Genomic DNA, 56,375 nt, shown 5'->3' with positions numbered 1-56,375 from the left:
CTCAGCTACAGCGGGGAGGTGTACAACCACCGCGAGCTGCGCGCCGAACTGGAGGCCGCCGGGCACCGCTTCCGCACCCGCAGCGACACCGAGGTGGTGCTGCGCGCCTACCTGGAGTGGGGCGAACACCTGGCCGAACGACTCAACGGCATGTTCGCCTTCGCGGTCTGGGACGCCCGCACCGAGGAGCTGCTGCTGGTCCGCGACCGGATGGGCGTCAAACCACTGCACTACCACCCGGTGCCGGACGGCGTGGTCTTCGGCTCCGAGCCGAAGGCGCTGCTCGCCCACCCCGCGGTGCGCCCGGTGGTCGACCTGGACGGGCTGCGCGAACTGCTCACCCTGGCCCGCACCCCGGGGGTCACCCCGTACCGGGGCATCGTCGAGGTGCGTCCCGGCCATGTGGTCCGGGTGCGGCGCCAGGGCATCACGGTCCGGCGCTACTGGTCGCTGGAGGCCCGCGAGCACACCCAGGACCTGCCCACCACGATCGGCACCGTGCGGGCGCTGCTGGAGGACATCGTCCACCGCCAGCTGGAGTCGGACGTGCCGCTCTGCTCGCTGCTCTCCGGCGGCCTGGACTCCAGCGCGGTCACCGCCCTGGCCGCCCTCACCCTGCGCGCCGCCGGCGCCGGTCCGGTGCGCTCCTTCGCGGTCGACTTCACCGGCCAGTCCGAGCACTTCGCCCCGGACGCCGTGCGCACCACCCTGGACGGCCCGTACGCGGAGCTGCTCGCCCGGCACGTGGGCGCCGACCACCGGGTGATCGAGCTGGACACCGCCGCCCTCGGCGCCCCGGCCCAGCGGCTCGCCACCCTGCGCGCCCGCGACCTGCCGGGCGGCGTCGGCGACATGGACGCCTCGCTGCTGCTGCTCTTCCGCGGGGTGCGCGAGCGCTCCACGGTGGCGCTGTCCGGCGAGTCGGCGGACGAGCTGTTCGGCGGCTACCGCTGGTTCCACGACCCGCGGCTGGTGCACGCCGACGACTTCCCGTGGGCGGCCGTGCTCAGCAGCCTCGGCGGCACCGGCAGCGGACCGCGCGAGCAGTTGCTGGACCGCGAGCTGCTCCGCAAGCTCGACCTGGACGGCTACCGGCGGGCCCGGTACCGCGAGGCGCTCGCCGAGGTCCCGCACCTGCCGGACGCCGACCCGTTCGAACGGCGGATGCGGGAGGTGTCGTACCTCAACCTGACCCGCTTCGCCTGCATCCTGCTGGACCGCAAGGACCGGATGAGCATGGCGACGGGACTGGAGGTGCGGGTGCCGTTCTGCGACCACCGGCTGGTGCAGTACGTCTTCAACACGCCATGGGCGATGAAGCACTTCGACGGCCGGGAGAAGAGCCTGCTGCGGGCCGCGGTGCGGGACGTGCTGCCGGCCGAGATCGCCGACCGGATGAAGAGCCCCTACCCGATCGTGCAGGACCCGCGCTATCCGCAGCTGCTGCGCGCGGAGCTCGCCGCGCTGGCCGCCGATCCGGCCTCCCCCGCCCTCGCGCTGCTGGACCGCCGGGCGCTGTCCGACGCGCTCGCGCCGGACACCGACCCGCAGACGGTCCGGCTGGCGACCGATCTGGCCCTGGACCTCGACGCCTGGCTGACGGAATATCAGGTGTCGCTGGAGCTCTGAGCGAACTCCGGACGACCCGGGACGACCCCGGGCGAACCCGGACGGCCCGCCCCCGGGCGGCGCGCACACCGCGCCGCCCGGGACCCGACGGCCCGCCAGGGCCCGTCCCGTGAACAGCCGCCAACCCGCGTCGTTGACCCGGCAGGAGGTGCGGTAGCGTCGCCGACACCTCCCGAATGGCGGTCGATAACGCGGAATCCGAAGCCCGTGCCGTCAGGATGGGGAGAGTCCCGTCCGTCTCGATCCGCCGGGGGATCTCCGTCATGCAACCGCGAGCCTTCGCGATCCTCACCGCCCTGCTGCTCGGGGTGCTCGGCCTGGGGTCGGTGGCCGTCACCGACTGGACGCCCGAGCCGGTCACCGCCGCGGTGGCCGAGCAGCCGGCCGCCCCCGGGGCCGGCACCGCGCAGCCGGCCGGCGGAGCCACCGCCGTCGGCGCCACGGCGACCGGGGACCCGGCGGTGTGGACCCGCTCGACGCTGCGCAACAAGCTGATGGCCGAGATGGACGCCAGCGACCCCGGCGTCGCGCTGGCCGACCTCGACCGGATCACCAAGCAGCTGCCCTACACCGTCCGGTTCTGCCACCCGATCGCCCACGAGCTCGGGCACGCGGCCGTCAAGCGGTTCAACGCCGACTTCCAGAAGGTCATCTCCTACCCGCACGAGACCTGCGCGGCCGGCTACCTGCACGGCGCCGTCGAGGAGATGCTCAACGCCTCCCCCCAGCCCGAGACCGACCTGGTCAAACTGTGCGCGCCCAAGAACAGCGGCCCCTGCATCCACGGCGTCGGCCACGGCACGATGTTCGTCGCCAAGCAGGACGTCGCCAAGGCCCGCGAGCTGTGCAACAAGTTCACCACCGACCAGAACCGGATCCGCTGCTCCGAGGGCCTGTTCATGCAGCTCTTCGGCCCCGACGAGGAGGACGAGAAGGCGAAGGCCAACCTCCCCGCCGACAAGCTCGCCCAGGACCCGCTCTACCCGTGCAAGGACCAGCCGTCGCTGTTCCAGTCCGCCTGCTACTTCTACGCGCCCACCTTCTACCTCTCCTCGCACGACTACCCGAACCACCCCGAGGTGTACGCCGAGGCCCTGAAGTGGTGCCTCAACGGCAAGGCCTCCGGCGGGGCGGTGGACTGCAGCCGGGGCGTGGGCTCGCGCACCATGAAGTACAACCTGGACCGTGAGGACTGGGCCGCCCAGCAGTGCGCGACCGCCGCGGACGGCTGGCAGCGCAAGGCCTGCGCGGAGGGCCTGGTCAGCTACTACACGGTCAACTACACCGACGCGGGGGCGGCCGGCCGGCTCTGCGCCAAGTTCACCGACAAGGAGATGCAGGGCTACTGCCGCTCGGCGAGCGGGCTCTCCGCCTCGCTCGACTGACCGCCGCCCGTCCTGCCTTTCGGGCCCGCGCCGCACGGCGCGGGCCCGTTTCCGTAGGATCACGGGGATTCGGGTGCGCCGAGGACGCCGCGCCACCAGGCCCGCACCACCCCCGGAGCCGCACATGACCTCCGACGCCCCCCGCACCGACGCCGCCGACACCGCCGACGACTTCCGCGCCGCCGCGCACACCGCCGCCGACCTGGCCGCCGACCACCTCGCCGGGCTGGCCGCCCGCCCGGTCTGGCAGCCGATGGACGACGCCGCCCGCCGCGCCCTGCTGGACGCCCCGCTGCCCGCGGCCGGCCGCCCGCTCGCCGAGCTGCTGGAGACCGTCGGCCGCGACGTGCTGCCGTACCCGATGGGCAACGGCCACCCCCGGTTCTTCGGCTGGGTGAACTCCGCCCCCGCCCCGGCGGGCGTGCTCGCCACCCTGGCCGCCGCCGCGATGAACCCCAGCTCGGCCGGCGGCGACCACGCCGACGTCCACCTGGAGCGGGCCGTGGTCCGCTGGATCGCCGAGCTGGTCGGCTTCCCGCACCCGCCCGGCGGCGGACTCCTCACCTCCGGCACCTCGATGGCGACCATCGTCTGCCTCGCCGCCGCCCGCGACCGGGCCGCGCGCGCCGGCGGGTGGGACGTCCGCGAGGACGGCCTGGCCGGGATGCCGCCGCTGGTCGGCTACGTCACCGGCGAGACCCACTCCTGCGTGCGCAAGGCCGCCGAGCTGCTGGGCCTCGGCAGCCGCCACCTGCGCACCGTGGCCACCGGCCCGGACGGCCGCCTCGACCCGGCCGACCTGCGCGCCGCCGTCGCCCGCGACCGGGCCGACGGACTGCTGCCCTTCCTGGTGGTCGCCTCGGCCGGCACCGTCGGCACCGGCGCGGTGGACGCCTTCCACCCGCTCGCCGACCTCTGCGCCGAGGAGCGCCTGTGGCTGCACGTGGACGGCGCCTACGGCGCGTTCGGCGTGCTCGACCCGGTGATCGCGCACCGCTACGCCGGGCTGGAGCGGGCCGACTCGCTCGCCCTCGACCCGCACAAGTGGCTCGGCGTCCCGGTCGACTGCGGCTGCGCGCTGGTCCGCGACCCCGAGGGGCTGCGCGCCGCCTTCAGCCTCGTCCCCTCCTACCTGCGCGACGAGACGGCCGGCGAGCTCGGCTGGTTCTCCGAGTACGGCACCGAGCAGACCCGCCCGTTCCGCGCCCTCAAGGTGTGGGCCACCATCGCCCACCGCGGCCGCGACGGCCTCGCCCGGGACGTCGCCCGTACCACCGCCCTCGCCCGCCGGCTCGGCGAACTCGTCTCCGCCGACCCCGATCTGGAGCTGCTCGCCGAGGTGCAGACCTCCATCGTCGCGTTCCGCCTCCGCCCGCCCGGCCTGACCGAGGCCGACCTGGACGCGCTCAACCGCGAGCTGCCCGCCGCCGTCCAGCGCCGCGGCCGCGCCTTCGTCACCGGCGCCCGGCTGGCCGGCCGCGAGATCCTGCGCGCCTGCCTGCTCAACCCGGCCACCACCGAAACGGACCTGCTGATCCTGCTCGACGAAGTGAAGGCTTCCGGTCGTGGGCCGGGCGATGCACGGCACCATTAACCGTCAGGTCACGGGGGATTCGTGATCGTGAAACACCGAAGCGGCAGATTGATGGCATGGAGCACCTGGAGAAGCCGAAGCCCGAGAACGTCCAGTCCCCGAACCCCTCCCGTGCCCAGCGCCGCGGCGGCCGTACCCACCGGTGGCGGCGCGACGCGGTGGAGCTCGCCGCCGTCTTCGTCTCGGTGACCACCGCCGACCTGGTGGCCAAGCTCGTGGTGCACGGGCCCGACGGACCGGTGGTGCTGGCCGCGTCCGCCACCGCCCTGCTCGCCACGGCGCTGTTCCACACCTGGTGGTCGCACCACCACCGGCTGCACGGACCGCCCGCACCGGACGCGCCCGCGCCACCGGCCGGGCCGGCCGTGCAGGTCGCGCCGGCCGCACAGGCCTCGCAGGCCTCGCAGGCCGAGCCGTTGAAGGGGCCGCTGCACGACTTCGAGGAGACCGCGCTGTGGCGGCTGCGCACCACGGTGCGGGACTCCCCCGGCAGCCTGGCCCGGATCTGCGCGGCCTTCGCGGCGCGGCAGGTGAACATCGTCTCGATGCAGTCCCACCCGCTGCCGTCCGGCGCGGTGGACGAGTTCTTCGTGCGCGCCCCGCGCTCGCTGGCCCGGGCCGACCTGGCCGCGCTGGTCGCCGGGGCCGGCGGCGACGACATCTGGACCGGCCCGGCCGACGCCCACGACCTGGTGGACCTGCCGACCCACGTCCTGGGGCTGGCCACCCGGACCGCGCTGGACGCCGCCGAGCTGCCGATCGCGCTGCGCCGGCTGTTCGGGCAGTGCGGCATCCGGCAGTACCCGGGCGCCGCCGCGCGGGCCGCCGCCGGGGTGGACGGGCACGTGATGCGGCTGCCGGTGCCCTCCGGGGACCTCGTCGAGCTCACCCGCCCGCAGCTGCCGTTCACCCCGACCGAGTTCGCCCGGGCGCAGGCGCTGGTCGAGCTGGACGCCCTGCTCGGGCCCCGGGTGCCGGACGTCCGGGCCCGGCTGAGCCTGCCGGCCGGCGCCGACCTGACCGTGCGGCGCGCCGACGCGGCGGACAAGGAGGCGGCGCTGGCGATGCACCACCGCTGCTCCCCCGACACGCTGCGCAAGCGCTACCACGGACCGGTCCGGGACGCCGACCGCTACCTGGACCACCTGCTGGACGCCCGGCACGGCCAGACCCTGGCGGTGGAGACGGCCGACGGTCGGATCGTCGCCCTCGGACACCTGATGTGGGACGACGAGGGCGCCGAGGTGGCGGTGCTGGTCGAGGACGCCTGGCAGCGGCGCGGGCTGGGCCTGGACCTGATGCGGCGGATGTCCGCGCTGGCCCTGGAGGCCGGGGTGGACACGGTGTACGCGGTCACCCAGTCCTCCAACTCCGGGCTGATCGCCACCATGCGGCGGCTGGCGGCGCCGCTGGACCACCAGGTGGAGGACGGGACCCTGGTCATCACCGCGCACCTGGCGGAGGCGGCCGAGGAGCTCCCGGTGCCCTGGCAGACCCGCCCGGGCCGGTAATCATCTGGTCATTTCTTCACCACACCCTCACCAAGGGCTCCTCCCGCCCCGGCGGCCGGAACCGCCGCACCCCGGCGGTGCGTCCCCGACGGCGAACGGCCCCTCCGTACACCGCCGGCCCCGACCCCGTGTCAGGACCGCCCGGACGGGCTCTCCGGGCGCTCCGCAGCAGGCGGCACGGGGTCCGGGGCGCCGAGCCGGGCAGCGGAGTCGGTAGGCTGATCCCGTCCCCGCCGCCCGACGGCCCGTAGTCCGGCCCCGGGCGGTGCCGCAGCAAGGAGGAACCACTGAGCATGGCAGGCACCGAATCGGAGCCCACAGGCGCACGCGACGCCTCGCTGCCGGCGCGCGCGAAGATCGCGGTGACCGCCGGCAAGGTGGCCGCCGCCGTCTCCCGCAAGGCCGGGCGCGGCAGCGGATCGGTGATCGGCGGCAAGGTCGCCCTGAGGCTCGACCCCGATCTGCTCGCCACCCTCGCCGAGAACCTCGACGTGGTGCTGGTCAGCGCCACCAACGGCAAGACCACGACCACCCGTCTGATCGCCGAGGCGCTGCGCGCCGCCGGCCCGGTCGTCTCCAACGCGCTCGGCGCCAACATGCCGGCCGGCATCACCTCCGCCCTGGCCGGCGGCTCCGAGGCCCGCTTCGGCGTCATCGAGGTCGACGAGAAGTACCTGGCGATGGTGGCCCGGGACACCCGCCCCAAGGCGATCGCCCTGCTCAACCTCTCCCGCGACCAGCTCGACCGCGCCGCCGAGACCCGCATGATGGCGGAGAAGTGGCGCGAGGGCCTGCAGGACACCGAGGCCGTGGTGATCGCCAACGCCGACGACCCGCTGGTGACCTGGGCCGCGTCCTCCTGCAAGAAGGTGGTCTGGGTGGCCGCCGGACAGGCGTGGAAGGAGGACGCCTGGTCCTGCCCGGCCTGCGGCGGCGTGATGCAGCGCCCCGGCGACGACTGGTTCTGCCAGGAGTGCGGCTTCCGGCGCCCCAACCCGCACTGGGCCCTGCAGGGCACCCACGTCATCGACCCGCAGCGCGGCGCCTGGCCGATCCAGCTCCAGCTGCCCGGCCGGGCCAACCTGGCCAACGCCACCAGCTCGGCCGCCGTCGCCGCCGTGTTCGGCGTCTCCCCGCAGGTCGCGCTGGAGCGGATGCGCTCCGTCACCGCGGTGGCCGGCCGCTACGACGTCGTCCAGTACCAGGGCCGCGACATCCGGCTGCTGCTGGCCAAGAACCCGGCCGGCTGGCTGGAGACCTTCTCGCTGATCGACGGCCCGCCGACCCCGGTGGTGCTCTCGGTCAACGCCCTGGACGCCGACGGCACCGACACCTCGTGGCTGTGGGACGTGGACTACGAGCGGCTCGCCGGGCACCCGGTGTTCGTGCTGGGCCAGCGCAAGCTGGACCTGGCGGTGCGCCTGGAGGTCGCCGGCCTGCAGTTCCACGTCGTGGACTCGCTGGAGCAGGCCGTCCGGATGGCGCCGCCCGGCCGGATCGAGGCGATCGCCAACTACACCGCCTTCCAGCAGCTGCGGAAGGTCGTGGCCGGCTGATGCCGGCCACCCGCCCAGCAGCCCCAGCAGCCCACCGCACGTACGTCATGGAAGGCCTTCGAGGATGAGTGAGAGCAGCCTGCGCGTGGTCTGGGTCTACCCCGACCTGCTCAGCACCTACGGCGACCGCGGCAACGCCCTGGTCGTGGAGCGCCGGGCCCGGCAGCGCCACCTCAACGTGACCCGGATCGACGTCCGCTCCGACCAGGCGGTGCCCACCAGCGGCGACATCTACCTGATCGGCGGCGGCGAGGACCGTCCGCAGCGGCTCGCCGCCGAGCGGCTGCGCAACGACTCCGGGCTGGTGCGGGCCTCCGAGAACGGCGCGATCATCTTCGCGGTCTGCGCCGGCTACCAGATCCTCGGCCACGAGTTCATCAACGACCTCGGCCAGCGCGAGCCGGGCCTCGGCCTGCTGGACGTGTGGACCAGCCGCGGCGAGGGCGAGCGCTGCGTCGGCGACGTGCTGGCCGACGTCGACCCGGCCCTCGGCCTGCCGCAGCTGACCGGGTTCGAGAACCACCAGGGCGTGACCCACCTCGGCCAGGGCGTCAAGCCGCTGGCCCGGGTCACCGCCGGCCGGGGCAACGGCACCGGCGACGGCACCGAGGGCGCCTGGCGGGACACCGTCTTCGGCACCTACCTGCACGGCCCGGTGATGGCGCGCAACCCCGCCGTCGCCGACATGCTGATCAAGCTGGCGCTGGACGTGAACGCCCTGCCGCCGGCCGACACCACCTGGTACGACGCGCTGCGCTCCGAGCGCATCGCGGCCACGACGCGCCCCGCGTAGCACGTCCCGGGCCCGTCCGACCGGGTGCCCGCGATGCGGTCACCCGGCCCACGGGCGGGCCGGAACGTACGACAATGGGGCTGCCCCTTCCCGGGGCTGCCGGCTGCACACCCTCCTCGGCAGCAGGCTGCACTTCCACGCGGGGGCGCCGACGGCGCCGCTCCCGCGTCGGCTCCTGCCCGGCCGGACGCAGGGGCCGTATGCTCGACACCCACGGCCGGTTTCGGATGTTCTGTCCGAATCGGCCGGTCCTTCACCCGGCGGCCATCTCCGCGTCAACCCGGCGCGGGAACGGCTCGCTACGGTGGCGGTCCGTCGTCCCAGCCTGTAGTCCGGCCGTTCCTCGGTTCTGCTCGGGAGTTGCAAAGCAATGCGTATTGGAGTGCTGACCAGCGGCGGTGACTGCCCCGGCCTGAACGCGGTGATCCGCTCCGTGGTCCACCGGGGGGTGGTCGACCACGGCGACGAGATCATCGGGTTCGAGGACGGCTGGCGCGGGTTCCTGGAGGGGCACCACCGGCCCCTGACCCTCGACTCGGTGAGCGGGATCCTCGCCCAGGGCGGCACCATCCTCGGTTCCTCCCGGGTCCAGCCCAGCCACCTGCGCGACGGCGTCGAGCGCGCCAAGCAGTACTGCGCGGACCTCGGCCTGGACGCGGTGATCCCGATCGGCGGCGAGGGCACCCTGAAGGCCGCCAAGCTGATGAGCGACGCGGGCCTGCCGATCGTCGGCGTGCCGAAGACCATCGACAACGACATCGCCTGCACCGACGTCACCTTCGGCTTCGACACCGCCGTGTCGGTCGCCACCGAGGCGCTGGACCGGCTGAAGACCACCGCCGAGTCGCACCAGCGCGTCATGGTCGTCGAGGTCATGGGCCGTCACACCGGCTGGATCGCGCTGAACGCGGGCATGGCCGCCGGTGCGCACGCGATCGTCGTCCCGGAGCGCCCGTTCCACATCGAGAAGCTCACCGCCGTCGTCCGGGAGCGCTTCGACCGGCAGAAGAAGTTCGCGATCGTGGTCTGCGCCGAGGGCGCCAAGCCCGAGCCCGGCACCATGCACTGGGAGGAGGGCACCAAGGACATCTACGGCCACGAGCGCTTCACCGGCATCGCGACCCAGCTCTCCCGCGAGCTGGAGCACCGCCTCGGCAAGGAGGCCCGTCCGGTGATCCTCGGCCACACCCAGCGCGGCGGCACCCCGACCGCCTACGACCGGGTGCTCGCCACCCGGTTCGGCTGGCACGCCGTGGAGGCCGTCCACCAGGGCGCCTTCGGGCACATCACCGCCCTGCAGGGCACCGACATCAACCTGGTGCCGTTGGGCGAGGCGGTGGCCGAGCTGAAGACCGTCCCGGCCGACCGCTACCTGGAGGCCGAGACGGTCATCTGACCGCCTCGCTCCCCCGCTTCGCCGTTCACCACTTCACCGCGGAGCCCCGCCCCCCGAGCGCGCGAGCCTCGGGGGGCCGGAGCCGTTCTCGGCAGCCGCCCTGCCGGGAGCGGGACCGCCGGATCAGAAGCCGGTGTTCGGAGTCGGTCATCTTTGCTTGGTCTTGATCAGTGGGCCAGGGTGGACGACACCGTGGACCGGCCCCCCAACGGAAGGACACCAAGGCGATGGAGATCCTCGCGTACGGCGTGCAGGCGGATGAGCGGCCGCTGATGGAGGAAGCGTTCGCGGGCCGGTACGGGCTGCGCTGCCTGTCCGTCTTCCTCAACCGCGACACCGCCCCGCTGGCCGCCGGCTACCCCGCCGTCAGCAGCAGCGTCAACGACGTCCTGGACGCCGGGACCCTCGCCGTCCTCGCCGCCGGCGGCACGAAGCTGATCGCCCAGCGCTCCACCGGCTTCAACAACATCGACCTGGACGCCGCCGCCGAACTCGGTCTCACCGTCGCTCGGGTCTCCCACTACAGCCCGTACTCAGTTGCCGAACACGCCTGGACCCTGGCCCTCGCCGTCAACCGGCGCCTCACCCGCGCCGCCAACCGCTCCCGCGAGTTCGACTTCCGCCTCGACGGCCTGCTCGGCCGCGACATCCACGGCATGACCGTCGGCGTCATCGGCACCGGCAAGATCGGCGAGTGCTTCGCCCGCATCGCCGCCGGCTTCGGCACCCACCTCCTCGGCTGGGACATCACCCGCAACCCCGCCTGCCTCGACCTCGGCATGGCCTACACCGAACTCCCCGAACTGCTCACCCGCGCCGACCTCATCAGCCTCCACGTTCCCCTCCTCCCCGCCACCCACCACCTGATCGACAGCGCCGCCCTCGCCCGCATGAAGGACGACGCGATCCTCGTCAACTCCAGCCGCGGCGGCCTCATCGACAGCGCCGCCCTGGTCGAGACCCTGCGCGCCGGACGCCTCTCCGGCGTCGGCCTCGACGTCTACGAGGAGGAGACCGGCGTCTTCTTCACCGACCGCTCCATCCACGGCATCACCGACGACACCCTCGCCCGCCTCGTCACCTTCCCCCAGGTCCTGGTCACCAGCCACCAGGCCTACTTCACCCACACCGCCGTCGGCCAGATCATCGACGCCACCGTCCGCAACATCGACGACCACGCCAAGGGCCGCACCAACGAGAACACCCTCGTCCCCAGGAGCTGACGACCGTGCTCCCGCTTCTCACGGGCCTACGGGCGGTGTGACGGTCGGGGTGACGGGCAGTCGGCGTCTTGGGCGGGGAGGACGCCGTCGAGGAGGTAGCGGTCGACTGCGGCGTCCACGCAGGTGTCACGCGGGGCGAACAGGCCCGCGTAGACGGTGTGGCGGAAGGCGCCGCGCAGGGTCACCAGGCGGGAGCCGGTCAGCGCGCGGTGGGCGGAGAGCTGGCCGGGGTAGGTGGCGGCCGGGTCGCCGTCGGCGCCTACCAGCAGGACCGGGACGGCGTTGCGCACCCGGGTGGGCGGCTCAGCGGGGTCCGTGGGCCAGTAGGTGCAGGGCGTGAGATTGCGGGTGAGCGGACCGAACAGCGGCTCGTCGGCGCGGTGGGCCCGGATGTCCCGGTAGTAGGCGAGCGGGTCGCGCGAGGCGGCGCGGTCCGCGCACATGATCGCGGTCTGCACGGCGGCGTAGCCGCCGGTGTCGGGGGCCTCCAGTCCGGCCAGTACCGCCTCCAGCAGTGCGGTCGGCGGGGTCGGCCGGCCGTCGGCGACGTCGGCCAGGACGTGCACCAGGGCGGAGAACTCCTCGTAGGCGGCGTCGTCGTCGCCGGCCGACACCGTCCACAGCACCTGCGGCAGGGCTCGGGCGTCGACCCGGTGGGCACCGACCGCCAGCGGGGCGCGCTCGGCGGCCAGGCGCACCCGCTCGACCGAGGCCAGCACCTCGGCGGTGGTCACGCCCAGGTGGTGGCGGTCGTCGTGGCCGGCCGCCCAGGCGGCCCAGGCGGTGAGCGCGGCCCCCATCGCGGGGCCCTGGGTGGCGGTCAGGTCGGGGCCGAAGCGGTCCGGGTCCATGGCCGCGTCGAACACCGCCCGCCCGACCCGGTCGGGGAACATCTGGAGGTAGACCTCGCCGAGGTAGCTCCCGTAGGACGAACCGAGATAGGCGACCGTCGGCTCGCCGAGGACGGCGCGCACCAGGTCCATGTCCCGGGCGGTGTTGCGGGTGGAGGCGTGCGGCAGCAGGGCGCGGTACGGGGCGCAGCGGGCCGCGAGGTCCTTGGCGACCTCGGCGGCCCGGTCGAAGCCCAGCCGGTCGGGGCCGGCCGAGCCGGGGCCGGCCGTCGGCCAGCCGCAGTCGAGGGGGGTGCTGGCACCGACGAAGCGCGGGTCCATGCCGACGATGTCGTACCGGGCGCCGACGGCGGGGGCGGCCTGGCGCAGGGCGAGGGCGAGCCCGCGGGCGGGGACGCCGGGGCCACCGGGGTTGTAGAACAGGGTGCCCAGCCGGTGGGCGGGGTCGGTGGCGGGCAGCCGGGAGAGGGCGACGCCGATCGTCCTTCCCTCGGGACGGCGGTAGTCGAGGGGGACGGTCACCTCGGTGCAGCGGGCGCCGGCGGCGTCGAGTTCGGCGCCGGCGGCGTCCTCCGGGCCGGTCGCGCAGGGGTGCCAGACCGGCTGCCGGCCGCGCAACGCGGCGAGCGGGTCGGCGGCGGCCGGCGCGGTGACGCCGAGTGCCGATGCCGGTACGGCCGACGCGGTGAGGACGGACAGGGCCAGCGCCGCCACAGCGGCGGCCGACTTGGCGGCGCGGATCACGGTGTTTCCCCTCGGGTTCCTCGGTGGACCGTCGGGGCGACCGTAGGCGCCCGCGACGGCCGGGCGCGTCCACCACCGGTACCGGCCTCCCCCGCCGAAGTGCCGCTACGGATCTGCTACTTCAGGACCATCCGCGGCCGCGCGCCACGCGCGGTGCACCGCCGGGCGGAGGTCGTTTCCGGACGAAGGGCACAGCCGCGGGCGCGGTTCCTCGCCGATCGAACCCGTACTGGCGGGCGGCTCGGCGGGCGGCCCGGCGGACCGCTCGGCGGGCGGCGGTCCCACCCGACCGGGGGGACGGAACGGGGGCCGGGGAACCGGCCGGGGTAAGGCCCGCCTAGGCTGTATGCCGAAGCAAAACGGGCGAACCGGACCCGTCCAGGGTCCGGGACGAGGGAAAGCGGGACTCGCCGATGGGCGACGGAATGTCAGGCATGCACCACCACGGCGGGATGACCGAACTCGGCCCCTTCTCGCTCTCCAACGTGCTCACCTGGTCTCCCGACTGGGTGTTCCTGATCGGCAGCCTGGCCGCGCTCGCGCTGTACCTCACCGGCGTGGTCCGGCTGCGGCGGCGCGGCGACAGCTGGCCGATCGGACGCACGGTGGCCTGGGTGCTGGGCGTCGGCTCGGTGATCCTGGTCACCTGCACCGGGCTGAACGACTACGGCATGGTGCTGTTCAGCGCGCACATGATGCAGCACATGGTGCTCTCCATGCTGTCGCCGATCCTGCTGCTGCTCGGCGGGCCGATCACCCTGGCGCTGCGCGCACTGCGGCCGGCCGGCAAGGGACGTCCGCGCGGACCGCGCGAGCTGCTGGTGGCGCTGCTGCACTCGACCTACATCAAGGTGGTCTCGCACCCGGCCTTCACCATCCCGCTGTTCATCGCGAGCCTCTACGGGGTCTACTTCACCCCGCTGTTCGACTTCCTCATGCAGTACCGGCTCGGGCACATCTTCATGATGGTGCACTTCCTGGCGACCGGCCTGGTGTTCTTCTGGCCGATCATGGGCGTGGACCCGGGCCCGCACCGGCCGGGCCACGTGATGCGGATCATCGAGCTGTTCATGGGCATGCCGTTCCACGCCTTCTTCGGCGTCGCGGTGATGATGGCCAACCACCAGCTGGTGAACACCTTCACCACCGAGATGGCGCCACCCGGCACCGATCTGCTGGCCGACCAGAAGCTCGCCGGCGGCATCACCTGGGCGTTCGGCGAGATCCCGACCGCGATCGTGCTGATCGCGCTGGTCTACCAGTGGATGGGCTCGGAACAGCGGCTCTCGCGCCGCCGGGACCGCGCCGAGGACCGCAGCGGTGACGCCGAGCTGGCGGCGTACAACGCCTACCTGGCCTCGCTGGACCAGCGCAGCCGGCGCCCCGCGGCCGACGCCGGCTGAGCCCCGGCGGCAGCGCCGAAGGAGCCCCCGTCCGATCCGGACGGGGGCTCCGGCGTTTCCGGAAACGTTTCCAGGAGCGTTCGCGGGAGCGTTCGCGGGAGCATTTCCGGAAGCGCTCCCGCCCGGGCGCCCGGGCCCCGCGGGGAAACGCCGGGAGGCCCCGGAGGTCCGCTGTCGGACCTCCGGGGCCTCCCGGGTTCAACCCCTGTTCCCCCGGGCTCAGCCGAGGTTGGCGAGCGCCTCGTTGAGGGTCTTCGACGGGCGCATCACGGCCGCGGCCTTGGCCGGGTCCGGCTGGTAGTAGCCGCCCAGGTCGACCGGGGAGCCCTGCACCGCGATGAGCTCCTCGACGATCGCCTGCTCCTGCTCGGTGAGCGTCTTGGCCAGGCCCTCGAAGGCCTGGGCGAGCGCGGCGTCCTCGGTCTGGCCGGCCAGCTCCTGGGCCCAGTACGTGGCCAGGTAGAAGTGGCTGCCGCGGTTGTCGATGCCGCCGAGGCGGCGGCTCGGCGACTTGTCCTCGTTGAGGAAGGTGCCGGTGGCGCGGTCCAGCGTGTCGGCCAGCACCTGGGCGCGGGCGTTCCCGGTGGTGCGGGCCAGGTGCTCGAAGCTGGCGGCCAGCGCGAAGAACTCGCCCAGGCTGTCCCAGCGCAGGTAGTTCTCCTTGACCAGCTGCTGGACGTGCTTCGGGGCGGAGCCGCCGGCGCCGGTCTCGAACAGGCCGCCGCCGTTGATCAGCGGGACGACCGACAGCATCTTGGCGCTGGTGCCCAGCTCCAGGATCGGGAACAGGTCGGTCAGGTAGTCGCGCAGCACGTTGCCGGTGACCGAGATGGTGTCCTCGCCACGGCGGATGCGCTCCAGCGAGAACGTGGTGGCCTCGACCGGGGACTTGATCTCGATCTGCAGGCCGTCGGTGTCGTGCTCCGCGAGGTAGGTCTTCACCTTCTCGATCAGCACGGCGTCGTGGGCGCGGGTCTCGTCCAGCCAGAAGACGGCCGGGGTGCCGGAGACGCGGGCGCGGGTGACGGCCAGCTTCACCCAGTCGCGGATCGGCAGGTCCTTGGTCTGGCAGGAGCGGAAGATGTCGCCCGGCTGGACGGCCTGCTCCAGGACGACGTTGCCCTCGGTGTCGACCAGGCGGACGGTGCCGGCCGCGGCGATCTCGAAGGTCTTGTCGTGGCTGCCGTACTCCTCGGCGGCCTGGGCCATCAGGCCGACGTTCGGGACCGAGCCGATGGTGGCCGGGTCCAGGGCGCCGTGGGCGCGGCAGTCGTCGATGACGGCCTGGTAGACGCCCGCGTAGCTGCTGTCCGGCAGCACGGCGAGGGTGTCGGCCTCCTGGCCGTCCGGGCCCCACATGTGGCCGGAGGTGCGGATCATGGCCGGCATCGAGGCGTCGACGATGACGTCGCTCGGCACGTGCAGGTTGGTGATGCCCTTGTCGGAGTCGACCATGGCCAGGGCCGGGCCCTCGGCCAGCTCGGCCTCGAACGAGGCCTTGATCTCCGCGCCCAGGTGCGGCACGTTCTCCAGGCCGGCCAGGATGCCGCCGAGGCCGTTGTTCGGGTTCAGGCCCGCGGCGACGAGCACGTCGCCGTACTTGGCGAAGGTCTGCGGGAAGAAGGCGCGGACCACGTGGCCGAAGATGATCGGGTCGGAGACCTTCATCATGGTGGCCTTCAGGTGGACCGAGAACAGCACGCCCTCGGCCTTGGCCCGGGCCACCTGCGCGGCCAGGAACTCGTTCAGCTCGGCGGCGCGCATGACCGAGGCGTCCACGACCTCGCCGGCCAGCACCGGGACGGACTCGCGCAGCACGGTGGTGGCGCCGTCCTCGGCGACCAGCTCGATGCGCAGCGCGCCGTCGGCGGCGATGACGGCCGACTTCTCGGTGGAGCGGAAGTCGTTCTCGCCCATGGTGGCGACGTTGGTCTTGGAGTCGGCCGACCAGGCGCCCATGCGGTGCGGGTGGGTCTTGGCGTAGTTCTTGACCGACGCGGGGGCGCGGCGGTCCGAGTTGCCCTCGCGCAGGACCGGGTTGACGGCGCTGCCCTTGACCTTGTCGTAACGGGCGCGGACGTCCTTGTCCTCGTCGGTCTGCGGGTCGTCCGGGTAGTCCGGCAGCGCGTAGCCCTGCGCCTGCAGCTCGGCGATGGCCGCCTTGAGCTGGGGGATCGAGGCCGAGATGTTCGGCAGCTTGATGATGTTGGCACCCGGGGTCTTGGCGAGCGCGCCCAGCTCGGCGAGGGCGTCGCCGATCCGCTGGTCCTCGGTCAGACGCTCCGGGAAGCTCGCGATGATCCGCCCGGCGAGGGAGATGTCGCGAGTCTCCACCTTCACGCCGGCCGTCGAGGCATAGGCCTGCACCACCGGCAGGAACGAGTAGGTGGCCAGGGCCGGCGCCTCGTCGGTGTGCGTATAGATGATGGTCGAGTCAGTCATCGGTACTCCGCTTCACGTCTCCAACGTCTTGACGTCAAGATATCTCGTGACCGCCCCTTCGCTCCACCTCCCCCCGGGCACGGATCAGCTCCACCGTCGTCCCGGCGCGGTCGCGGGGCAACCGGAGCGGGCCGGGCGGCGCCTCAACGGGCCCCGCGGAGGGCGGCGAGACGGGCGTCGGACTCGGCCTCGTCGGCCGCCGGCGGTCCGGGTGCTCAGGGTGCTCAGGGTGAAGAACTCCACACCGAAAGGGAAGGCCGTCCGGTGAGCGGTGCACCCGGCCGTCAGGACTTCGTCAACACGGTGCGGCATTCGGTCAACGCTGTGTCAGGACTGTTCACCGTGCGCCCGCGCCCGCCCTAGCTTCGGAGGAGCGGTCACGAGCGATCGCGCGCAGCACCGAGCAGCACCGAGCAGCACCGAGCAGTTCCGGCAGGCCCCACTCCACCACTCGGGAGCACCCGCATGGCCCGCGTCGTCGTCTGGCACGTCCCGGTCACCGTCACCGGACGCACCACCTCCCTGCGCCTCTTCCGTCTGCGCGACGGCAGCCGCTGCGCCGTCGGCTTCAGCTCGGCGGAGGCGCTCGCCGAACTGCTCGGCCCGGAGCAGGCCGCCGTCGAACTCGGCGAACCGGCGCTGCGCGCGCTGACCGCGCCGCTCGGCATCGACGACCTGGTGCTGGATCCGCGCCTGGTCGCCCCGCCCGTGAACGGCCCGTCCGGCGCCGACGCCGCCCGCCCGGCCGCCGGGCAGCCCGCCGCCCGCTCCGGCGCGCACCTCCAGCGCCGGTGAGCGCACTCCACCTGGTCCCGGACGCGCCGCAGCCCGAGCCGGCCCGCACACTGCAGGCGCTGGCCCGGGTGAGCTACGGTCCGGTCCCGCTCGACTTCGAGCGGCTGGCCGCCGAGATCCCGGCGGTGCAGAGCGGGCTGGCCCTGGCCGGCGACGCCGACCTCGAACTGCGGCTCGCCTGCACCGGCCCGGAGGAGTTACGCGCCGTCTCCGCCGCCCTGCTCCGCGCCGGCGCCGCCCACGTCCGCGTCGACCTGGTCCTGCGCGCCCTGGTCCCCGCCCGGCCGGCCCTGCGCCCGGTGCCCTGACACCCCCGGACGCCCGTGCCCGCCCGCCGGCCTCCACGACGGGGTGCCGGGCGGGGCCCGGCCGGATGAGGTCCACCGGTGGTACGGGCGGCGCTCATCGGCCCGGGAACGCATGGGGTCACCCTACGCGATCCGGGAACGACTGCATCTTTATACGAACGGTCTGATTCCTATGATCCAATCGCCCAGCCATCCTGCACGAGTACGAACCAATGCTCAAATCGGGCTCAAATGGCGGAACTACTCATGAGTCACGTAACGGGCGCATGAACAGATCGCCGCCTACCTGCGGAAATATCCTGCGAAGTAGGTAAACATTCAGTAATGAAATCTGTGCAGATGTCTCTGAATACGCCTACCGTGTGGCAACTCTCCGCGCTCCGCACGACCGGAGCCCCCACAGCACAGAGAGATTGCGCATGGCCTCCCTCAACCAGCTCACCCCGCCCGGCACGGGCACCGGTTCCGGCACCGGAACCACCACCCACCGGTCACTCCGCCGCGAAGTCGGCCTCATCGGCCTCATGTGGGCCTCGGTCGGTTCGATCATCGGCTCGGGCTGGCTCTACGGCGCCAAGAACGCCGTCGTCGTCGCCGGACCGGCGGCGCTCGTCTCCTGGGGCATCGGCGCGGTCGCCATCGTCCTGCTCGCCTTCGTGCACGCCGAGCTCGGCGGCATGTTCCCGGTCGCCGGCGGCACCGCCCGCTACCCGCACTACGCCTTCGGCGGACTGGCCGGCATGTCCTTCGGCTGGTTCTCCTGGCTGCAGGCCGCCACCGTCGCGCCCATCGAGGTCGAGGCGATGATCGGCTACGCCGGGCACTGGGAGTTCGCGCAGGGCTTCCTCAACGCGAACGGCACCCTCACCCCGAGCGGCATGGTGGTCGCCGTCCTGCTGATGGGCCTGTTCGTCGCGGTCAACTTCCTCGGCGTCCGGGTGCTCGCCCGCACCAACAGCGCCGCCACCTGGCTGAAGATCTTCGTCCCGCTGTTCGCGATCTTCGTGCTGTCCGTGACCAACTTCCACGGCTCCAACTTCAGCTCGCACGGCTTCGCCCCGTTCGGCATCAAGGGCGTGCTGACCGCGGTCAGCGCCAGCGGCATCATCTTCGCCCTGCTCGGCTTCGAGCAGGCGATCCAGCTGGCCGGCGAGAGCCGGAACCCCAAGCGCGACATCCCCCGCGCCGTGCTCGGCTCGGTCGCCATCGGCACCGCGATCTACGTGCTGCTGCAGGTCGTCTTCATCGCCGCGCTGCCCGCCTCCTCCTTCGCCAACGGCTGGGACAAGCTCGACTTCCCCGGCATCGACGGCCCCTTCGCCGGCCTCGCCACCGTGGTCGGCCTGGGCTGGCTGGCCTGGGTGCTGTACTTCGACGCCATCGTCTCCCCCGGCGGCACCGGCCTCATCTACACCACCTCCACCTCGCGCATCGCGTACGGCCTCAGCAAGAACGGCTACGCGCCGCAGCTCTTCGAGCGGGTCGACAAGCGCGGCGCCCCGTGGTTCGGCCTCATCATGTCGTTCGTCACCGGCGTCATCTGCTTCATGCCCTTCCCGAGCTGGCAGGAGCTGGTCGGCTTCATCACCTCGGCCAGCGTGCTGATGTACGCCGGCGCCCCGCTCGCCTTCGGCGCGCTGCGCCGCCGGCTGCCGGAGCGCGAGCGCTCCTACCGCCTGCCCGGCGGCGCGGCCGTCGCCCCGGCGTCCTTCATCGTCTCCAGCCTCATCATCTACTGGTCCGGCTGGCACACCCTGTCCCGCCTGGGCGTCGCCATCGTCATCGGCTACCTGCTGCTCGGCGGCTACGCCACCTACGCCATCCGCAAGGGCCTGCCGAACGCCCCGCACATGGACTGGCGGGCGGCCCAGTGGCTGCCGGCCTACCTGCTGGGCCTCGGCCTGATCTCCTGGCAGGGCGGCTTCGGCGACGGCACCGGCCGGATCCCGATGTGGTGGGACATGGCGGCGGTCGCCGTCTTCTCCCTGGCCATCTACTACTGGGCGATCCGGGTCGCCCTGCCGGCCGACATCATCGAGCGGAACATCGAGGACGTCGAGGTCGTCGACGAGGGCGGCCACTGACCCCGCGACGGACATGACGAAGGGCCCGCCGGCCATGTGCGACCCGGCGGGCCCTTCCGTTGCTCGCCCGCCCGCCCCCGCTACAGCGACAGCACCGTGCGCAGCGCGTGCTCGACGGCGGCCTCGGGGTCGTCGGCCGGGTGCTCGGAGCGCCAGGCGACGAAGCCGTCGGGGCGCACCAGCAGGGCGCCGTCGGGGCGGATGCCGTGCAGGGCGGCGAAGTCGGCGCCCGGTTCGGGGGCCAGGTCGTCGTCCGCGCCGTCGCCGATCCGGTAGGCGTCCAGCGGGACGGCCAGCCGGTCCGCCGCCCGGCGGGCGGCATCCTGCCAGGCGGTGCCGGCCGAGCCGGTCAGCAGCACCATCGCCTGCTCGTACAGGTCGAGGGTGGACAGCCGCACGCCCGCCCGCAGCAGCCACTGGTGCGGCGCCCGGCTGCCCGGCTCGCCCGTGGACTCGAAGGACTCCGGGACCACCGGGCCGGCCGGGTCGGTGCCGAGCACCGCGCCCTCCCGGTAGCGGTAGCCGAGCGCCACCGCCAGCACCCCGGCCTGCCGGCCGACGCCCGGGACGACGGCGTACCCGGGGTGGCTGTGCTCGGCGGAGCGGGCCGAGGCGCGCTCGCTCGTCACCTGCGCCACCGGCCGGCGCTCGTGCCCGTAGGTCTCCAGCAGGCCCGGGCCGGCCCAGCCGCAGAGCACCGCGGCGAGCTTCCAGGCCAGGTTGTGCGCGTCCTGGATGCCGGTGTTGGAGCCGAACGCGCCGGTCGGCGACATTTCGTGCGCGGAGTCCCCGGCCAGGAACACCCGCCCGCCCGAGTAGCGCTCGGCGACCCGCTCGGCGGCGTGCCACGGGGCCTTGCCGGTCACCTCGACGTCGAGCTCGGGCATCCCGACGGCGGCCCGGATGTGCCGGGCACAGCGCGCGTCGGTGAACGCCTCCAGCGGCTCGCCCAGCTCCGGGTGCCAGGGCGCGTGGAAGACCCACTCCTCCCGGTTGTCGACCGGCAGCAGGGCGCCGTCCGCCTCCGGGTTGGTGAGGTAGCAGGCGATGAAGTGGCGGTCGCCGACGGCCTCGGCCAGCCGCTTGGCCCGGAAGGTGATGCTGACGTTGTGGAACAGCTCGCCCTTGCCGCTCCGGCCGATGCCCAGCCGGTCGCGGGCCGGGCTGCGCGGGCCGTCCGCCGCGATCAGGTACTGCGCCCGGACGACCCGCTCCTCGCCGGTCTCCCGGCTGCGCAGCAGCGCGGTGACGCCGTCGGCGTCCTGCTCGAAGGAGACCAGCTCGGTGCCGAAGCGGATCTCCGCGCCCAGCTCGCGGGCGGTCCGGCGCAGCACCGGTTCCAGGTCGTTCTGGCTGCACAGGCACCATGAGCTGGGGCTGAAGCGGGCCAGCCGTCCGCCGGGGTCGATCTCCCGGAACAGCCACTCCTGTTCCTCGCCGGTCAGCGAGGGTGCCTGCAGGATGCCGTGGTTCGGGGCCAGGACGGACGCCGCCTCGCGGATCGCCCCCTCGATCCCGGCCACCCGGTACAGCTCCATCGTCCGCACGTTGTTGCCTCGGCCACGCGGGTGATGCGAGGTGTCGGCGTGCTTCTCGACGAGCAGGTGCCTGACACCCAGTCGGCCCAGGAAGAGCGAGGCCGACAGCCCGACCAGCGAGCCGCCGACGATCAGGACCGGCACCCGGTCGTCCACCTTCGGATTCATCAATTGCTCCAGCCTGTACGGGAGTTCGTGGCCTGGCGCGAGCCTCGGCGGGGCCCTCTCGGGGGCCCGCGGACGCGGTGGCCCGTTCCTACCGTCCCCCGCGCCGGGCGCGTTGTGCCGTCTCGTCGCCCGGATGGCCCGCATATCTCGCGCCGCCCGGAAGCGCCGCGCACGATCGACCTCAGGCCTGGTGGCCGACGGCCACCGCCGCACCCCTCCCGCCGGGGGCCGCCCGGCCTCCTCCGGCACCGGCGCCGCCGCACGCGGCCCCCGACGCGCGCGGCCCAGAAGCAGAAAGTGGACCATGACGACTCTGTCCGAACCGCCCGCCCGGCAGCACTCCCCCTCCGAGACGCGCCTGCGGGTGGTGCTGATGCTGGAGATCCAGGACGGCGCCCAGCAGCGCTTCATGGACGTGTACGAGCAGCTGCGCCACCAGGTCGCGACCGTGCCCGGCCATGTCAGCGACCAGCTCTGCCAGTCGATCAACGACCCCCGCCAGTGGCTCATCACCAGTGAGTGGGAGGACCAGGAGACCTTCCTGCAGTGGGTGGACAGCCCCGCCCACCGGGAGATGGTCAAGCCGATGCACGGCTGCGTCAGCGACACCTTCCGCTCCCTGCGCTACGCGATCCTCCGGGAGACCTCCGCCGCCGGCGCCACCGGCAGCCGGCCGCCGCTGGAGGTGCCGGCCGACCTGCCGCGTTCCGCCCCCGCCGGACAGGCCGGTCCGCCCAAGGCCGACCCGGGACCGGACGGCGTCGTGCGCCACGCGCTCACCTTCACCGTCAAGCCCGGCAGCGAGCCGGAGGTGGCCCGGATCCTGTCCGGCTACGCCTCCCCGCGCGCGGAGGTGGACGAGACCACCCGGCTGCGCCGCACGTCGCTGTTCATGCACGGCAACCGGGTGGTCCGCGCGGTCGAGGTGATCGGCAGCCTGGGCGAGGCGCTGCGGCACGTCGCCATGCAGCCCGAGGTGCGGGCCGTCGAGGAGGCGATCAACCCGCACCTGGAGGAGGCCCGTCAGCTGGGCGACCCGCAGGCGGCACGCGCCTTCTTCGCCCGGGCCGCGCTGCCGGCCGCCAACCAGGCCGTCGCCGGCTCCCCGGCCTCCGGGCGGCTGCACCGGCACGCCGTGCTGTACCCGGTGAAGCCCGGCAAGGGGAAGTCGGTCACCGACGTGCTGGCCGAGTACGACGACCTCGCCACCGCCGACCCGACCGGCCCGGTCGCCGCGAGCACCGTCTTCCACCGCGGGGACGTCGTGGTGCGGCTGGTGGACCTGCGGCTGCCGCCGGAGGCGGACCCGGCGGCGGCGCTCGGTGTGGCCGGCGAGCGCGAGGCCACCGTGCTGGGCCGGCTGCTCGACCTCGGCCCGGAGGGGGACCTGCGGACCGAGGCCGGACTGCGCGCCTTCCTCGCCGCCCGCAGCATGAACCCGGTCACCGACCGGACGTCCCAGGACTCCTGACCACCACCGCACTCCGGCAAGTTCCGGCAAGCCCCGGCAAGAAGGAAGAAACCATGTCCACGCAGTACCCACGGATCGTGAACGTCTCCGAGGCGCCGGAGAACCGCCGGCGCGGCGGCGACCTGCGCGCCATGCTCACCCCGACCACCTGCGGCGCCACCAGCGGGTTCATGGGCCTGGCCATCGTGCAGCCCGGCGAGCGGATCGGCGAGCACTACCACCCGTACTCCGAGGAGTTCGTGTTCGTCGTCACCGGCGACCTGGAGGTGGACCTGGACGGCGAGACCCGGGTGCTCAAGCCCGAGCAGGGCCTGATGATCCCGATCGACATGCGCCACCGGTTCCGCAACGTCGGCGACACCGTGGCCAAGATGGTCTTCCACCTCGGCCCGCTGGCGCCGCGCCCCGAACTGGGCCACGTCGACACCGAGGAGACCGGGCCGGTGGTCAACTCCGGCCCGCCGGAACACGCCAAGGTGAGCTCGTGAGCCGCCGTCGGGTCGCCGTCACCGGAATCGGCGTGGTCGCGCCCGGAGGGGTCGGGGTCCCGGCGTTCTGGGACCTCCTCACCGCCGGGCGGACGGCGACCCGGGGCATCACGCTCTTCGACCCCGCCGGGTTCCGCTCCCGGATCGCCGCCGAGTGCGACTTCGACCCGGCGGCCCACGGGCTCGGCCCGGACGACGTCCGACGGGCCGACCGCTACGTGCAGTTCGCCATGGTCGCGGCCGACGAGGCGATCACCGACGCCGGACTCGACCTGGCCGCCGAGGACCCGTGGCGGATCGCCGTCTCGCTGGGCACCGCCGTCGGCGGCACCACCCGGCTGGAGCACGACTACGCCCTGGTCAGTGCCGGCGGCGCCCGCTGGGACGTCGACCACCGGCTCGCCGAACCGCAGCTGCACCGGGCGTTCGCGCCCAGCACGCTCGCCTCGGCGGTCGCCGAACGGACCGGCGCGCACGGCCCGGTGCAGACCGTCTCCACCGGCTGCACCTCCGGCCTGGACGCCATCGGGTACGGCTTCCAGGCGGTCGAGGACGGGCGCGCCGACATCTGCGTCGCCGGCGCCTCCGACTCGCCGATCTCGCCGATCACCGTCGCCTGCTTCGACGCCATCAAGGCCACCAGCGAACGCAACGACGACCCGGCGCACGCCTCCCGCCCGTTCGACGCCCACCGGGACGGCTTCGTGCTCGGCGAGGGCGGCGCCGTCCTGGTCCTGGAGGAGCTGGAGCACGCCCGCCGGCGCGGCGCGCGGATCTACGGCGAGATCGGCGGGTTCGCGACCTTCGGCAACGCCTACCACATGACCGGCCTCACCCAGGAGGGGCTGGAGATGTCGCGGGCGATCGACCACGCGCTCGACCACGCCCGGACCGACCGCACCGACGTCGACTACGTCAACGCGCACGGCTCGGGCACCAAGCAGAACGACCGGCACGAGACGGCGGCCGTCAAGCGCTCGCTCGGCGAGCACGCGTACCGGACGCCGATGAGCTCGATCAAGTCGATGGTCGGGCACTCGCTCGGCGCGATCGGCGCCATCGAGGTGGTCGCCTGCACCCTCGCGCTGGACCGCGGTGTGGTGCCGCCGACCGCCAACTACGAGACGCCCGACCCGGAGTGCGACCTCGACTACGTGCCGCGCGCCGCCCGGGAGCTGCCGCTGCGCAACATCCTGTCGGTCGGCAGCGGATTCGGCGGATTCCAGTCCGCTGTCGTACTCACGAGAACGGGGTGAGATCCATGACGTCACGTCAACAGGAACGCCGGGCGGTGATCACCGGCCTGGGCGTGGTGGCACCCAACGGGGTCGGGGCCGACGCCTTCTGGAAGGCCACCCGACAGGGCGTGAGCGTCCTGGACCGGATATCCCGTGAGGGCTGCGTCGACCTCCCGCTGCGCATCGCGGGCCAGGTGCGGGACTTCGACCCGCGGGCCGTCGTCGACAACCGCTACCTGGTGCAGACCGACCGGTTCACGCACTACGCGATGGCCGCCGCCGACCAGGCGGTGGCGGACGCCGGCTTCACCGCTGACCCCGAACAGCCGTACGCGGTCGGCGTGGTGACCGCGGCCGGCTCCGGCGGCGGCGAGTTCGGCCAGGGCGAGCTCCAGCAACTGTGGGGCAAGGGGCCGCAGTTCGTCGGCCCCTACCAGTCCATCGCGTGGTTCTACGCCGCCAGCACCGGCCAGATCTCCATCCGCGGCGGCTACAAGGGCCCGTGCGCGGTGGTGGCCAGCGACGAGGCCGGCGGCCTGGACGCCATCGCGCACGCCGCCCGGGCCGTCGAGCAGGGCACCGACGCGGTGGTGGTCGGCGCCGCCGAGGCCCCGCTCGCGCCCTACTCGATGGTCTGCCAGCTCGGCTACCCCGAGCTGAGCCTCGCCGACCGGCCGGACCGGGCCTACCTGCCGTTCTCCCCCGACGCGGCCGGCTTCGCCCCCGCCGAGGGCGGCGCGATGCTGCTGCTGGAGGACGAGGCGACCGCCCGCCGGCGCGGGGCCGCCGTCCGGGCGCACATCGCCGGCCACGGCGCGACCTTCACCGGTGCCTCCCGCTGGGCGGAGTCCCGGGAGGGCCTGGCCGCGGCGATCCGGATCGCCCTGGACCGGGCCAGGATCGCGGCGGAGGAGATCGACGTGGTCTTCGCCGACGCCCTCGGCGTCCCGGCCGCCGACCGCGCCGAGGCGCTCGCGCTGGCCGACGCGCTCGGCCCCTACGCCGAGCGGGTGCCGGTCACCGCCCCCAAGTCCGGTACCGGGCGGGCCTACTGCGGCGCGCCCGCGCTGGACACCGCCGCCGCCGTGCTCGCCATGGAGGACGGCGTGCTGCCGCCCACCCCGAACGTCACCGAGGTCGCCCACGACCTGGCCCTGGTGACCGGCCGCGCCCGCCCGGCCGAACTGCGCACCGCGCTGGTGCTCAGCCGCGGGCTGATGGGCTCCAACGCGGCGCTGGTGCTCCGGCGCGGCGAGCCGTCCTGAACTCCCCGCTCCGCCCTGCTCCGCCCCGATCCATCCGTTCACCCCTCGCTCACCACTCGCTCGTTACGAAGGGAAACCCCGTGAGCAACACCCTCAGCTATCCCGAACTCGCGGCGCTGATCCAGGCCCGGGCCGGCGTCGTCATCGACCCGGCCGCGCTGGAGCGCCCCGGCGCCGCCTTCGACGAGTTCGGCGTGGACTCCCTCGGCCTGCTCGGCGTGGTCGGCGAGCTGGAGAACCGGCACGGCGTGAAGGTCACCAACGGCGCGGAGTCGGCCAAGACCCCGGCCGAGTTCCTGGAGCTGGTCGACTCCGCGGTCACCACCGCGAAGGCGGGTGCCTGAGATGCCCGGACACACCGACAACGAGATCGTCATCGCGGCCCCGCTCGACCTGGTCTGGGAGATCACCAACGACCTGGAGAACTGGCCGCAGCTGTTCAGCGAGTACGCCTCCGTCGAGGTCCTGGAACGCGAGGGCGACCGGGTGCGGTTCCGGCTGACCATGCACCCCGACGAGGACGGCAAGGTGTGGAGCTGGGTCTCCGAGCGCACCACCGACCGCTCCGAGCTGGCGGTCAGCGCCCGGCGGGTCGAGCCCGGCCCGTTCGAGTTCATGGACATCCGCTGGGAGTACGCCGAGGTGCCGGCCGGGACCCGGATGCGCTGGGTGCAGGACTTCGCGATGAAGCCCACCGCGCCGGTCGACGACGACGGCATGGTCAACCACATCAACCGCAACTCCCGGATCCAGCTGCAGCTGATCCGCGAGAAGGTCGAGAAGAAGGCGGCGGAGGTCTGACCATGGTGTCCCCCGTGACCAGCCCCGGGAGCGTGCCCGGGACGGCGCACACCCACCGCGCCCTGATCGTCGCCCGGATGAAGCCCGACGCGGCCGGCGGCATCGCCGAGGTCTTCGCCGAGTCCGACAACCGGGGCGAACTCCCGCACCTGATCGGGGTGACGGGGCGCAGCCTGTTCCAGTTCGGCGACGTCTACCTGCACCTGATCGAGGCGGACCGCCCGCCGGGCCCGGCCGTCGCCCAGGTGACCGGCCACCCCGAGTTCCGGGCGATCAGCGACGCGCTCACCGCGTACGTCCGGGCGTACGACCCGGCCACCTGGCGGGGGCCGAAGGACGCGATGGCGCGCGAGTTCTACCGCTGGGAGCGGCGGGGCTGAGCGCGCGCCGCCGGCACGGCGGACACCCCGGGACCGGAAGGCCCACGGGGTGTCCGCCGCGTCGGCACGCGCTCAGCCGGCGGCGCCCGGACGGCGCCCGTCCCCCCGGCCGCCCTGCGCGGGGGCGGCCTCCTCGGCCTTGAGCAGCGCGGCCCGGTCGATCTTGCCGTTGGCGTCCAGCGGGAAGGCCTCGACCGGCCGCAGGACGCCCGGCACGGCCTGCTCGGGCAGCCAGGGCCGCACGGCGGCCAGCAGCGCCTCGCCGTCCACCGGCTCGCCGGCGGCGGCCGTCGGCTGGACGAAGGCGAGCAGCTGGGCACCGCCCCCGGCCGGGGCCGGGCGGGCGACGACGACGGCGCGTCGCACCCGGGGGTCGCGTTCGAGGGCGGCCTCGACCTCGGCCGGCTCGATCCGCACACCGCCGACCTTGACCTGGTCGTCCAGCCGCCCGAGGAACTCCAGCACCCCGTCCGGGCGCATCAGCACCCGGTCGCCGGTGCGGTAGACCCGGTCGGTGCCGTCGACCTCGTCGGGCGCGGAGACGAAGCGCTCGGCGGTCGCCCCGGCGTCGAGGTAGCCGATGGCCAGGCCCTGGCCGCCGATCCGCAGTTCGCCGGCCTCCCCGTGCGGCAGCGGGCGGCCGTGCTCGTCGGTGACCAGGACGATCGCGCCCGGGATCGGGCGCCCGATCGGCGGCGCGCCGGCGCCGTGGTCGACGCCCGGGGCCATGGTGTGCACCGTGGTGACGACGGTGGCCTCGGCCGGGCCGTAGGCGTTGTGGACGGTCGCGGTGACGTCCGCCCCGGGGGCCCGGCGCAGCCGGTCGCCACCGATCATCAGATGGCGCAGCGGCAGGTCGCCGGGCCAGGGGCGGTCGAGGACGGGTTCGGCGAGCGGGGTGGGCAGCACGCCGACGGTGACACCGGCGGTGCGCCACCAGCCGGTGAGCGCGGCCGGGTCCCGGCGGACGGCCTCGGGGGCGACGCAGAGCGCCGCGCCGGAGCCGAGAGCGGCCCACAGCTCCATCGGGTGCGGGTCGAAGGCGACGCCGACGAGCAGGCTGTGCCGGTCGCCGGGGCCGAGGCCGGTCAGCTCGCGGTACCAGGTGAGCAGGGCGCCGAACGCGGTCTGGCCGACGGCGACGGCCCTGGGCAGGCCGGTGGAGCCGGAGGTGAGCACGGTGTACTGGGCGCCCTTGGGGGCGCGGACGGCGGGCGCTCCGCCGGCCGCGGGAGCGGCGAAGGCGGCCACGGTCCCCGGCGCGCCGGGGGCGGCGAGCGGGCGGTGCCGGCCGTCCCGGTGGGCGGGCGGCAGCAGCGCCGGGTCGCCGATCAGGCAGGCGGGGCGCAGCTGCTCGGCGACGGCCGTCAGCCGGCGCTCGCCGGGGCGCGGGCCGAGCGGCAGGTGGACGGCGCCGATCCTGGCGACGGCCAGGGTGGCGGCGACCAGGGCGGCGGAGTGGTCCAGGCAGAGGCCGACCAGGTCGCCGGGCCGCACCCGCTCGGCCAGCTGCTCGGCGACGTCGTCGGCGAGGCGGTCGAGTTCGGCGTAGCCGAGGGTCAGCTCGCCGTCGATCAGCGCGGGGGCGTGCGGGGTGCGGCGGGCCCAGCTGGTGAACAGGTCGAGGACGGCGCCGTCGCGGTGCGGGCGGCCGTGGGCGAGGGAGAGGCCGGGCAGGAGTCCGGGCACGGGGCGGGCCGGGGTGCTGGTCATGGTCGGTCCTCCGGACGTCGGTCGAGGGTCGTCGGTACGGGGCCGGCCCGGACCCGTGGCCCGGGCCACGATCACCTTCCGGACCTCGGAGGTCCCCTTGATGATGGTCGTCATCCGGACGCGGCGGTAGGGGCACTCCGGCGGGTGGCCGCGCACCCGGCCGCCGGCACCGTGCGCCCGCCCTCCGCCGGCGCCCGGTCCCGCGAGGTCCCGACACGGGACGGGAGAGGTGTGCCGTTCATCGAACGACTCTCGGTCACCGCTTCACCGCCGGGCAACCGGCTGGCCGGATTCCGGCCCTCGCGCGGACCGGCCGGATGCCGCCGGCCCCTCGGCCCTGACGCACCGGCGGCCCGCGTCGCCGGCTGCGGCCCGGTTCCCGGGCGGGCGGGCACGACCAGCGGTGACGCGGGGACCGTCCCCCGGGCGCCGCCCGTCGACGCCGCGCCCGCCGTCCGGCCGGCGGCGACCACGGCGGCGGACGGCCTCCTTCAACTTGGCCGGAACGCTGGATCCATCGACGTTCCGTCACCGTCGCCCGCCGGGGGCTGCGGGTCAGGCCGGGTCGAGCCCGGCGTCCGGGGTGCGGCCCGCCTGGGCCTGCTCGATGCGCTTGACCAGCATCGCGGCGAGCCGCCGGGTACCGGCCAGGTCCACCGGCCCGCCCTCGGTGGTGACGGTCGCGACCAGCGTGCCGGAGCGCAACACGATCGCCACGCCGTCCCGGCCCGCCAACTGGCCCTGGAACGCCCGGCTCTCCGTGCCCAGCGGGCCGATGTCCGCGGGGCCGTACTTGGTGGTGTCGCCGTAGGAGGCGTACGCCTCCTTGAGGCGGTCCTGGGCCTGGGCGCGGTTGGGCAGGGTGTCGACGCCGAAGCGCACGGTCGTCTCGCCGGCGCTGAACCGGGCCTGCCCGCTCAGCGGCCTGCCGGTGCACGGTGCGGCGATGGAACAGGTGGTGGCGTGGTCGGCGGTGTCGACCCGCCGCTTCTCCTCCTCCCAGCCGGTCATCGCCTTCTGGTCGGGCAGGAGCTGGGCGACGAGCGCGGAGTCGAGCAGCAGGGTGTCGGAGTCGGGTCCGGCGGCCGGCTGCCCGCCACCGGGCGTCGCGCCGCCCGCAGTCGTCCCCGCCGTGGCACCTGCTGCGGCGCCGCCGCCCCCGGACGTTCCCCCGGGCGTTGCCCCGGACGGGCCGCCCGCTGACGCTCCGGCGCCGGCCGACGGGCCCGGAGCCGTCGCCCCGGCCGCCGCACCGCCCACCGTCGCGGCCTCCGGCGTGCCGGCCGGGGCCGCGCTCCCGTCGCCGGGCGCCGTGGTCGCGGCGGCGCTCCCGGCGGCCGGCTCCGCCGTCGCGCCCGGGCTCGCCGACACCACCGGGGCGCCCTTGGCCGCGTCCCCGGAGTGCCCCGAGCTCCCCGAGCCGCAGGCCGCCACCGCCGCCAGCAGCACACCCGTCGCCGCCGCAGCGGCCACCTTCCGACCGGCCCCGCCCATGTCCCGCCCCTCTCGTGTCCGTGGCCCCTCAAGATAGACGCGCCCCGGAGCGACCGGTTCCCCGGGGCGCGGCCTCACGGACCCTCCGGCTCGGGGACCGTCCGGCTCAGGCACCGTCCGGCGGGGCGGCTCCGGGGGCGCCCGGCGGCAGCGGCTCGACACCGGTCACCCGGCTCACCCTGGTCGGCTCGATCAGCACCACCACCCGCCGCTCCCCCGGGATCCCCCAGCCGAAGCGTTCGACGCCGAGGTAGGTGCGGGCCAGCCGGTCGATGTTCCGCTCGGCCTCCTCGCCCTCGACGAAGCGCACCACCTGCCCCCGGATCTGCACCCGGTCGTACGGGTCGGCGGGGCCGGCGAGCGCCAGACACACCCGCGGGTCCCGCCGCAGGTTCCGCTCCTTGACCCGCCCGACGGCGGTGTTGAACAGCAGCAGGTCCCCTTCCATCCCCACCCACATCGGGCTCACGTGCGGCGACCCGTCGGCGTTGACCGTGCCGACGTACCAGATGTGCCCCGCCTCGATCCGTTCCCTGACGTCCTTCGAGATCTCGACCATGCGCCGAGTCTGCCCGCCCCCGTCCGGTGCACTCCGCACCTCGAGCCCGGCGGTCACCCGGACCGCCCAGGGCGATCGGGTGAACACGCCCGGGACTTCCACCCGAAGGGCTCACCGACCGCGCTGCCGTTGCCACCTTCCGGTGGCACCTGCCGCCACCGTGGTTGACGTTGGATCAGGCGCCCGCCCGTGAATCCCCTGGCCGACGACGTGTCGGCGATCACGGATACCGCGCCGGAAGGATCATCATCATGCGTTCTGCACGCACGCTGCTCGCCGGGGCCGCCGTGGCCGCGGCCCTGACCGTCGGCACCCCGCTCGCCTTCGCCGACGGCGCCTCCGACCAGGGCAAGAACCTGACCTGGCAGGAGAAGCAGGAGAAGGCGGCCAGCCCCGAGGGCCAGAAGACCTGGGAGGAGAAGCAGCAGGGCTCCTCCGGCACCGAGGAGCACAGGGCCGAGGGCAAGGGCTCGGAGAGCAAGGGTTCCGAGGGCAAGGGCTCGGAAGGCAAGGGCCACGAGGGCAAGGGCGAGGAGAAGGCCCCGCACGGCGGCGTGCACACCGGCGGCGGCGGGCTCGCGCTCTCCGGCGGCGGCCTCGCCTCCGGCGCGGTCCTGCTGCTCGGCGGGCTCGGGGCCGGCGCCATCGCACTGCGTCGCGGCCGCCGTACCGCCGGCGCCGCCGTCTGACCTCGCGCCGTTCCCGCCGCCTCCCTTCGTGGCCCGCGTCCGGTCCGCCGGACGCGGCGGAGGCGCGCGGGGCGGCGCTTCGCCGTATCGGGCCCGCGGCCTCGGCGGCGCGGGCCACGGAGAGGAGTACCAGCGACGATGGCCGGTCCGATCCCCGGTACGTCCCGGCTGCTGCGCACCGGCATGGGTGCCGCGGCGCTCGGCCTGCTGCTGATCTACAACTCGGTGGACACCCTCCCGGCGGACGGGTCCGTCCCGGGCCCGGCCGCGCCCCCGGCCGCCGGCGCCGCCGCCGCGCCGGCCGACGCCGAGCCGGCGGCGCCCGCCCCCGCCGCACCGGTCAAGGCGGCGCCGCCGCTCAAGCGGTCCAAGCCGGTCCGGCTGCGCATCCCGCAGATCAACGTGGACGCGCCCGTCGGCGAGCTGACCCTGAACCCCTCCGGGCAGCTCAACGCCCCGCCGCCGGACGACAAGAACCTGGTCGGCTGGTACCGCGACGGCGTGACGCCCGGCGAGCGCGGCGCCGCCGTGGTCGCCGGGCACGTCGACACCACCAAGGGGCCCGCGGTGTTCCTGCTGCTCAGCCTGATGCTGCCGGGCAACAAGGTGGAGGTCCAGCGGGCCGACGGCACCGTCGCCGTGTTCACCGTCGACGCCGTCGAGACCTTCGCCAAGGACGCCTTCCCCGACCAGCGGGTCTACGGGAGGACGCCCGACGCGCAGCTGCGGCTGATCACCTGCGGCGGCGCCTACGACAAGAAGCGCAAGGACTACCTCGACAACGTGGTGGTCTTCGCGCACCTGGAGTCCTCGCGCCCGGCGTGAGCGCCTCCCGCGGCGCGCCGGCGGTCGGCGCGGGCGGGTCAGCCCCGGACGACGGCCTCGAAGGCGTGCAGGTACGGGTTGACCGGGCGGACCTCGCGGACCTCCAGGCCGGCCGCGGTCATCAGCCGGACCATGCTCGACTCGGAGTGCTTGGCACCGCCGACGTTGAGCATCAGCATGAGGTCCATGGCGGTGGTGAACCGCATCGAGGGGCTGTCGTCGACGAGGTTCTCGACCACCACGACCCGGGCACCCGGACGGGCCACCGCGACCACGTTCGCCAGGGTGCGGCGGGTGCTCTCGTCGTCCCACTCCAGGATGTTCTTGATGATGTAGAGGTCGGCGAGCACCGGGATCTCCACCCGGCAGTCACCGGGGACCAGCCGGGCCCGGTCGGCGAACGCGCCGCCCGCGCGCAGCCGGGGGTCGGCGCCGGCGACCACCTTGGGCAGGTCGAGCAGGGTGCCGTGCAGCGCCGGGTGCTTCTCCAGCAGGCTGGCCAGGACATGGCCCTGGCCGCCGCCGATGTCGACCACCGAGTCGATGCCGGTGAGGTCGAGGTAGGCGGCGAAGTCGGCGGCGGACTGCCGGCTGGAGGTGGTCATCGCCTTGTCGAAGACCTTGGCGGACTCTCCCCCGTCGCTGTGCAGGTAGTCGAAGAACTCCTTGCCGAACAGCTCGGGGAAGACGTTGCGGCCCGAACGCACCGCCTCGTCCAGCCTCGGCCAGGCCTCCCAGGTCCACGGCTCGGTGCACCACAGGGAGATGTAGCGCAGGCTGTTCGGGGCGTCCTCGCGCAGCAGCCGGGACATCTCGGTGTGGGCGAAGCGGTCGCCGTCGAGCTCCTCGAAGATGCCGTAGCAGGTGAGGGCCCGCAGCAGGCGGCGCAGCTGCCGGGGCTCGGTGCCGAGGTCGGCGGCGAGGTCGGTGACGGTGGCGGGGGTGTCGCCGAGCGCGTCGGCGGCGCCGAGCCGGGCCGCCGCGCGGACGGCGGCGGCGCAGGCGGCGCCGAAGACGAGCTCCCGCAGGCGCATGGCGGCCTGTGGGGTGGTGGCGGGTGCGGTGGTCATGGACCGTTTCTCTGCTTTCTGCGGGAGCGGGATGGCGCGGGGGCCTCGATCGGCTTCGGGTGCGGTGCGGCGGGCGGACCGGTCAGCAGCGGCCGGCCGGCTCGGAGACCGCGCACTGGTTGCGGGTGAAGGCGTTGTCGGTACCGGTGTCGCGGTCGGCGAGATCGGCCGGGCCGTTATTGAGCACGAGGTTGTCGGCGACGGTGTTGCGGGCGTTGGGCACGCCGACCACGCTGTGGACGAGCACGATGCCGCCGGAGAACGGCGAGGCGCCGACGTTGTCGCGGACCTCGTTCTCCGTCACCGCGGTCTCCTCCGCGCCGGTGAGCACGATGCCGGCGCCCTGGATGTGGTCCAGCCGGGGGTTGGGCGGGCAGTAGCGGTTGTTGGCGACGACCTGGTTGCGGTGGACGGTGAGCGCACCGGCCCGTGGCACACCCTCGTCGCCGACGATGAAGACGCCGCCGCAGTTGCCGTGGATCCGGTTGCGCTCGATGCTCAGGTCGCGCAGCCGGCGGACGGTGACGCCGATCCGGTTGTCGGTGAGCAGGTTGCCGGTGACCAGGGTGCCGTCGGTGGAGAGGGCGCCGCCCTCGCTGTCCACCGTGTTGGCGAGGAAGACGCCGGACTGGCCGTTGCGGGCGGACTCGTTGGCGGTGATCACGCCCCGGGTGGACTTCTCCTGGCTGATGCCCTGCTGTCCGTTGTCGTGGACGTAGGTGGCGTGGACGGTGAGGCCGGTGGTGCCGGTGGCGTTGATGCCGTTCTTGCGGAAGCCGGAGACGGCGAGCGCCTCGACGGTGACGCCGTCGAGCGGCCGGTCGTCGGTGCCGACCACGCAGAGGCCGTGGCCGGCGGCGGAGCAGGCCGCGGCGGCGTCGGCGGCGGACGTGGCGGCCTTGGTGGCGGGTGCCGTGGCGGGCGCCGCGGAGGTGTCGAGCGCCGTCGCGCTGTCGGCGGGGAGGATCACGCTGTCCGGGCCGGCCCCGCGCAGGGTGAGGCCGGGCGTGGTGATCCGGACGCTGCCCCGGTACTCGCCGGGGAGCAGCTGCACGGTGTCGCCGGGGCGGGCGGCGTCGAGGGCCTGCTGGATCGACCCCCCGGGCTGGACCACGTGCAGCTCGCCGGCGGCGTGCGCGGGCGCGGCGCCGACGGCGGTGAGGACGGTGGTCAGGGCGGTCGTGGCGGCGGCGGTGGCCGCGGCGAGGTGGTGGACCCGTCGCGTGGGCATGGGTGATGACCTGCTTTCTGGCACGCCTCCGCGCGGGAGCCCCGACGCGCTCGTTCGCGGGGGCCATCGGCGCGGTGACGCAAGGTGAGCGGGGGATGACGGCCGGTGGGTGTCGGCCGAACCGACGCTAGGTGCGCTCCGGTGCCCGCGCCACCAGGGTTGGGCTGCCGGGCTGACGGGGCGTCGGAAGCGGCGGGCGCCACCCGCGTCGTCCGGGGGCGGCCGGGCCCTCCCGACCGGGTGGGAGCGACCGCCGTCGGGAGTCCCGCCGCCCGCGTGCCATGCTCGGAGCCATGAGCACCGCCACCACCACCGCCATCACCGCCGCCACCGTCACGCCTACCGCCCCCGGGGGCCCCGGACCGGCCGGCCGCAACCCGGTCGGCGCCCATGTGCCGGTGGCGGCCCGGGGCCTGGCCGGCACCGGCCTGGCGTACGCCCGCCGGGTGGGCGCCGAGACGGTGCAGGTGTTCGTGGCGAACCCGCGCGGCTGGGCGACGCCGCCCGGCAACCCGGCGCAGGACGAGGAGTTCCGCGCGGCCTGCGCCGAGCAGCGGATCCCCGCCTACGTCCACGCGCCGTACCTGATCAACTTCGGTTCGGACAATCCGGCCACCCGTGAGCGCTCGGCCGTCTCGCTGCGCCACTCGCTGCTGCGCGGACACGCGATCGGCGCGCTGGGCGTCGTGCTGCACACCGGTTCGGCGGTCGGCGCGGCGGCGGACGGCGGCTCGCGCCGGGCCGAGGCGATGGCGCAGGTCCGGGCGGACGTGCGCCCGCTGCTGGAGGAGCTGGACGCGCTCGGAGACGACGCGCCGTGGCTGCTGCTGGAGCCGACCGCCGGTCAGGGCCGTTCGCTCTGCTCGCGGATGGAGGACCTCGCCGAGTACGTCGACGCGCTGGACGGCCACCCCAAGGTCGGGGTCTGCCTGGACACCTGTCACGCCTTCGCGGCCGGCCACGACCTGGCGGCGCCGGGCGGCGTGCGCGGGACGCTGGACGCGCTGGTCGCGGCCGCCGGTCCGGACCGGCTGCGGCTGATCCACGCCAACGACTCCGAGGACGCCGTCGGCGCGCGCAAGGACCGGCACGCCAACATCGGCGACGGCCTGATCGGCGCCGAGCCGTTCCGCGAGCTGTTCGAGCACCCGGCGACGGCCGGCGTCCCGCTGCTCGTGGAGACCCCGGACCGCAAGCACGGCGGCGACGGCACCGGCCACGCCCGGGACATCGCCGCGCTCAAGGCACTGCGGGCCCGCGCCGGACGGCCGGCGTCGGCCGACCCGGCCCGCGGCGCGGTCCCCGGCCTGTAGGCCACCCGGCCCGCACCGGGCTGCCGGGGTGCACCCCCGGTGGGACGCTGGAGCGAATGACGCGCCCCAGGACGGGGGATCTCCCGATGAGCCCGACCCGGAAGTTGGCCGAGCTGCCGTGCGGCCGCCGCGGCAAGTGGGTGGTACTGGCCCTGTGGCTGGTGCTGCTGGTGGTGGCGGGCCCGCTGGCGGGCAAGCTCACCGGTGCCGAGGACAACCAGGCCTCCAGCTGGCTGCCGAGCAACGCCGAGTCCACCCGGGTGCTGGACGAGCAGCGGGCCTTCCAGCCGGTGGACACCGCCCAGGCGGTGGTGGTCTACGTGCGGGAGAGCGGGATCACCCCCGCCGACCGGGCCGAGGCGGCCCGGGACGCCGAGGCCTTCGCCTCCGCCCCGCACGTGCTCGGCCCGGTGCAGGGGCCGGTCCAGTCGGCGGACGGCCAGGCGCTGCAGACCATCGTGCCGATCGACATCGGCACCGGCGGCTGGCAGGACCTGCGCCCGGCCGTGGACAGTCTGCGGGCCACCGCCGCCGCCAACAGCCAGGGCATGACCACCCATGTCACCGGCCCGGCCGGGGTCGGCGCCGACCAGGCGGAGGCCTTCGCGGGGATCGACTCCACCCTGCTCGCGGCCACCGTCACCGTGGTGATCGTCCTCCTGCTGCTCACCTACCGCAGCCCGGTGCTGTGGATGCTGCCGCTGTTCTCGGCGGCCGGGGCGCTGGTGGTCGCGCAGGCGGTGATCTACCTGCTGGCCAAGCACGCCGGACTGACCGTCAACGCGCAGAGCGCCGGCATCCTCATCGTGCTGGTGCTCGGTGCGGGGACGGACTACGCGCTGCTGCTCACCGCCCGCTACCGGGAGGAGCTGCGCCGGCACGAGGACCGGCACGAGGCGATGGCCTTCGCGCTGCACCGGGCCGGGCCGGCGATCCTGGCCTCCTCGGCGACCGTGATCGTCTCGATGCTCTGCCTGCTGGTCGCCGAGATGAACTCCACCAGCGGCCTCGGTCCGGTCTGCGCGATCGGTGTGCTGGTGGCGCTGCTGGCGATGCTGACCCTGCTGCCGGCCCTGCTGGTGATCGTCGGCCGCTGGGTGTTCTGGCCGGTGCGGCCGGCGTTCGGGACGCCCGAGCCGACGCGGACCGGCCGCTGGGCGCACGTCGGCGCGTGGATCGCGCGCCGTCCGCGCAAGGTCTGGATCGGCACCACGCTGGCCCTGGGGGCCTGCTGCGTCGGGCTGGTCTCGCTGAACGCGACCGGTCTGAGCACGGCCGGCACCTTCACCGGCAAACCGGACTCGGTGGTCGGCCAGGAGGTGCTGGCGGCGCACTTCCCGGCCGGCACCGGGGCGCCGCTGACGGTCGTCTCCGCGGCCGGCGAGGCGGAGACGGTGCGCGCGGTGACCCAGCAGACGGCCGGGGTGTCGGGCACCACCCAACCGGTGACGCACGAGGGCCGGGCGATGTTCCAGGCGACGCTCACCGACCCGCCGGACAGCCAGGCCGCCAAGGACACCGTGGACCGCTTGCGGACCTCCGTGCACGCCGTGCCGAACGCCGACGCCCAGGTGGGCGGCTCGACGGCGGTGATCCTGGACGCGGGCCGGGCCGCGACCTCCGACAACCGGACGATCATTCCGCTGGTGCTGGGCGTCGTCCTGGTGATCCTGGCGCTGCTGCTGCGCGCGGTGACGGCGCCGCTGGTGCTGATCGCCACCGTCGTGCTCTCCTACGCGGCGGCGCTCGGCATCAGCGCGTTCTTCTTCGCGCACGTCTTCCACTTCGAGGGCCAGGACAACGCCTTCCCGCTGTTCGTCTTCGTGTTCCTGGTCGCGCTGGGCATCGACTACAACATCTTCCTGATGACCCGGGTCCGCGAGGAGTCCGCCCAGCACGGCACCCGGCCGGGCGCGCTGGCCGGGCTGGCCGCCACCGGCGGTGTGATCACCTCGGCCGGTCTGATCCTGGCGAGCACCTTCGCCGTGCTGGGCACCCTTCCGATCGTCGGCTTCGCCGAGATCGGCTTCGCGGTGGCGCTCGGCGTGCTGCTGGACACCCTCGTGGTGCGCTCCGTGCTGGTCACCGCGGTGACCCTGGACCTGGACCACCGCATGTGGTGGCCGAGCGAGTTGTCCAGGCAAGTTCCTCCGCCCAAGGAGGAGTTGGTCAGACAGCTTTAAGTTACCGATGCGTTCATATGGTTATCGTTCACCGTCTGGACGAACGTGGCCCTGCGTCGCTTCACTGCGGGCATGCCAACTCCCTCCGCGCGCCTCGCCGCCGTCTGCACGGCCGCCGCAGCCCTGCTCGCCCCCATCGCCGCCGCGCCGGGCGCCCACGCCGCCACCACCGGGAACGCGTCCGTCCCCGCGCTCAAGGTGCTGACGTACAACGTCTTCCTGATGAGCAAGAACCTCTACCCCAACTGGGGCCAGGACTACCGGGCCAAGGCCATCCCCGCCGCCGACGTCTTCCAGGGCCAGGACGTCGTGGTGCTCCAGGAGGCCTTCGACAACGCCGCCTCCGACGCGCTGGTCGCCCAGGCCTCGGCCGCGTACCCGTACCACACCCCGGTGGTCGGCCGCTCGACCAGCGGCTGGGACGCCACCTCCGGCAGCTACAGCTCCGCCACCCCCGAGGACGGCGGCGTCACCCTGCTCAGCAAGTGGCCCATCCTGCGCAAGGAGCAGTACGTGTTCAAGGACGCGTGCGGCTCGGACTGGTGGTCGAACAAGGGCTTCGCCTACGCCGTGCTGAACGTCAACGGCCTGCGCACCCACGTGATCGGCACCCACCTGCAGTCCACCGACACCGGCTGCTCCGCCGGCCAGCCGGCGGCGATCCGGGCCGCCCAGCTCAAGGCGATGAAGGCCTTCGTCGACGCCAAGAACATCCCGGCCGCCGAGCCGATCGTGCTCGCCGGTGACCTCAACATCGACTCGCACGGCACCGAGTACCCGGCGCTGCTGGCCAACGCGGGCGTGGCGCCGGCCACCACCCGCGACGGCTGGGCCGACTCCTTCGACACCGCGGACAACTCGATCGCCGCCTACCGCTACCCGGGCGAGCCGAAGGAGGACCTCGACTACGTCCTCTACCGGGCCGACCACGCGCGCCCGGCGAGCTACACCAACACGGTGGTCCGCTTCCACAGCGCGCCGTGGACGGTGAGCAGTTGGGGCACCGGCTACACCTACAACGACCTCTCCGACCACTACCCGGTCACCGCCGGCTGACCGGCCGGCCGGCTCGCCGGTTGGGCGGTTGCGGCGACCGCGGCGGTTCACCCGGGTCAGCCGGCCCCGGTGAACCGCCGGTAGGCGGCAGCCAGCGCGGCGTCCAGCGGGCGCCCGCGGGAGGTCAGGCCGGTGGGACCCAACTCGTCGAGAGCGGTGGAGACTTCGCCCCACGGATCGTCGACCGGGGCGGGGACGGAACCCTGCCAGAAGGCGTCGATCAGCTCGGCCAGGGGTCGGTCCGGTTGTTCCGGATGCTCCGGCTGGTCCGGCCGCTCCGGCCGCTCCGGTCGTTGCTCGAAGTCGGCCACGGGTCACTCCCCGATCGCGTCGGCGGACAGGGTCAGCAGTTCGCGCAGCCGCTCGGCGGGCAGCTCGGCGAGCCACTGCTCACCGTCGCCGACCGCCGCCTCGGCCAAGGTGCGCTTGGCGTCGAGGAGTTCGCCGATCCGTTCCTCCACGGTGCCGGCGCAGACCAGCCGGCGGACCTGCACGGCCCGGCGCTGGCCGATCCGGTGCGCGCGGTCGGTGGCCTGGTCCTCGACCGCCGGGTTCCACCAACGGTCCAGGTGCACCACCTGGTTGGCGGCGGTCAGGTTGAGCCCGGTGCCGCCCGCCTTCAGCGAGAGCAGGAACACCCGCGGCCCGTCCGGCGACTGGAAGCGCGCGACCATCTCCTCGCGCCGCCCGCGCGGCACCCCGCCGTACAGATAGAGCACCTCCTCGCCCAACTTCCGCCGCAGGTAGGGCCGGAGCATGGTGCCGAACTCCGCGTACTGGGTGAAGACCAGCACCCGGTCGCCCTCGGCCAGCGCCTCCGTCAGCAGCTCGACCAGCCGCTCCACCTTGCCCGAGCGGCCGGCCACCGCCGTACCGTCGTGCAGGAGTTGGGCCGGGTGGTTGCAGACCTGCTTGAGCCGGCCGATCGCCGCCAGCACCGCGCCCTTGCGCTCGACGCCGCGCAGCCCGCCCAGCCGCTCCAGCAGGTCCGCCACCACCGCCCGGTAGAGCCCGGCCTGTTCCGCCGTGAGCGCGCAGCGGACGGTGAACTCCTGCTTGGCGGGAAGGTCCTGGACGATCAGCGGGTCGGTCTTGCGCCGGCGCAGCAGGAACGGGCCGGTGACCCGGCGCAGTCGGGCCGCCGCGTCCACGCTGCCGGTCTGCTCGACCGGGATCGCGAACCGCTCGCGGAACGCCTCCGGGCCGCCGAACAGCCCGGGGTTGGCGAAGTCCAGCACGGCGTGCAGATCGGCCAGCCGGTTCTCCACCGGGGTGCCGGTGAGCGCGATCCGCGGGCCGGAGCGCAGCGAGCGCAGGGCCCGGGACTGCCGGGCCGACCGGTTCTTGACCTGCTGGGCCTCGTCGGCGACGATCCGCCGCCAGTGGACGCGGCGCAGCTCGGCGGCGTCCCGCTGGACCAGGCCGTAGGTGGTGATCACCAGGTCGGCGGTGGCGTCCGGCGCGGCGCGGTCGGGGCCGTGGTGGACGTGCACCCGCAGGCCGGGGGCGAACCGGGCGGCCTCGCGCTGCCAGGTGCCGACCATCGACATCGGGCAGACCAGCAGGACTGGACCGCGGGCCCCGCGCTCCTGCTCCAGGGCGAGCAGGGCGAGGGTCTGCACCGTCTTGCCGAGGCCCATGTCGTCGGCCAGCACGGCACCGAGGCCCAGCCGTCCCAGCGCGTCCAGCCAGGCCAGCCCGCGCCGCTGGTAGGGGCGGAGGGTACCGGTGAAGCCGGCGGGCGGCTGCGGGGCACGCTCGGCCGGGCCGGGCCGGCCGGCCAGCAGGTCGCCGATCGGGCCGGTGGCGTGGACGGCGGTGACCGGCAGTCCGTCCACCACGGCGGTGTCGTCCACGGCCAGCCGCAGCAGTTCGACCGGCTCCATGGTGCCGCTGCCGTGCTCGGCCAGGAATCGTACGGCGGCGGCGAGTTGGGCCTGGTCGACCTCGATCCAGCGGCCGCGCAGCCGGACCAGCCCCTGCTGGGCGGCGGCGAGGTCGGCGAGTTCCCGCTCAGTGAGCGTGGACTCGCCCAGGGCGAGGCGCCACTCGAAGGCCAGCACGGCGTCCCGGTCGACCTGTGCGGTGCGGGCCACGGCGGACGGGTCGCCTGGCGGGGTGCCGGCCGTCAGGACCAGGCCGAGCCGGGGGCGGCGCTGCCACCAGGCGGGCAGCAGGACGCCGAATCCGGCGCGGGCCAGCGCGGGCGCGCCCTCGCGCAGGAAGCGCAGGGCACCCGCCCGGTCGAGCCGGGCCTCGGTGGCGAAGGCGCCCGGGAGCAGCGCGCGCAGCCCGGGGTCCACCCGCAGGGCCCGGGCCAGCTCGGCCCGGTAGGCCTCGGCCGGGTCGCCCGCCTCGGCGGGGACGGCGTCGGCCAGCGCCTGGTGGGCCGGGTCGGCGGTGCCCGGCCACAGGGCGGCGGCGGGGACGACCAGGGAGGGGCGGTCGATGGCGCGGACCAGCAGGTCGAGCCGCCAGGTCTCGGCGCGCACCCCGCCGTCGGGGTCGTCCTGGTCGGGGCCGAGCGGTTCGGTGAGGCGGAAGTCGAGCCGCAGCGGCGCGTCGGCCGGGCGGGCGCCCTGCCAGGCGGCCAGCCGGTCGGGCAGTGCGGCGGGCGGGGCCTGGTCGAGCCGGCCGTCGGGGCCGTGGAGGGCGGCGAGGAAGGGGTCGGCGGGCGGGTCGAGGTCGGCGAGGGCGACCCGGGCCTCCTGGTCGACCAGGGCGTCGAGCAGACCGGCGAGCAGGGCGGTGGCGGGGGGCGCGCCTGCGGAGGGCCCGCCCGCCCCGGACGCGCCCGCCGGGTGCTCCGCGCGGCAGACCGGCGGGCAGCCGGCGGCCAGCGCGGCCGTCTCCCGTCCGGCGTACGCGTCCGGGGCGGGCCGCCAGCGCGCGTACCACCGCCCCGCCTCCTCGACCAGCACCGGCAGCAGCCGCCCCCGCCCGACCAGCCGCCAGGCCAAGTCGTGCACGGCGGCCAGCCAGCGCACCGAGGCGCCGTACGCCAGCTCGGCCGGGGTGCCGTCGGGCAGCTGGACGGTCGCGCCCGGCCAGTGCGGATCGTGCAGCGCGCCGAGCAGCTGGGCGGCCTGCGAGCGGTCGAAGAGCAGCGCGGGCACCCGCCACGGGCTCAGCGCCACGCCCCGCAACACGGCGCCCACCGGAAGGTCCGGGGACGGCACGGGCCGGGCGGCGAGGGTCGGCAGCAGCAGCCCGGTCCACCGCTCGGCGGCCTGCTCGGCCAGCCAGCCGAGGCCCGGCCCGACCGCTGCCAGCAGCCGCGCCACCTCGGCGGCGGGGCAGGCGAACGGGTGCGCCGTCCCGCCGCGCTCACCGCGGGCGGGCGCCTCGCCCCGGTACACCGACGCGTCCTCCGCCCAGACGGCGAGCCGGCCGTCGGCCCGCCAGAGCGCGTGCAAGGCGTACATCGGCGGGCGGCACCTCTCCGGGGCGGGGACGGGTGGAACGGGACGGGTGGAACGGGACGGGCAGAGCGGGCTTCCCACCCTAGTCCGCGCCACCGACAGAGCCCGGAACACCGGAACGGCCGGACGGTCCGAGGACCGACCGGCCGTTCCGCGAGGGCGCGGAGGTCACCGCGGGGTGATCTCGCCCATCTCGCCCCAGCCGTCCATGCCGGGGATCTCGATCGAGACGATCCGCGGCTTGGCGGCCACCGCGTAGGACATGTCCTCCATCGCCTTCACGAAGTGCGCGGACTCCACGTGCTCCTTGCCCGCGTCGCCGTCGCGGAACGCCTCGACCAGGACGAACTCGTGGGGGTCGTCGACGCTGCGCGACCACTCGAAGAAGAGGTTGCCGGGCTCGTTGCGGGTGGCCCGGGTGAAGTCGTCGACGAGGCTGAGCCATTCGTCGGCGCGCTCGGGGCGGACCGCGAACTTGACGGTGATGAAGATCATGGGACTTCCTTTCGTTCCACGCCCGTCCGCGACCACCTTGGGAACGGCGGCCTCTCAACGAGCGCAGTGGTCATTGTCCCAGGTCGGACGGGGTACCGGGGATCGCAGTGGTCCACCGGGCGGGCACACCCGGCGGCCCCGTACCCGGATGGTCCATCTGGCGCGCGTGGCAAGGGATTTGCCCCTACGGTGCGGTTGCGGGGGGCTTCCTGAACGAGAGGTGTCAACTGCCATGGCGGGAAAGTTCGAGCTGTACACCGATGAGCACGGCATGCACCGGTTCCGGCTCAAGGCGAGCAACGGATCGATCGTGGTGACGGGCGACCCGGAGGAGAGCCGGGACGACTGCCTCAAGAGCATCGAGTCGATCCGCAAGCTCGCGCCCTACGCCGAGCTGAAGGAGGCGGCCGCCGGGCCGGCCTGAGGACTTCGGCGGCGCCCCTCACCGGGCGGGACGCGGGTCGGCGGGACAATTCGCCGACCCGCGTTCGTTTGTACGACAGATCCCTTTGGCCGCGTGCACGCCGGGGGTGGAGAGAACACGGACATGCGTGTCGTCATCGTCACCGAATCCTTTCCCCCCGAGGTCAACGGCGTCGCCCACAGCGTGCTGCGCACCGCCGAGCACCTGCTGCGCCGGGGACACCAGCCACTCGTCGTCACGCCGGCGCCCGCGCGCGGCGCGCAGAGTCCCTCGCACACCTTCGGCGCCGGCGGCGTGCCGGACGAGCTGCCGGTGGTGCGCGTCCCCTCCGTCCCGCTGCCCGGCTACCCCCAGGTCCGGATCGCGCTGCCCAGCAAGCAGCTGGCCGCCGCGATCCGCGGCCACCGGCCCGACCTCGTCCACCTGGCCAGCCCGTTCGTACTGGGCGCGCGCGGGGCGCAGGTCGCCGCCCGGCTCGGCGTGCCCGTCGTCGCCGTCTACCAGACCGACCTCGCCGGGTACGCGCACGCCTACCGGGCCGGGCGCGGGCTCGGCGAGACCGCCGCCTGGCACCGGATCCGCGCCGTCCACGGCCTCGCCGCCCGCACGCTCGCGCCGTCCACCCCCGCCGCCCAGGACCTCACCGCGCACGGGGTAGCCCGGGTCCAGCTGTGGCCGCGCGGCGTGGACTCGGTGCGCTTCCACCCGCGCCACCGCGACGAGGCGCTGCACCGGGCGCTCGCCCCCGGCGGCGAGGTGTTGGTCGGCTACGTCGGGCGGCTCGCGCCGGAGAAGCGGGTCGACCTGCTCGCCGAGACCGCCACGCTGCCCGGGGTTCGGGTGGTGGTCGTCGGCGACGGGCCGTCCGCGCCCGGGCTGAAGGCCGCCATGCCCGGTGCCGTCTTCCTCGGCCGGCGCACCGGCGAGGAACTGGCCCGATGTTTCGCCACCCTGGACGTCTTCGTGCACACCGGGCCGCTGGAGACGTTCTGCCAGACCATCCAGGAGGCGATGGCCAGCGGGGTCGCGGTGATCGGCCCGGCGGCGGGCGGCCCGCTCGACCTGGTCGCCCACCACCGCACCGGTCTGCTCGTCCCGCCCCGCGACGGCGCGGCGGTGGCCCGGGCGGTGACCGCCCTGGCCGGGGACGCGGAGCTGCGCGCCGGGTACGGGCGCGCCGGGCGGGCGGAGGTGACGGCCCGCACCTGGGAGGCCGTCGGGGACCTGCTGCTGCGCCACTACGCCGAGGTGCTCGCGGAGCACCACGGGGTGGCGGCCTCCCCGGCCTCCTCCGACTCCTCCGGCTCGGGCGCCTCGGCCGCCTCCGCCGCCGGCTCGCAGGCTCCGGCGCCCGCGGCCGGGCCCGGCCGGCCCACCGCCCCGCTGACGGAGGACCTGCCCGCATGACCGCCGCACCGCTGCGGATCGTCCGGGTGGCGAACTTCGTCACCCCCGTCTCCGGCGGACTGCGCACCGCGCTGCGCCACCTCGGCGCGGGCTACCGGGCCGCCGGGCACACCCCGGTGCTCGTCGTGCCCGGGGAGCGCCGCACCGTCGAGGAGGACGACCAGGGGCTGGTCGTCACGCTGCCCGGCCCCGTGCTCCCCGGCAGCGGCGGGTACCGGCTGCTCACCGACCGCCGCACGGTGGCCGCCGAGCTCGAACGGCTGGCCCCCGACCGGCTGGAGGTGTCCGACCGCACCACCCTGCGCTGGACCGGCGCCTGGGCCCGGCGGCACGGGGTGCGCTCGGCGATGGTGTCGCACGAGAGCGCCGTCGGCGTGCTGCGCACCTGGGGCGCGCCCGGCCCGGTCGCCGACGCGGCCGCCGACCGGCTCAACGGCCGCACCGCCCGGTCGTACGACACGGTGATCTGCACGACCGACTGGGCCGCCGCCGAGTTCCGCCGCCTGGGCGTGCGGAACCTCGCGCGCGCCCCGCTCGGCGTGGACCTCGCCGCCCTGTGCCCGCCGTCCCGCGACGACCGGGCGGCGGAGCGGGCCCGGTACGCGGCCCCCGGGCAGGTGCTGCTGGTGCTCTGCTCCCGGCTCTCCACCGAGAAGCGCCCCGCGCTCGCCCTCGACGCCCTGGCCGCGCTGCGGGCCGCCGGGGTCGACGCGGTGCTGGCCGTGGCCGGCACCGGCCCGCTGCGGTCACGGCTGGCCGCCCGGGCCGCGCGGGAGCGGCTTCCGGTGCACCTCCTCGGCCACCTGGCGGGACGCCCGGCCGTCGCCCGCCTGCTCGGCTGCGCGGACGTGGTGCTGGCGCCGGGGCCGGTGGAGACCTTCGGGCTCGCCGCACTGGAGGCGCTCGCCTGCGGCACACCGGTCGCCGTCCACCGCGGCTCCGCCCTGCCCGAGCTGGTCGGCACGGCCGGCGTGGCCGCCGAACCGACCGGCGCGGGGTTCGCGGAGGCGGTGCGCGAAGCCCTCGCGCGCCCCGAACCGGCCCGGCGCGCCGCCGCGCGCGCCCAGGCCGAACGGTACGGCTGGCCGGTGGCCGTGGCGGCCTTCCTCGCCGCCCACGGCGCGGCACCCGTCACCGCCCGCTGAGCGCGGGTCCCGCCCGCCACGGCCGGGCGGCAAGGGAGGAACGGAACAGCAGGGAACGGGTGGGAGGTCCGATGAACACCATCACCACAGTGGACGGAGGAGGCGGCACCGTACCGGGAGCCGCACACGGCGCGACCCGCGGGGGCGGGAGGCGGACCGGCGAGCCGGTCCGCTTCGTGGCCCTCGGCGACTCACTCACCGAGGGCGTCGGCGACCCGATCGCCGACGGCTGGCGCGGCTGGGCGGCCCTGCTCGCCCGGTCCCTGGCCCCGCCGCAGCCCGGCGTCGAGTTCACCAACCTCGCGCGCAGCGGCGCGCTCACCACCGACCTGACGGCGGAGCAGCTGCCCGCGGCGCTCACCCTGCGCCCGGGGTTCGCCGCCGTGGTGGCCGGCGGCAACGACACCCTGCGGTCCGGCTTCGACGTCGGCCGCACCACCCTGGCCCTGGACACCGTCCTCGGCCGGCTCACCGACAGCGGCGCCGTGGTGCTGACCGCCTGCCTGCCCGACCCGGGCGCCCTGCTGCGCCTGCCGCGTCCGCTCGCCCGGCCGCTGGCCCGGCGGATGCGCGCGGTGAACACCGTCGTGCACGCGCTCGCCGTCCGCCACGGGGCCGTCCACCTGCACATCGCCGAGCTGCCCTGGACGGCGGAGCGCCGGCTGCTGAGCGTCGACCGCCTCCACCCGAGCGCCGAGGGCCACCACCTGATCGCCCGCGGGTTCCACGACCTGCTCACCGCCGCCGGCCGCCCGCTCGGCCCGGCGCCCGCCCCGGAACCGGCCGAGCCGCCGCCCGGCACCCTGGCCGACGTCTGGTGGATGGCCACCAAGGGCACCCGCTGGGTCGCCGACCGCAGCACCGACCTGCTGCCGGGCCTGGTCGCCCTCGCCGCCGTGGAGGGCTACGCCCGCCTCCGCGGCACCACCGACCACCACGACCGCCGAATGGCCCACGCCACCACCACCGCCCTCGCCACCCTCCCAGCCCCCCGCCACTGACCCCGCCGACTCCCAACACCCTCCCCGGCCGCCCACGGAACCGAAAGTCGAACCCGCCGACTTCCCGCTCCGCCCGGCGCCGACCAGCGACTTCCGGAGCAGGAAGTCGAAGCCGCCGACCTCCGCGCTCGGCCGCGCGGGGAACCGGTGGGGCAGGGTCGGATCCCTTCCAGACCCGGACACCGCGGCGGAAGTGCGCTCAGCGGGCCGGAAGTTGCCGGCGGCAGCAAGGGCGCTACTCCCGAACGAGCCGCACAGGAAGTCGAACCCGCCGACTTCCCACTCCGCATGGCGCTCGGCGGGGCGGGTCGGATCTCCTCCACACCCGGCTCTCGCGGCGGGAGTTGCCGATGCAGGAGGTCGAACCCGCTGGGTGTGGGGAACCGGTGGGGTGGGGTGGGGTGTCTTCCAAGGTCCGGATGGCGTGGTGGAGGGAGTGCGGGTGACGGGGCGGGAGTTGTTGGCGGCGGCGGGGGTGCTGTGTCCGGACGAGCGGGGGCGGGTGCTGGTGGTGCGGTTGCCTTACGACCGCAGGCATCCGGTGGCGGTGCCGGGCGGTGGGTGGGATCCGCAGGACGTCTCGCCGCGCCGCACGGCGGTGCGGGAGATCGAGGAGGAGCTGGGCTTCACGCCGCGGCTCGGGCCGTTGGCCTGCCTGGACTGGACCCTGGACCATGACCGCCCTCCGATCGCCGCCCACCTGTACTGGTCCGAGCCGCTGACACCGGAGCAGGCGGCGGCGTTCACGCCGGACCGCGCCGAGGTGGGCGGCTGGGCGTGGCTGACGCCCGAGCAGGCGGGCCGGGCGCTGCCGCCGAGGCTCTCCCGACGGGTGACGGCCTGCCTGCGGGCGCCCCGCGCGGCCGGGCCGCTGGAACTGGAGGACGGTCTGCCGGTCGGACACACGCTCGACCACCTGACGCCGGGACCGGCCCCCGCGTACACGGGCACGGCGGGACTGTCCGAACTGTCCGAGCACTGGCCGCCCCCGGGAACGGCGCCCGAGCCGCCCGCCGACGCCCCGCCGTTGCTGGACCGGGAGGCGTACATCGCGAGCCGTCCGCGGATCCGGGCCAAGGCCCGCACGGTGTTCACGGACCGGGCGGGCCGCGTGCTGCTGGTGCGGCAGCGGCCGTGGGACCTGCCGGGCGGCGACGTGCCGTACTGGACGCTGCCCGGCGGCGGGGTCGAGGCGGACCGTGAGCTGCCCCGGGCGGCGGCCGGTCGTGAGATCCGTGAGGAGCTGGGCTGGTCCGGCGAACCGGGGCGGCTGCTCGCGCTGGACTGGATGCCCGGCCGGGCCGCGGACCCGGCGGCGGTCCGCGACACCGCTGTCCTGGTGTACCTGTTCGACGGCGGCACGGTGGCCGACGAACGGTTCGCGTCGATCACGCTGGCCGAGGACGAGCTGGCCGAGTGGCGGCTCTGCGACCCGGTGGAGGCGCGGGCGCTGTTGACGCCGGCGTCCTGGGCCCGGACGGCGGCCGCGCTGGCGGCGCGGGAGCGGCCGGGCGGCCCGGCCGAGCTGGTCGGCGGCCACCCGGCCGACTGACCGGCGCCGGACACACGGCCGGACACGCGCCGCCGGCGCGGCCGGGCGCGCGGCGGGACAGGCGGCGTCCCGCCGGTCCACACTGGCCGCATGCAGAACACGCAGCACGCTCCGCGCGCCGGGGACGGCCTCGCCGCCGTCCTGGCCGGTCGCCGGGTGACGGCGGTCCGCGGCGGCGACCGGCTCGACCTCGAACTCGACGGTCCGGTCCTCGTCCGGGTGGCACAGGAGTTCCGGCTCACCGGACCCGCCGGGGTCGCGATCTTCTATCCCGAGCTGACCTTCCGGCCCACCGGACCACTGCTCGCTCTGGTCGGCCGGACGGTCGGCACCGCCCTGGTCACCCCGGCCGGAGGGCTGGAGCTGACCTTCGCGGGCGGGGACGAGGGCGAGGACGAGGACGGCGGGACGCTGTCCGTCCCGCCGCACGCGCTGCTCGCGCCGTGGCGGGTGGTCACGCCCGACGGCACGGCGTGGGCGGGGCTCCCCGGCGGCGAGGTGGCCGGGTCCGGGGAGCCGGCCCCGGTCAGACCTCCAGGTCCGCCTCGATCCTGGTGAGCTGGTGGCGGGCCATCGCCAGGTTCGCCCGGCCCTTGTCCAGCGCCAGGTAGAGGAACAGACCCTTGCCGCTGCGGCTGGTGAGCGGGCGGATCAGGTGGTACTGGCTGCTGAGGGTGATGAGGATGTCCTCGATCCCGTCGGTGAGGCCCAGCATGTCCATGGTGCGCATCTTGGCCCGGACCACGTCGGTGTTCCCGGCGGCGGCCACGTTGAGGTCGAGGCCGCCGGGGCCGTCGAGGGTGGCCAGCGCCATGCCGCTGTTGTAGTCGACCAGGGCCGCGCCGATGGCGCCCTCGATCGCGGTCATGGCCTGCTTCAGCGCGCCTGCGGCGTCGGTCATGGTGGTATCTCCCGTTCGTCGGTGAGTCGGTCGTTCGGTCGTTCGGTCGCTCGGTGGACAGGTCGTGCGGTCACAGGTGGGACGAGCCGGGCCCGTCAGAGCTCCCGGGTCTCCTTGGTCTGCAGCGCCTCGTTGAGGAGTGCGGCGATGCGCTGGGCGGAGCGGCGGGCCTCCAGGTGCAGGCGGCCGATGTTCGCGTCCGGGTGGGCGAGCAGGGTGAGCACGCAGCTGCCGCCGGCCGCGTAGGTGGCGACGTAGCCGTGCTCGCCGCGGACCAGCGACTCCCGGAACTCGCCCTGGCCGGTGCTGTCGGCGAGCCGCTGGGCCAGGCCGAGCGAGGTGGCGGTCATCGCCGCCAGGCCCGAGGGTTCGGTCCCGTGGGTGTCGTGGGCGATCAGCAGTCCGTCCACACTGGCCACCAGGCCGCCCGCGAGGTGCGGCATCCGGTGCTTGATGGCGCGGAGTTCGGCCAGCAGATCGGTCTCCAAGGCGATCAGTTGCCTCCTTCCGACACGCTGCTTGAGCGCCCGCCTCATGACCGTGAGGCCGGGGTCGCGGGCGGAGCGTGGTTCAAAGTCGGGCCTCCAGAAGGGTTCGGACCCGGATCAGCAGGGCGATGTCCGGATCGGTGTCGGTGGGCGGGACGGCGGCGCCCCGCAGGACAGCGGCGCCCCGCAGGACGGCGGCGCCCGGCGGGACGGCGGCGGGGTCCGGCCCGCGCGGCTCGCCGGCGAGGGCGGCGAGCGCCGCGCCGGGCACCCGCCGGTGCAGCCCGCCGGAGGCCTGCCGCGGCGGTCCCCCGCCAAGCGCCCCGTGCGCCGTACCGGCAGCCGTACGCCCGGTGTCGGGACCGGCCAGCAGACCGGCGGCGGCGAGCCGGCGCACGTCCGCCGTCGTCGCGAACGCGGAGCGGCCGAGCAGTCGGGCCAGCTCCGCCGGGGTTCTCCGGCCGTCCGCGTGGTCGAGCAGCTCGCGCTGGCAGCGGGTCGGCGGGCGCAGCCGGCGGGCGTGGCGCGCGGGGGCCGGGGCGGCGGTCGGGGCGGCCCGGCACAGCGGCGCGGTGTCGAACTGCGCCGAGGGCCAGATCCGGTCCAGCAGGTGCTGCCGCCGGGCGGCCTCCCGGCGCAGCCGGTGGGCGCCGACCGAGGTCACCGGGCCGAGCCAGTGCCGTACGCCGGGAGTGAAGGTCCAACAGGCCGGAGCCGGATGCCCGTTGGGAACACCGGGCGCGCCGGATGCGTCAGCCGCGTCGAACAGGAAGCAGGCGGCGTCGTAGAGCGCGCCGAGGTGGCAGAGTTCGAGCTCGCCCCTGGTCAGCCGGCCCTGTTCGACCAGGCCTTCACCGACCCGGGCGTGCGGGCCGAACCGGTGGACCGCCTCCTGCCAGGTCTCGCGGGTGAGCCGCCCGCAAGCGGTGAGCAGGGTGGCGAGGTCGGGGGCCCGGTCGGATTCGGCGTGGGCGACCAGGCCGTCGACGAGGTAGACGGTGCCGGCTGGGCCGCGCAGGGCGCCGGTGGCGCGTTCCCCGGCGAGCCGTTCGACGGCCGCCCCGGGCGTCCAGCCGGGGCCGGCACCGGTGACCGGGTGGACGAGGGCGCCGCCCGGTGGCCGGAACCCGACGGCACCGCGCACTCCCGGAGCTCCCTCGGCTCCCGGAGCCCGCTGGCCCCTCGCGGCGGGATTCGCACCGGAGTTCGTCATCCGAGCACCAGTTCCTCGGCGATCGACTGCAGCCGGAACCGGGCGACGGCGAGGTTGCCCTCGGCCCGGTCGAGCCAGAGGTGCAGCACGAGCCGGCTGTCGAAGACGGTGTCGATGAAGCAGAGCAGGTGGTAACTGTGGCCGGCGGTCAGGATGATGTCCTGCATCGGCGCCGCGCGATCCTCCCCCGCGGCGAAGGTCGCGGCCTCAACAGCCGCCCGTACCAAGTCGGTTGCCTCCGCGGCCGTGGTGTCGTGGTCGCCGGTCGGACTGACTCCGACACTGCCCAGGGCGAGCCCGCTGCTCCAGTCGATCAGACTGGCGGCGCGGGCCCCGGCGATCGCCATCGCCCGGGACAGGCACTCGTCGATACCCGGCACTCGGGCTCCTTCGGAGGGGGGTTCGGGGAGGAAACGGCGCGGCGGGGCATGACCGCCGAACGCCGGCCGGACTGCCACGACCCGTGGCGGGCTCGACACGGAAGGCTACTGATGGAATCCATGCAGGGAACGTTCCAATGGCATAGTCACACCACAGCGGCGTGTTTTCGGCCATCCTTTGACGCTGCGTCAGCTACTCCCACCCGGAATCACCGCTGACCGCACAACCGTGCGCGACACGAACGAACGATCCACCTGGGATGCCACCTTGGCCGATTGTCGGCCGCTCCCATGGGTTTCGGGGCCGTGTTTGCGATAGAACCGGTGCGCCCCGAACCGGTGTGCCTGGAGGAACGGCACAACGACGAAGCGGCCGCCCCCCGCAGGGGAACGGCCGCTTCCGATGGAGCGCCAGGCCCGGGTTGCACGGACTCTTCCTACTGAAAGTAGGACGTGCTCTGGTAGCACCGCTGACGCCTGGTCGGCCCGGTCCCGACCCCCGCTCCGCGAAGATCGTTCCCTTCCGACGAGAAGAACACTAGCAGGCCGTCACGCCTGGTCAGAAATCGGATCCCCGGCACCCTCGCCCCGCCCGCGACCGGCGGGCAGCAGCGTCCGGTAGCCGGCGATCAGCGCCGCGAGCCCGATCTCGAAGGCCTGGTCCGCGCGGCGGCGCCCGGCCGGGACGGCGGCCAGCGCGTCGGCCAGCCGCGGGGTGGCGGCCCGGTCGACGGCATCGACCATGACGGCGGGCGCGACGAGGTCCAGTGCCGAGCCGAGGATGAAGCTCTCCAGTGCGGTGATCATGCCCATCACCTCCTCCGGCGCGAACCCGGCGGCCTCCAGGGTGCCCACGGCCCGCTCGTACACCTCGTGCATGAACGGTTCGGCGAGCGGCGCGGTGGCCAGCAGCCGGATGATGCCGGGATGCTCGGCGAAGGCCTCGCGGTAGGCGCGGGCCCAGCCGCCCAGCGCCTCGTCCCACGGCCGGTCCCAGAGCGACCGCTCACCGATGGAGCGGACGAGCTCGGCGCGCATCAGGGCGACGATCTCGGCCCGCCCGGAGACGTGGTGGTACAGCGCCGAAGGGCTGACCTTGAGCGCACCCGCCAGGGCGGGGATGGTGAGGTCGCCGGCCTCGTCGACCAGCCGCAGCGCGCTCTGCACGATGCGCTCACGGTCCAGCAGGGGTGTGCGCGGCCTGGCCATGGGGGCTTCCGTCCTTGTCGGCTCGTCGACTCGTCGGCGACGACGATCGCGGTGTCGCCGCGCGGCACGGCTCGGCGGCGCGGCCCTACGATCATCGCGCAAGATCATCGTGATGAAAAAGTAATCGAATGACTTTCAATAAAAGCCTTCCGCGTTCCGGGCGGCCGCACCTACGGTTACCGAATCCCATTCAGTTAACCAGGTCACACCAGACCGCACCGGGAGAGGACGCACCCGCATGCGCGCCGACACGATCTTCACCGGGGGCCGGATCCACACCGGCGACCCGGCCCACCCCGTCACCGACGCCCTCGCCGTCACCGCCGGGCGGATCACCGCCCTCGGCGCCGCGGCGCACGCCCTGCGCGACGGGCGGACCGAGACCGTCGACCTGGCCGGCGGCGCCCTGCTGCCGTCCTGGGGCGACGGCCACGTCCACCCGCTGCTCGGCGGGCTCGGCCTGCGCGGGGTCCCGGTCCGGGACTGCGCCAGCCTGGCGGAGGTCGTCGAGGCGGTCCGCGTCTGGGCCGATCGGCACCCCGAGGCCGAGTGGATCACCGGCGACGCCTTCGACCCGTGGCTCGCCGAGGGCGGACTGTTCGACGCGGCGCTGCTCGACGCGGTCGTGCCCGACCGTCCGGTGCTGCTGCGCACCATGGACCACCACACCGGCTGGGCCAACAGCGAGGCACTGCGCCGGGCCGGGTACACCGCCGACACGCCCGAGCCGGCCCACGGCGAGATCGTCCGCCGCGCCGACGGCAGCCCGCTCGGCACGCTGCGCGAGTTCGGCGCGCTCAACCCCGTGCTCGCCCTGGTACCGCTGCCCGACCTCGCCGAGCAGGTCGACGCGCTGCGCGGGACGGCCCGGATGCTCGCCTCCGCCGGGATCACCTGGGTCCAGGACGCCTGGGTCGAGCCGGCCCAGGTCGACACCTGGATCGCCGCCGTCGCCGACGGCCGGGACGACGAGGCCCTCGCCGTGCGGGCCAACCTCGCGCTGCTGCTGGAGCCGGACGGCTGGCGCGAGCGGCTGCCGGGGCTCGCCGCCGACCGCGAGCGGGTCGACGCCGCCGGACGCGGCCGGCTCACCGCGCGGGCCGTCAAGTTCTTCGCCGACGGGGTCCTGGAGTCCGGCACCGCCGCGCTGCTGGAGCCGTACACCGACTGCCCGCACTCGCACGGCGCCGCCAACTGGACCGCCGAGGAGCTCGCCGACGCCGTCACCGCCGTCGACGCGCTCGGCTTCCAGCCGCACATCCACGCCATCGGCGACCGCGGTGTGCGGATCGCCCTGGACGCGATCGAGGCCGCCGCACGCCGCAACGGACCCCGCGCCCGCCGCCCGGTGATCGCGCACGTCCAGCTGGTCGACCCGGCGGACCTGCCGCGCTTCGCCGAACTCGGCGTGATCGCCAACTTCGAGCCGCTCTGGGCGCAGCCCGACCCGCTGATGACCGAGCTGACGCTGCCCCGGATCGGCCCCGAGCGCGGCGCCCGGCAGTACCGGATCGCCGCCCTGCTGCGCGACGGCGCGCGGGTCTCGTTCGGCAGCGACTGGCCGGTCACCCGCTACGAGCCGCTGGCCGGGCTGGCCACCGCCGTCACCCGGCAGACTCCCGAGGGCCTGCCGGAGGGCGGCTGGCTGCCGCAGGAGCGGATCGGCCTCGCCGAGGCGCTCGCCGCCTACTCCGCCGGCGTGGCGCACCAGGCGTTCGAGGAGGACGCCTGGGGGGTGCTGCGGGTCGGCCTGCGGGCGGACCTGGTGCACCTGGCCGCCGACCCGTACGCCGTCCCGGCGGGCGAGCTGGCCGGGGTCGCCGTCCTCGGCACCTGGCTGGGCGGCCGCCGCACGCACTGAGCGCCCGCGCCCCGACCCGATCGACGGCACGCGCGCCGGGCGCGTCGAAGGCGCGTACCAGGCGCATGCCGAAGCCGTCCGCGCCCCCACCCGGACGGTCTGCCCTACCCTCGACCGCACGACCCCAGGAGAGCTCCCCCATGCACCTGCCCTCCGAGACGGCCGCCCCCGCGGCCGCGCCCACGGCCCGGTCCTCGACCACGGCCCAGTCCCCGGCCTCGGCGCCCGGGCTGGAACGCGGTGTCCTCGGCACCGGCGACATCGTCTTCTTCGTCGTGGCCGCCGCCGCCCCGCTCACCGTGATGGCCGGGGTCGCGCCCTTCGCCATCGCCTTCGGCGGCATCGGCGCCCCGGCCGCCTACCTGGCCACCGGCCTCGTCCTCGCCCTGTTCGCCGTCGGCTTCACCACCATGGCGGCGCACGTGCGCAACGGCGGTGCCTTCTACGCCTACATCACCCGCGGCCTCGGCCGCCCCGCCGGGCTCGGCGCCGCGCTGCTGGCGGTGCTGTCGTACAACGCGATCCAGATCGGCATGTTCGGCGCCTTCGGCTACTTCGCCAAGGAGACCGCCGGGGACCTGCTGGGCGTGGACCTGCCCTGGCCGCTCTGGTCGCTGCTCGGGGTCGCGGCGGTCTGGTTCCTCGGCTACCGCTCGATAAACCTCGGCGCCAAGGTGCTCGGCGCGCTGCTGATCGCCGAGACCGGCATCCTGCTGGTGCTCGCCGTCGCGATCCTGGCCAGGGGCGGGGCGCACGGCCTCTCACTCGCCTCGTTCTCGCCCGGGAACATGGCCACCGGCGGCATGGGCGGCGTGCTCGGCCTGTCCTTCGCCGCGTTCGTGGGCTTCGAGGCCACCGCGATCTACCGCGAGGAGGCCCGCACCCCGCACCGCACGGTGCCCCGGGCCACCTACGCCGCGATCGCCTTCCTCGGGCTGTTCTACACCTTCATCACCTGGACGATCGTGCAGGCCTTCGGCGACGCCGGGGCGGTGGCCGCCGCGACCGAGGACCCGGCCGGGATGTTCTTCACCGCGATGACCGAGTACGTCGGCGGCTGGGCGACGGACCTGCAGCGCGTCCTCATCGTCACCAGCCTGCTGGCCGCGCTGCTCGCCTTCCACAACACCATCACCCGCTACGGCCACGCGCTGGCCTCCGAGGGCGCCGCACCGGCCGCGCTCGGGCGGATCCACCCCCGGCACCGCTCGCCGTGGATCGGCGGGATCGTCCAGAGCCTGCTCGCGGCGGGCGCCGTCGTGGTGGCCGCGCTGATCGGCGCCGACCCGTACAACCAGTTCTTCCTCTGGGTGAACTCCCCCGGCGTGGTGGGCATCCTGCTGCTCCAGGCGCTGGCCGGGCTGGCCGTGTACGCGTTCTTCCGGCGCGAGCGGGCGGCCGCGGCGAGCGCGGGCCGGCTGCGCACGGCGGTCGCGCCGCTGCTCTCCACGGCGCTGCTGTGCGGTGCGACCGCGCTGGTGGTCTGGCGCCTCGACCTGTTCACGGCGGCCGGACCGGAGGTCAACTGGCCGCTGGTGTCGGTGGTCCCGGTGGTGTTCCTGGCCGGCGTGGGCCTCGCCCTGCGGCTGCGCTCGCGCCGCCCGGAGGTGTACGCCCGGCTCGGCACCGCGGACGTGGACGCGGACGTGGACGTCGACGGCGAGCCGGATCCGCACTGAGG

48 protein-coding genes (1 of these 48 running past the window's edge) are annotated in these 56,375 nt (G+C 74.6%); 32 read left to right on the top strand and 16 right to left on the bottom strand.

Annotated elements, in window-relative coordinates; all coding sequences use genetic code 11:
- From asnB to ACFU9E_RS25520, 8 genes are all read left to right on the top strand, one after another.
- Positions 1–1,629, top strand: the 3' portion of a protein-coding gene (gene asnB / locus ACFU9E_RS25555; protein WP_380682925.1) for an asparagine synthase (glutamine-hydrolyzing). The gene continues 222 nt to the left of window position 1, outside the view; 1,629 of the gene's 1,851 nt are visible here — the last part of the coding sequence; the start codon falls outside the window, past its left edge; its stop codon occupies positions 1,627–1,629.
- 263 nt (positions 1,630–1,892) lie between these two features.
- Positions 1,893–3,014: a hypothetical protein gene (locus tag ACFU9E_RS25550; RefSeq protein WP_380684609.1), complete on the top strand. Its 1,122-nt coding sequence runs from the start codon at positions 1,893–1,895 to the stop codon at positions 3,012–3,014.
- Between the two features lie 124 nt (positions 3,015–3,138).
- Positions 3,139–4,608, top strand: a complete 1,470-nt coding sequence (locus ACFU9E_RS25545) for a pyridoxal phosphate-dependent decarboxylase family protein (protein ID WP_380684608.1) — start codon at positions 3,139–3,141, stop codon at positions 4,606–4,608.
- Between the two features lie 56 nt (positions 4,609–4,664).
- Entirely contained in the window at positions 4,665–6,119 is a 1,455-nt protein-coding gene (locus tag ACFU9E_RS25540; protein WP_380684607.1) for a GNAT family N-acetyltransferase, read from the top strand.
- A gap of 293 nt (positions 6,120–6,412) precedes the next feature.
- On the top strand, positions 6,413–7,675 hold the full coding sequence (locus tag ACFU9E_RS25535) for a MurT ligase domain-containing protein (RefSeq protein WP_355371978.1): 1,263 nt from the start codon (positions 6,413–6,415) through the stop codon (positions 7,673–7,675).
- A 64-nt stretch (positions 7,676–7,739) separates the two neighbouring features.
- Positions 7,740–8,468: a glutamine amidotransferase gene (locus ACFU9E_RS25530; protein ID WP_355371976.1), complete on the top strand. Its 729-nt coding sequence runs from the start codon at positions 7,740–7,742 to the stop codon at positions 8,466–8,468.
- Positions 8,469–8,838: 370 nt separating this feature from the next.
- Entirely contained in the window at positions 8,839–9,864 is a 1,026-nt protein-coding gene (locus ACFU9E_RS25525; RefSeq protein ID WP_355371973.1) for a 6-phosphofructokinase, read from the top strand.
- 227 nt (positions 9,865–10,091) lie between these two features.
- Positions 10,092–11,087: a 2-hydroxyacid dehydrogenase gene (locus ACFU9E_RS25520; RefSeq protein WP_380684606.1), complete on the top strand. Its 996-nt coding sequence runs from the start codon at positions 10,092–10,094 to the stop codon at positions 11,085–11,087.
- 26 nt (positions 11,088–11,113) lie between these two features.
- Here the strand turns inward: ACFU9E_RS25520 and ACFU9E_RS25515 are convergent, their stop codons facing one another.
- Positions 11,114–12,682, bottom strand: a complete 1,569-nt coding sequence (locus tag ACFU9E_RS25515) for an alpha/beta hydrolase (protein ID WP_380684605.1) — start codon at positions 12,680–12,682, stop codon at positions 11,114–11,116.
- A 434-nt stretch (positions 12,683–13,116) separates the two neighbouring features.
- On the opposite strand from ACFU9E_RS25515, the gene ACFU9E_RS25510 reads away from it, so the two are divergent.
- Entirely contained in the window at positions 13,117–14,085 is a 969-nt protein-coding gene (locus ACFU9E_RS25510; RefSeq protein ID WP_380684604.1) for a cytochrome c oxidase assembly protein, read from the top strand.
- A 219-nt stretch (positions 14,086–14,304) separates the two neighbouring features.
- Here ACFU9E_RS25510 and ACFU9E_RS25505 read toward each other — a convergent pair whose 3' ends face one another.
- Positions 14,305–16,527, bottom strand: coding sequence for an NADP-dependent isocitrate dehydrogenase (locus ACFU9E_RS25505; protein ID WP_380684434.1), 2,223 nt, complete (start codon positions 16,525–16,527; stop codon positions 14,305–14,307).
- Between the two features lie 465 nt (positions 16,528–16,992).
- On the opposite strand from ACFU9E_RS25505, the gene ACFU9E_RS25500 reads away from it, so the two are divergent.
- The 3 genes from ACFU9E_RS25500 (at position 16,993) to ACFU9E_RS25490 (ending at position 19,714) form a co-directional block, all read left to right on the top strand.
- Positions 16,993–17,322: an SAV_915 family protein gene (locus tag ACFU9E_RS25500; RefSeq protein WP_380684433.1), complete on the top strand. Its 330-nt coding sequence runs from the start codon at positions 16,993–16,995 to the stop codon at positions 17,320–17,322.
- Positions 17,319–17,630, top strand: coding sequence for a hypothetical protein (locus ACFU9E_RS25495; RefSeq protein WP_380684432.1), 312 nt, complete (start codon positions 17,319–17,321; stop codon positions 17,628–17,630). The genes ACFU9E_RS25500 and ACFU9E_RS25495 overlap by 4 nt, the downstream gene beginning before the upstream one ends.
- 419 nt (positions 17,631–18,049) lie before the next feature.
- Positions 18,050–19,714 (top strand): APC family permease, encoded by a 1,665-nt coding sequence (locus ACFU9E_RS25490; RefSeq protein ID WP_380684431.1) that lies wholly within the window; start codon positions 18,050–18,052, stop codon positions 19,712–19,714.
- 80 nt (positions 19,715–19,794) lie between these two features.
- On the opposite strand, the gene ACFU9E_RS25485 is transcribed toward ACFU9E_RS25490, so the two are convergent.
- The gene (locus ACFU9E_RS25485) at positions 19,795–21,420 is read right to left on the bottom strand and encodes an FAD-dependent oxidoreductase (protein WP_380684430.1); all 1,626 of its coding nucleotides are present in this window, start codon (positions 21,418–21,420) and stop codon (positions 19,795–19,797) included.
- A gap of 304 nt (positions 21,421–21,724) precedes the next feature.
- Between ACFU9E_RS25485 and ACFU9E_RS25480 the strand changes: the two genes are divergently transcribed.
- The 7 genes from ACFU9E_RS25480 (at position 21,725) to ACFU9E_RS25450 (ending at position 27,063) form a co-directional block, all read left to right on the top strand.
- Entirely contained in the window at positions 21,725–22,891 is a 1,167-nt protein-coding gene (locus tag ACFU9E_RS25480) for a SchA/CurD-like domain-containing protein (protein ID WP_380684429.1), read from the top strand.
- 53 nt (positions 22,892–22,944) lie between these two features.
- Positions 22,945–23,379: a cupin domain-containing protein gene (locus ACFU9E_RS25475; protein ID WP_355373990.1), complete on the top strand. Its 435-nt coding sequence runs from the start codon at positions 22,945–22,947 to the stop codon at positions 23,377–23,379.
- Complete coding sequence (locus ACFU9E_RS25470; protein ID WP_380684428.1) at positions 23,376–24,635, top strand: beta-ketoacyl-[acyl-carrier-protein] synthase family protein; 1,260 nt, start codon at positions 23,376–23,378, stop codon at positions 24,633–24,635. The genes ACFU9E_RS25475 and ACFU9E_RS25470 overlap by 4 nt, the downstream gene beginning before the upstream one ends.
- A gap of 5 nt (positions 24,636–24,640) precedes the next feature.
- Positions 24,641–25,882 (top strand): beta-ketoacyl synthase N-terminal-like domain-containing protein, encoded by a 1,242-nt coding sequence (locus tag ACFU9E_RS25465; RefSeq protein ID WP_380684427.1) that lies wholly within the window; start codon positions 24,641–24,643, stop codon positions 25,880–25,882.
- Between the two features lie 80 nt (positions 25,883–25,962).
- Positions 25,963–26,226: an acyl carrier protein gene (locus ACFU9E_RS25460; protein WP_380684426.1), complete on the top strand. Its 264-nt coding sequence runs from the start codon at positions 25,963–25,965 to the stop codon at positions 26,224–26,226.
- Position 26,227: 1 nt separating this feature from the next.
- On the top strand, positions 26,228–26,683 hold the full coding sequence (locus tag ACFU9E_RS25455; protein WP_355374001.1) for an SRPBCC family protein: 456 nt from the start codon (positions 26,228–26,230) through the stop codon (positions 26,681–26,683).
- Positions 26,684–26,697: 14 nt separating this feature from the next.
- On the top strand, positions 26,698–27,063 hold the full coding sequence (locus ACFU9E_RS25450) for a TcmI family type II polyketide cyclase (protein WP_380684425.1): 366 nt from the start codon (positions 26,698–26,700) through the stop codon (positions 27,061–27,063).
- Between the two features lie 72 nt (positions 27,064–27,135).
- Here ACFU9E_RS25450 and ACFU9E_RS25445 read toward each other — a convergent pair whose 3' ends face one another.
- The 3 genes from ACFU9E_RS25445 to ACFU9E_RS25435 form a co-directional block, all read right to left on the bottom strand.
- Entirely contained in the window at positions 27,136–28,776 is a 1,641-nt protein-coding gene (locus ACFU9E_RS25445; RefSeq protein ID WP_380715363.1) for an AMP-binding protein, read from the bottom strand.
- A gap of 555 nt (positions 28,777–29,331) precedes the next feature.
- The gene (locus ACFU9E_RS25440; RefSeq protein WP_380715361.1) at positions 29,332–30,270 is read right to left on the bottom strand and encodes a hypothetical protein; all 939 of its coding nucleotides are present in this window, start codon (positions 30,268–30,270) and stop codon (positions 29,332–29,334) included.
- A gap of 106 nt (positions 30,271–30,376) precedes the next feature.
- Positions 30,377–30,829 (bottom strand): PPOX class F420-dependent oxidoreductase, encoded by a 453-nt coding sequence (locus tag ACFU9E_RS25435; protein WP_380690188.1) that lies wholly within the window; start codon positions 30,827–30,829, stop codon positions 30,377–30,379.
- A 251-nt stretch (positions 30,830–31,080) separates the two neighbouring features.
- On the opposite strand from ACFU9E_RS25435, the gene ACFU9E_RS25430 reads away from it, so the two are divergent.
- On the top strand, positions 31,081–31,518 hold the full coding sequence (locus tag ACFU9E_RS25430) for a hypothetical protein (RefSeq protein WP_380690190.1): 438 nt from the start codon (positions 31,081–31,083) through the stop codon (positions 31,516–31,518).
- 138 nt (positions 31,519–31,656) lie between these two features.
- Positions 31,657–32,343, top strand: a complete 687-nt coding sequence (locus tag ACFU9E_RS25425; protein WP_380715359.1) for a class F sortase — start codon at positions 31,657–31,659, stop codon at positions 32,341–32,343.
- 38 nt (positions 32,344–32,381) lie between these two features.
- Here the strand turns inward: ACFU9E_RS25425 and ACFU9E_RS25420 are convergent, their stop codons facing one another.
- Positions 32,382–33,413 (bottom strand): methyltransferase, encoded by a 1,032-nt coding sequence (locus ACFU9E_RS25420; protein ID WP_380683620.1) that lies wholly within the window; start codon positions 33,411–33,413, stop codon positions 32,382–32,384.
- 82 nt (positions 33,414–33,495) lie between these two features.
- Complete coding sequence (locus tag ACFU9E_RS25415; protein WP_380683619.1) at positions 33,496–34,644, bottom strand: right-handed parallel beta-helix repeat-containing protein; 1,149 nt, start codon at positions 34,642–34,644, stop codon at positions 33,496–33,498.
- A gap of 293 nt (positions 34,645–34,937) precedes the next feature.
- On the opposite strand from ACFU9E_RS25415, the gene ACFU9E_RS25410 reads away from it, so the two are divergent.
- The 3 genes from ACFU9E_RS25410 (at position 34,938) to sph (ending at position 39,196) form a co-directional block, all read left to right on the top strand.
- The gene (locus ACFU9E_RS25410) at positions 34,938–35,957 is read left to right on the top strand and encodes a deoxyribonuclease IV (RefSeq protein ID WP_380683618.1); all 1,020 of its coding nucleotides are present in this window, start codon (positions 34,938–34,940) and stop codon (positions 35,955–35,957) included.
- 86 nt (positions 35,958–36,043) lie between these two features.
- Positions 36,044–38,140, top strand: coding sequence for an MMPL family transporter (locus ACFU9E_RS25405; protein ID WP_380683617.1), 2,097 nt, complete (start codon positions 36,044–36,046; stop codon positions 38,138–38,140).
- Positions 38,141–38,212: 72 nt separating this feature from the next.
- Positions 38,213–39,196, top strand: a complete 984-nt coding sequence (sph, locus tag ACFU9E_RS25400) for a sphingomyelin phosphodiesterase (protein ID WP_380683616.1) — start codon at positions 38,213–38,215, stop codon at positions 39,194–39,196.
- A 56-nt stretch (positions 39,197–39,252) separates the two neighbouring features.
- Here sph and ACFU9E_RS25395 read toward each other — a convergent pair whose 3' ends face one another.
- The 3 genes from ACFU9E_RS25395 to ACFU9E_RS25385 form a co-directional block, all read right to left on the bottom strand.
- The gene (locus ACFU9E_RS25395) at positions 39,253–39,507 is read right to left on the bottom strand and encodes a hypothetical protein (RefSeq protein ID WP_380683615.1); all 255 of its coding nucleotides are present in this window, start codon (positions 39,505–39,507) and stop codon (positions 39,253–39,255) included.
- Between the two features lie 3 nt (positions 39,508–39,510).
- Positions 39,511–42,621, bottom strand: a complete 3,111-nt coding sequence (locus tag ACFU9E_RS25390; protein WP_380683614.1) for an SNF2-related protein — start codon at positions 42,619–42,621, stop codon at positions 39,511–39,513.
- Between the two features lie 165 nt (positions 42,622–42,786).
- A complete protein-coding gene (locus ACFU9E_RS25385; protein WP_380683613.1) occupies positions 42,787–43,113 on the bottom strand; it encodes a putative quinol monooxygenase in 327 nt (108 codons plus the stop codon).
- A 232-nt stretch (positions 43,114–43,345) separates the two neighbouring features.
- Between ACFU9E_RS25385 and ACFU9E_RS25380 the strand changes: the two genes are divergently transcribed.
- The 6 genes from ACFU9E_RS25380 (at position 43,346) to ACFU9E_RS25355 (ending at position 49,200) form a co-directional block, all read left to right on the top strand.
- Positions 43,346–43,537 (top strand): YegP family protein, encoded by a 192-nt coding sequence (locus ACFU9E_RS25380; protein WP_380683612.1) that lies wholly within the window; start codon positions 43,346–43,348, stop codon positions 43,535–43,537.
- Positions 43,538–43,660: 123 nt separating this feature from the next.
- Positions 43,661–44,944, top strand: a complete 1,284-nt coding sequence (locus ACFU9E_RS25375; protein WP_380683611.1) for a glycosyltransferase family 4 protein — start codon at positions 43,661–43,663, stop codon at positions 44,942–44,944.
- Complete coding sequence (locus ACFU9E_RS25370) at positions 44,941–46,089, top strand: glycosyltransferase (RefSeq protein WP_380683610.1); 1,149 nt, start codon at positions 44,941–44,943, stop codon at positions 46,087–46,089. The genes ACFU9E_RS25375 and ACFU9E_RS25370 overlap by 4 nt, the downstream gene beginning before the upstream one ends.
- Positions 46,090–46,160: 71 nt before the next feature.
- The gene (locus tag ACFU9E_RS25365) at positions 46,161–47,090 is read left to right on the top strand and encodes an SGNH/GDSL hydrolase family protein (RefSeq protein WP_380683609.1); all 930 of its coding nucleotides are present in this window, start codon (positions 46,161–46,163) and stop codon (positions 47,088–47,090) included.
- A gap of 424 nt (positions 47,091–47,514) precedes the next feature.
- Positions 47,515–48,642 carry an NUDIX domain-containing protein gene (locus tag ACFU9E_RS25360; RefSeq protein ID WP_380715356.1) on the top strand — a complete coding sequence of 376 codons (1,128 nt, stop codon included), beginning with the start codon at positions 47,515–47,517 and terminating at the stop codon, positions 48,640–48,642.
- A gap of 90 nt (positions 48,643–48,732) precedes the next feature.
- Complete coding sequence (locus ACFU9E_RS25355; RefSeq protein ID WP_380684531.1) at positions 48,733–49,200, top strand: DUF6188 family protein; 468 nt, start codon at positions 48,733–48,735, stop codon at positions 49,198–49,200.
- On the opposite strand, the gene ACFU9E_RS25350 is transcribed toward ACFU9E_RS25355, so the two are convergent.
- From ACFU9E_RS25350 to ACFU9E_RS25330, 5 genes are all read right to left on the bottom strand, one after another.
- Positions 49,169–49,543, bottom strand: coding sequence for a hypothetical protein (locus ACFU9E_RS25350; protein ID WP_380684530.1), 375 nt, complete (start codon positions 49,541–49,543; stop codon positions 49,169–49,171). The two genes, ACFU9E_RS25355 and ACFU9E_RS25350, sit on opposite strands and share 32 nt — an antisense overlap.
- Positions 49,544–49,638: 95 nt before the next feature.
- Entirely contained in the window at positions 49,639–50,031 is a 393-nt protein-coding gene (locus ACFU9E_RS25345) for a roadblock/LC7 domain-containing protein (RefSeq protein ID WP_380684529.1), read from the bottom strand.
- Between the two features lie 82 nt (positions 50,032–50,113).
- Positions 50,114–51,175, bottom strand: coding sequence for a hypothetical protein (locus ACFU9E_RS25340; RefSeq protein WP_380684528.1), 1,062 nt, complete (start codon positions 51,173–51,175; stop codon positions 50,114–50,116).
- Positions 51,176–51,240: 65 nt separating this feature from the next.
- Positions 51,241–51,624, bottom strand: coding sequence for a hypothetical protein (locus ACFU9E_RS25335; protein ID WP_380684527.1), 384 nt, complete (start codon positions 51,622–51,624; stop codon positions 51,241–51,243).
- 549 nt (positions 51,625–52,173) lie between these two features.
- Complete coding sequence (locus ACFU9E_RS25330; RefSeq protein ID WP_380684526.1) at positions 52,174–52,833, bottom strand: TetR/AcrR family transcriptional regulator; 660 nt, start codon at positions 52,831–52,833, stop codon at positions 52,174–52,176.
- A gap of 238 nt (positions 52,834–53,071) precedes the next feature.
- On the opposite strand from ACFU9E_RS25330, the gene ACFU9E_RS25325 reads away from it, so the two are divergent.
- Together ACFU9E_RS25325 and ACFU9E_RS25320 are read left to right on the top strand one after the other, a co-directional pair.
- A complete protein-coding gene (locus ACFU9E_RS25325) occupies positions 53,072–54,694 on the top strand; it encodes an amidohydrolase (RefSeq protein ID WP_380684525.1) in 1,623 nt (540 codons plus the stop codon).
- A gap of 140 nt (positions 54,695–54,834) precedes the next feature.
- Positions 54,835–56,373: an APC family permease gene (locus tag ACFU9E_RS25320; RefSeq protein WP_380684524.1), complete on the top strand. Its 1,539-nt coding sequence runs from the start codon at positions 54,835–54,837 to the stop codon at positions 56,371–56,373.
- Positions 56,374–56,375: the final 2 nt, after the last annotated feature.

Source organism: Kitasatospora sp. NPDC057595 (assembly GCF_042800875.1).
Lineage (GTDB): Bacteria > Actinomycetota > Actinomycetes > Streptomycetales > Streptomycetaceae > Kitasatospora.
Note: the sequence above shows the minus strand (reverse complement) of the source record. Positions and strands in the feature narration are given on the sequence as shown.

What these genes read in the sequence shown, in the direction of transcription:
- ACFU9E_RS25535 (WP_355371978.1), top strand. Translation starts at nt 6,413, where the DNA reads ATGGCAGGCACCGAATCGGAGCCCACAGGCGCACGCGACGCCTCGCTG.
- ACFU9E_RS25545 (WP_380684608.1), top strand. Translation starts at nt 3,139, where the DNA reads ATGACCTCCGACGCCCCCCGCACCGACGCCGCCGACACCGCCGACGAC.
- ACFU9E_RS25405 (WP_380683617.1), top strand. Translation starts at nt 36,044, where the DNA reads ATGAGCCCGACCCGGAAGTTGGCCGAGCTGCCGTGCGGCCGCCGCGGC.
- ACFU9E_RS25330 (WP_380684526.1), bottom strand. Translation starts at nt 52,833, where the DNA reads ATGGCCAGGCCGCGCACACCCCTGCTGGACCGTGAGCGCATCGTGCAG.
- ACFU9E_RS25415 (WP_380683619.1), bottom strand. Translation starts at nt 34,644, where the DNA reads ATGCCCACGCGACGGGTCCACCACCTCGCCGCGGCCACCGCCGCCGCC.
- ACFU9E_RS25410 (WP_380683618.1), top strand. Translation starts at nt 34,938, where the DNA reads ATGAGCACCGCCACCACCACCGCCATCACCGCCGCCACCGTCACGCCT.
- ACFU9E_RS25510 (WP_380684604.1), top strand. Translation starts at nt 13,117, where the DNA reads ATGCACCACCACGGCGGGATGACCGAACTCGGCCCCTTCTCGCTCTCC.
- ACFU9E_RS25365 (WP_380683609.1), top strand. Translation starts at nt 46,161, where the DNA reads ATGAACACCATCACCACAGTGGACGGAGGAGGCGGCACCGTACCGGGA.
- sph (WP_380683616.1), top strand. Translation starts at nt 38,213, where the DNA reads ATGCCAACTCCCTCCGCGCGCCTCGCCGCCGTCTGCACGGCCGCCGCA.
- ACFU9E_RS25385 (WP_380683613.1), bottom strand. Translation starts at nt 43,113, where the DNA reads ATGATCTTCATCACCGTCAAGTTCGCGGTCCGCCCCGAGCGCGCCGAC.
- ACFU9E_RS25520 (WP_380684606.1), top strand. Translation starts at nt 10,092, where the DNA reads ATGGAGATCCTCGCGTACGGCGTGCAGGCGGATGAGCGGCCGCTGATG.
- ACFU9E_RS25370 (WP_380683610.1), top strand. Translation starts at nt 44,941, where the DNA reads ATGACCGCCGCACCGCTGCGGATCGTCCGGGTGGCGAACTTCGTCACC.
- ACFU9E_RS25325 (WP_380684525.1), top strand. Translation starts at nt 53,072, where the DNA reads ATGCGCGCCGACACGATCTTCACCGGGGGCCGGATCCACACCGGCGAC.
- ACFU9E_RS25455 (WP_355374001.1), top strand. Translation starts at nt 26,228, where the DNA reads ATGCCCGGACACACCGACAACGAGATCGTCATCGCGGCCCCGCTCGAC.
- ACFU9E_RS25465 (WP_380684427.1), top strand. Translation starts at nt 24,641, where the DNA reads ATGACGTCACGTCAACAGGAACGCCGGGCGGTGATCACCGGCCTGGGC.
- ACFU9E_RS25525 (WP_355371973.1), top strand. Translation starts at nt 8,839, where the DNA reads ATGCGTATTGGAGTGCTGACCAGCGGCGGTGACTGCCCCGGCCTGAAC.
- ACFU9E_RS25485 (WP_380684430.1), bottom strand. Translation starts at nt 21,420, where the DNA reads ATGAATCCGAAGGTGGACGACCGGGTGCCGGTCCTGATCGTCGGCGGC.
- ACFU9E_RS25350 (WP_380684530.1), bottom strand. Translation starts at nt 49,543, where the DNA reads ATGACCGACGCCGCAGGCGCGCTGAAGCAGGCCATGACCGCGATCGAG.
- ACFU9E_RS25430 (WP_380690190.1), top strand. Translation starts at nt 31,081, where the DNA reads ATGCGTTCTGCACGCACGCTGCTCGCCGGGGCCGCCGTGGCCGCGGCC.
- ACFU9E_RS25355 (WP_380684531.1), top strand. Translation starts at nt 48,733, where the DNA reads ATGCAGAACACGCAGCACGCTCCGCGCGCCGGGGACGGCCTCGCCGCC.
- ACFU9E_RS25425 (WP_380715359.1), top strand. Translation starts at nt 31,657, where the DNA reads ATGGCCGGTCCGATCCCCGGTACGTCCCGGCTGCTGCGCACCGGCATG.
- ACFU9E_RS25375 (WP_380683611.1), top strand. Translation starts at nt 43,661, where the DNA reads ATGCGTGTCGTCATCGTCACCGAATCCTTTCCCCCCGAGGTCAACGGC.
- ACFU9E_RS25500 (WP_380684433.1), top strand. Translation starts at nt 16,993, where the DNA reads ATGGCCCGCGTCGTCGTCTGGCACGTCCCGGTCACCGTCACCGGACGC.
- ACFU9E_RS25380 (WP_380683612.1), top strand. Translation starts at nt 43,346, where the DNA reads ATGGCGGGAAAGTTCGAGCTGTACACCGATGAGCACGGCATGCACCGG.
- ACFU9E_RS25550 (WP_380684609.1), top strand. Translation starts at nt 1,893, where the DNA reads ATGCAACCGCGAGCCTTCGCGATCCTCACCGCCCTGCTGCTCGGGGTG.
- ACFU9E_RS25540 (WP_380684607.1), top strand. Translation starts at nt 4,665, where the DNA reads ATGGAGCACCTGGAGAAGCCGAAGCCCGAGAACGTCCAGTCCCCGAAC.
- ACFU9E_RS25440 (WP_380715361.1), bottom strand. Translation starts at nt 30,270, where the DNA reads ATGGGCGGGGCCGGTCGGAAGGTGGCCGCTGCGGCGGCGACGGGTGTG.
- ACFU9E_RS25320 (WP_380684524.1), top strand. Translation starts at nt 54,835, where the DNA reads ATGCACCTGCCCTCCGAGACGGCCGCCCCCGCGGCCGCGCCCACGGCC.
- ACFU9E_RS25505 (WP_380684434.1), bottom strand. Translation starts at nt 16,527, where the DNA reads ATGACTGACTCGACCATCATCTATACGCACACCGACGAGGCGCCGGCC.
- ACFU9E_RS25490 (WP_380684431.1), top strand. Translation starts at nt 18,050, where the DNA reads ATGGCCTCCCTCAACCAGCTCACCCCGCCCGGCACGGGCACCGGTTCC.
- ACFU9E_RS25445 (WP_380715363.1), bottom strand. Translation starts at nt 28,776, where the DNA reads ATGACCAGCACCCCGGCCCGCCCCGTGCCCGGACTCCTGCCCGGCCTC.
- ACFU9E_RS25390 (WP_380683614.1), bottom strand. Translation starts at nt 42,621, where the DNA reads ATGTACGCCTTGCACGCGCTCTGGCGGGCCGACGGCCGGCTCGCCGTC.
- ACFU9E_RS25530 (WP_355371976.1), top strand. Translation starts at nt 7,740, where the DNA reads ATGAGTGAGAGCAGCCTGCGCGTGGTCTGGGTCTACCCCGACCTGCTC.
- ACFU9E_RS25435 (WP_380690188.1), bottom strand. Translation starts at nt 30,829, where the DNA reads ATGGTCGAGATCTCGAAGGACGTCAGGGAACGGATCGAGGCGGGGCAC.
- ACFU9E_RS25420 (WP_380683620.1), bottom strand. Translation starts at nt 33,413, where the DNA reads ATGACCACCGCACCCGCCACCACCCCACAGGCCGCCATGCGCCTGCGG.
- ACFU9E_RS25480 (WP_380684429.1), top strand. Translation starts at nt 21,725, where the DNA reads ATGACGACTCTGTCCGAACCGCCCGCCCGGCAGCACTCCCCCTCCGAG.
- ACFU9E_RS25475 (WP_355373990.1), top strand. Translation starts at nt 22,945, where the DNA reads ATGTCCACGCAGTACCCACGGATCGTGAACGTCTCCGAGGCGCCGGAG.